At 53.8% G+C, this 57,671-nt stretch carries 51 protein-coding genes (2 of these 51 only partly in view); 40 read left to right on the top strand and 11 right to left on the bottom strand.

What is annotated here, in order from left to right; translation table 11 throughout:
• The 5 genes from PGY33_RS01235 to PGY33_RS01215 all read left to right on the top strand — a co-directional run.
• Window positions 1-479, top strand: partial view of an HAD family hydrolase gene (locus tag PGY33_RS01235; protein ID WP_158574634.1) — the 3' portion only. It extends 292 nt beyond the left edge of the window; only the last 479 of its 771 coding nucleotides appear in the window; its start codon lies beyond the left edge, outside the window; it ends in the stop codon at window positions 477-479.
• A 98-nt stretch (window positions 480-577) separates the two neighbouring features.
• Window positions 578-1,279 (top strand): MgtC/SapB family protein, encoded by a 702-nt coding sequence (locus PGY33_RS01230; RefSeq protein ID WP_118479050.1) that lies wholly within the window; start codon window positions 578-580, stop codon window positions 1,277-1,279.
• A 390-nt stretch (window positions 1,280-1,669) separates the two neighbouring features.
• The gene (locus PGY33_RS01225) at window positions 1,670-3,319 is read left to right on the top strand and encodes a putative manganese-dependent inorganic diphosphatase (RefSeq protein WP_118479052.1); all 1,650 of its coding nucleotides are present in this window, start codon (window positions 1,670-1,672) and stop codon (window positions 3,317-3,319) included.
• Between the two features lie 388 nt (window positions 3,320-3,707).
• The gene (locus PGY33_RS01220) at window positions 3,708-4,433 is read left to right on the top strand and encodes an MgtC/SapB family protein (RefSeq protein ID WP_117554962.1); all 726 of its coding nucleotides are present in this window, start codon (window positions 3,708-3,710) and stop codon (window positions 4,431-4,433) included.
• Between the two features lie 15 nt (window positions 4,434-4,448).
• Window positions 4,449-5,141 (top strand): MgtC/SapB family protein, encoded by a 693-nt coding sequence (locus tag PGY33_RS01215; RefSeq protein ID WP_117489569.1) that lies wholly within the window; start codon window positions 4,449-4,451, stop codon window positions 5,139-5,141.
• Between the two features lie 351 nt (window positions 5,142-5,492).
• Here the strand turns inward: PGY33_RS01215 and PGY33_RS01210 are convergent, their stop codons facing one another.
• Window positions 5,493-6,395, bottom strand: a complete 903-nt coding sequence (locus PGY33_RS01210) for an AraC family transcriptional regulator (protein WP_270476983.1) — start codon at window positions 6,393-6,395, stop codon at window positions 5,493-5,495.
• Window positions 6,396-6,688: 293 nt separating this feature from the next.
• Here PGY33_RS01210 and PGY33_RS01205 point away from each other — a divergent pair, with 293 nt between their 5' ends.
• The 4 genes from PGY33_RS01205 (at window position 6,689) to PGY33_RS01190 (ending at window position 11,988) form a co-directional block, all read left to right on the top strand.
• Entirely contained in the window at window positions 6,689-7,867 is a 1,179-nt protein-coding gene (locus PGY33_RS01205; RefSeq protein WP_117751205.1) for a Gfo/Idh/MocA family protein, read from the top strand.
• Window positions 7,868-8,066: 199 nt separating this feature from the next.
• Entirely contained in the window at window positions 8,067-9,005 is a 939-nt protein-coding gene (locus PGY33_RS01200; protein ID WP_118479056.1) for a sugar phosphate isomerase/epimerase family protein, read from the top strand.
• A gap of 185 nt (window positions 9,006-9,190) precedes the next feature.
• A complete protein-coding gene (locus PGY33_RS01195; protein ID WP_270476981.1) occupies window positions 9,191-10,180 on the top strand; it encodes a sugar ABC transporter substrate-binding protein in 990 nt (329 codons plus the stop codon).
• 155 nt (window positions 10,181-10,335) lie between these two features.
• Window positions 10,336-11,988 (top strand): solute:sodium symporter family transporter, encoded by a 1,653-nt coding sequence (locus PGY33_RS01190; protein WP_270476980.1) that lies wholly within the window; start codon window positions 10,336-10,338, stop codon window positions 11,986-11,988.
• Window positions 11,989-12,137: 149 nt separating this feature from the next.
• On the opposite strand, the gene PGY33_RS01185 is transcribed toward PGY33_RS01190, so the two are convergent.
• From PGY33_RS01185 to PGY33_RS01170, 4 genes are all read right to left on the bottom strand, one after another.
• Window positions 12,138-12,287: a hypothetical protein gene (locus PGY33_RS01185; protein ID WP_181967616.1), complete on the bottom strand. Its 150-nt coding sequence runs from the start codon at window positions 12,285-12,287 to the stop codon at window positions 12,138-12,140.
• A 176-nt stretch (window positions 12,288-12,463) separates the two neighbouring features.
• Window positions 12,464-13,822: an ECF transporter S component gene (locus tag PGY33_RS01180; RefSeq protein ID WP_270476978.1), complete on the bottom strand. Its 1,359-nt coding sequence runs from the start codon at window positions 13,820-13,822 to the stop codon at window positions 12,464-12,466.
• 241 nt (window positions 13,823-14,063) lie between these two features.
• Entirely contained in the window at window positions 14,064-15,656 is a 1,593-nt protein-coding gene (locus tag PGY33_RS01175; protein WP_270476977.1) for a response regulator, read from the bottom strand.
• Entirely contained in the window at window positions 15,650-17,350 is a 1,701-nt protein-coding gene (locus PGY33_RS01170; RefSeq protein WP_158579351.1) for a sensor histidine kinase, read from the bottom strand. The genes PGY33_RS01175 and PGY33_RS01170 overlap by 7 nt, the downstream gene beginning before the upstream one ends.
• 339 nt (window positions 17,351-17,689) lie before the next feature.
• Here PGY33_RS01170 and PGY33_RS01165 point away from each other — a divergent pair, with 339 nt between their 5' ends.
• The 21 genes from PGY33_RS01165 to PGY33_RS01065 all read left to right on the top strand — a co-directional run bounded on the left by PGY33_RS01165 (window position 17,690) and on the right by PGY33_RS01065 (window position 42,032).
• Entirely contained in the window at window positions 17,690-19,009 is a 1,320-nt protein-coding gene (locus PGY33_RS01165; RefSeq protein ID WP_270476975.1) for an ABC transporter substrate-binding protein, read from the top strand.
• 71 nt (window positions 19,010-19,080) lie between these two features.
• Entirely contained in the window at window positions 19,081-19,953 is an 873-nt protein-coding gene (locus PGY33_RS01160) for a carbohydrate ABC transporter permease (RefSeq protein WP_118479070.1), read from the top strand.
• Between the two features lie 15 nt (window positions 19,954-19,968).
• The gene (locus PGY33_RS01155) at window positions 19,969-20,820 is read left to right on the top strand and encodes a carbohydrate ABC transporter permease (protein WP_117751200.1); all 852 of its coding nucleotides are present in this window, start codon (window positions 19,969-19,971) and stop codon (window positions 20,818-20,820) included.
• Between the two features lie 15 nt (window positions 20,821-20,835).
• A complete protein-coding gene (locus PGY33_RS01150) occupies window positions 20,836-21,936 on the top strand; it encodes an ABC transporter ATP-binding protein (RefSeq protein ID WP_117751199.1) in 1,101 nt (366 codons plus the stop codon).
• 14 nt (window positions 21,937-21,950) lie between these two features.
• Window positions 21,951-22,595 carry a DUF624 domain-containing protein gene (locus tag PGY33_RS01145; protein ID WP_270476974.1) on the top strand — a complete coding sequence of 215 codons (645 nt, stop codon included), beginning with the start codon at window positions 21,951-21,953 and terminating at the stop codon, window positions 22,593-22,595.
• 16 nt (window positions 22,596-22,611) lie between these two features.
• Window positions 22,612-23,979 carry a family 4 glycosyl hydrolase gene (locus tag PGY33_RS01140; RefSeq protein WP_118761374.1) on the top strand — a complete coding sequence of 456 codons (1,368 nt, stop codon included), beginning with the start codon at window positions 22,612-22,614 and terminating at the stop codon, window positions 23,977-23,979.
• A 3-nt stretch (window positions 23,980-23,982) separates the two neighbouring features.
• Window positions 23,983-24,894: a carbohydrate kinase family protein gene (locus PGY33_RS01135; RefSeq protein ID WP_118479078.1), complete on the top strand. Its 912-nt coding sequence runs from the start codon at window positions 23,983-23,985 to the stop codon at window positions 24,892-24,894.
• Window positions 24,895-24,914: 20 nt separating this feature from the next.
• Entirely contained in the window at window positions 24,915-25,652 is a 738-nt protein-coding gene (nagB, locus tag PGY33_RS01130; RefSeq protein WP_118284876.1) for a glucosamine-6-phosphate deaminase, read from the top strand.
• Between the two features lie 151 nt (window positions 25,653-25,803).
• Window positions 25,804-27,156 (top strand): MATE family efflux transporter, encoded by a 1,353-nt coding sequence (locus tag PGY33_RS01125; protein ID WP_158575084.1) that lies wholly within the window; start codon window positions 25,804-25,806, stop codon window positions 27,154-27,156.
• A 443-nt stretch (window positions 27,157-27,599) separates the two neighbouring features.
• Window positions 27,600-29,066: a sulfatase gene (locus tag PGY33_RS01120; protein WP_118479082.1), complete on the top strand. Its 1,467-nt coding sequence runs from the start codon at window positions 27,600-27,602 to the stop codon at window positions 29,064-29,066.
• Window positions 29,067-29,086: 20 nt separating this feature from the next.
• Window positions 29,087-30,619 (top strand): sulfatase, encoded by a 1,533-nt coding sequence (locus PGY33_RS01115; RefSeq protein WP_118479084.1) that lies wholly within the window; start codon window positions 29,087-29,089, stop codon window positions 30,617-30,619.
• A 167-nt stretch (window positions 30,620-30,786) separates the two neighbouring features.
• Window positions 30,787-32,574, top strand: a complete 1,788-nt coding sequence (locus PGY33_RS01110) for a sensor histidine kinase (protein ID WP_270476972.1) — start codon at window positions 30,787-30,789, stop codon at window positions 32,572-32,574.
• On the top strand, window positions 32,555-34,009 hold the full coding sequence (locus tag PGY33_RS01105; protein WP_270476970.1) for a response regulator transcription factor: 1,455 nt from the start codon (window positions 32,555-32,557) through the stop codon (window positions 34,007-34,009). Before PGY33_RS01110 ends, PGY33_RS01105 begins: the two co-directional genes overlap by 20 nt.
• Window positions 34,010-34,100: 91 nt before the next feature.
• Window positions 34,101-35,231 carry an ABC transporter substrate-binding protein gene (locus tag PGY33_RS01100; RefSeq protein WP_270476968.1) on the top strand — a complete coding sequence of 377 codons (1,131 nt, stop codon included), beginning with the start codon at window positions 34,101-34,103 and terminating at the stop codon, window positions 35,229-35,231.
• 111 nt (window positions 35,232-35,342) lie between these two features.
• Complete coding sequence (locus PGY33_RS01095; RefSeq protein ID WP_117489590.1) at window positions 35,343-36,137, top strand: ABC transporter permease; 795 nt, start codon at window positions 35,343-35,345, stop codon at window positions 36,135-36,137.
• Window positions 36,134-36,907, top strand: coding sequence for an ABC transporter permease (locus tag PGY33_RS01090; RefSeq protein WP_270476967.1), 774 nt, complete (start codon window positions 36,134-36,136; stop codon window positions 36,905-36,907). The genes PGY33_RS01095 and PGY33_RS01090 overlap by 4 nt, the downstream gene beginning before the upstream one ends.
• Entirely contained in the window at window positions 36,880-37,671 is a 792-nt protein-coding gene (locus PGY33_RS01085; protein WP_382728777.1) for an ABC transporter ATP-binding protein, read from the top strand. The genes PGY33_RS01090 and PGY33_RS01085 overlap by 28 nt, the downstream gene beginning before the upstream one ends.
• Window positions 37,672-37,686: 15 nt before the next feature.
• A complete protein-coding gene (locus PGY33_RS01080; protein WP_118479092.1) occupies window positions 37,687-38,433 on the top strand; it encodes an ABC transporter ATP-binding protein in 747 nt (248 codons plus the stop codon).
• A gap of 109 nt (window positions 38,434-38,542) precedes the next feature.
• Window positions 38,543-40,084, top strand: coding sequence for a sulfatase family protein (locus PGY33_RS01075; RefSeq protein WP_118479094.1), 1,542 nt, complete (start codon window positions 38,543-38,545; stop codon window positions 40,082-40,084).
• Between the two features lie 12 nt (window positions 40,085-40,096).
• A complete protein-coding gene (locus PGY33_RS01070; protein ID WP_270418025.1) occupies window positions 40,097-40,885 on the top strand; it encodes a sulfite exporter TauE/SafE family protein in 789 nt (262 codons plus the stop codon).
• A 19-nt stretch (window positions 40,886-40,904) separates the two neighbouring features.
• Entirely contained in the window at window positions 40,905-42,032 is a 1,128-nt protein-coding gene (locus tag PGY33_RS01065) for an anaerobic sulfatase maturase (protein ID WP_270418024.1), read from the top strand.
• Between the two features lie 56 nt (window positions 42,033-42,088).
• Here PGY33_RS01065 and sigG read toward each other — a convergent pair whose 3' ends face one another.
• The gene (gene sigG, locus PGY33_RS01060; protein ID WP_270418023.1) at window positions 42,089-42,844 is read right to left on the bottom strand and encodes an RNA polymerase sporulation sigma factor SigG; all 756 of its coding nucleotides are present in this window, start codon (window positions 42,842-42,844) and stop codon (window positions 42,089-42,091) included.
• A 271-nt stretch (window positions 42,845-43,115) separates the two neighbouring features.
• On the opposite strand from sigG, the gene pta reads away from it, so the two are divergent.
• The 3 genes from pta (at window position 43,116) to PGY33_RS01045 (ending at window position 45,036) form a co-directional block, all read left to right on the top strand.
• Window positions 43,116-44,126, top strand: coding sequence for a phosphate acetyltransferase (pta, locus tag PGY33_RS01055; RefSeq protein ID WP_110436271.1), 1,011 nt, complete (start codon window positions 43,116-43,118; stop codon window positions 44,124-44,126).
• Window positions 44,127-44,223: 97 nt separating this feature from the next.
• Window positions 44,224-44,622, top strand: coding sequence for a hypothetical protein (locus tag PGY33_RS01050; RefSeq protein ID WP_118753407.1), 399 nt, complete (start codon window positions 44,224-44,226; stop codon window positions 44,620-44,622).
• 15 nt (window positions 44,623-44,637) lie between these two features.
• Entirely contained in the window at window positions 44,638-45,036 is a 399-nt protein-coding gene (locus PGY33_RS01045; RefSeq protein ID WP_270476965.1) for a hypothetical protein, read from the top strand.
• A gap of 167 nt (window positions 45,037-45,203) precedes the next feature.
• On the opposite strand, the gene PGY33_RS01040 is transcribed toward PGY33_RS01045, so the two are convergent.
• Window positions 45,204-45,719 (bottom strand): SLOG family protein, encoded by a 516-nt coding sequence (locus PGY33_RS01040; protein WP_270476964.1) that lies wholly within the window; start codon window positions 45,717-45,719, stop codon window positions 45,204-45,206.
• A 136-nt stretch (window positions 45,720-45,855) separates the two neighbouring features.
• Between PGY33_RS01040 and PGY33_RS01035 the strand changes: the two genes are divergently transcribed.
• The 3 genes from PGY33_RS01035 (at window position 45,856) to PGY33_RS01025 (ending at window position 49,002) form a co-directional block, all read left to right on the top strand.
• A complete protein-coding gene (locus PGY33_RS01035; protein WP_270476963.1) occupies window positions 45,856-46,704 on the top strand; it encodes a YihY/virulence factor BrkB family protein in 849 nt (282 codons plus the stop codon).
• A 66-nt stretch (window positions 46,705-46,770) separates the two neighbouring features.
• On the top strand, window positions 46,771-47,397 hold the full coding sequence (locus PGY33_RS01030; RefSeq protein ID WP_270476962.1) for a flavodoxin family protein: 627 nt from the start codon (window positions 46,771-46,773) through the stop codon (window positions 47,395-47,397).
• A gap of 237 nt (window positions 47,398-47,634) precedes the next feature.
• Window positions 47,635-49,002 (top strand): citrate/2-methylcitrate synthase, encoded by a 1,368-nt coding sequence (locus PGY33_RS01025; protein ID WP_270476961.1) that lies wholly within the window; start codon window positions 47,635-47,637, stop codon window positions 49,000-49,002.
• Window positions 49,003-49,072: 70 nt separating this feature from the next.
• Here the strand turns inward: PGY33_RS01025 and PGY33_RS01020 are convergent, their stop codons facing one another.
• Complete coding sequence (locus tag PGY33_RS01020) at window positions 49,073-50,002, bottom strand: sugar phosphate isomerase/epimerase family protein (RefSeq protein WP_118761383.1); 930 nt, start codon at window positions 50,000-50,002, stop codon at window positions 49,073-49,075.
• A gap of 416 nt (window positions 50,003-50,418) precedes the next feature.
• Here PGY33_RS01020 and PGY33_RS01015 point away from each other — a divergent pair, with 416 nt between their 5' ends.
• From PGY33_RS01015 to PGY33_RS01005, 3 genes are all read left to right on the top strand, one after another.
• Window positions 50,419-51,432, top strand: a complete 1,014-nt coding sequence (locus PGY33_RS01015) for a sugar ABC transporter substrate-binding protein (RefSeq protein WP_270476960.1) — start codon at window positions 50,419-50,421, stop codon at window positions 51,430-51,432.
• A 229-nt stretch (window positions 51,433-51,661) separates the two neighbouring features.
• Entirely contained in the window at window positions 51,662-53,167 is a 1,506-nt protein-coding gene (locus tag PGY33_RS01010) for a sugar ABC transporter ATP-binding protein (RefSeq protein WP_118753404.1), read from the top strand.
• Entirely contained in the window at window positions 53,160-54,143 is a 984-nt protein-coding gene (locus tag PGY33_RS01005; RefSeq protein WP_118753403.1) for an ABC transporter permease, read from the top strand. Before PGY33_RS01010 ends, PGY33_RS01005 begins: the two co-directional genes overlap by 8 nt.
• Window positions 54,144-54,429: 286 nt before the next feature.
• Here the strand turns inward: PGY33_RS01005 and PGY33_RS01000 are convergent, their stop codons facing one another.
• The gene (locus PGY33_RS01000; RefSeq protein WP_118479116.1) at window positions 54,430-55,446 is read right to left on the bottom strand and encodes a LacI family DNA-binding transcriptional regulator; all 1,017 of its coding nucleotides are present in this window, start codon (window positions 55,444-55,446) and stop codon (window positions 54,430-54,432) included.
• A gap of 299 nt (window positions 55,447-55,745) precedes the next feature.
• Between PGY33_RS01000 and PGY33_RS00995 the strand changes: the two genes are divergently transcribed.
• Entirely contained in the window at window positions 55,746-56,753 is a 1,008-nt protein-coding gene (locus PGY33_RS00995) for a Gfo/Idh/MocA family protein (RefSeq protein WP_118479118.1), read from the top strand.
• 96 nt (window positions 56,754-56,849) lie between these two features.
• Here the strand turns inward: PGY33_RS00995 and PGY33_RS00990 are convergent, their stop codons facing one another.
• Window positions 56,850-57,452, bottom strand: a complete 603-nt coding sequence (locus PGY33_RS00990; RefSeq protein ID WP_117750901.1) for a hypothetical protein — start codon at window positions 57,450-57,452, stop codon at window positions 56,850-56,852.
• Between the two features lie 98 nt (window positions 57,453-57,550).
• Window positions 57,551-57,671, bottom strand: the final stretch of a protein-coding gene (locus PGY33_RS00985) for a Gfo/Idh/MocA family protein (RefSeq protein WP_117750902.1). It continues 899 nt past the right edge of the window; only the last 121 of its 1,020 coding nucleotides appear in the window; its start codon lies off the right edge, out of view; the stop codon is at window positions 57,551-57,553.

Here is a 57,671-nt window from a genome sequence, read left to right as displayed (position 1 = left end):
TGGCCGGCATGTGGGAAGTGACCTATTATCACCGCGAGCTTCGTCCGAAGGTCAAGGAGACTCTGGAGGAACTGAAAAAACGCGGGTATCATCTGGGCGTCATCTCCAACACGGCATCGCTTTATTCGGTGTTCGATGTGCTGGAGCAGTACGGAATCCGCGATTATTTTGAAGATGTTACCCTGTCCAGCGTGACCGGATACCGGAAACCGCATCCGTCTATTTTCCAGATCTCGCTGCGCCAGATGCAGGCGAAGCCGGAGGAATGTGCCTATGTGGGCGATACGATCTCGCGTGATATCATCGGTGCAAAGCGAATGCATTTTGGTGCCGCGATCCAGATCCAGTCGTTCCTGTCGGCGCAGAAGGATGCCGGTGTAGATGCTGCTTACCAGCCGGATCATATCATTCGGGAATTGCCGGAGCTGGTGGATTATCTGGAGGAGCGAAATCGAGCAGAGCGCTTGACGATGCAATAAGAAAAAGAACGTAACCGTAACAATCTCTCTCTCTTTTTCTGACCGTACCCTGCCATTGCAGGGTGCGGTCAAATATTTTAGACAGGAGGGAAACGAAAATGGGGAAAATTACAGTGGTGGATATCGTGCTGCGTCTGCTGGGTGCAGTGATCGTCGGGTTTGCCGTCGGCGCGCAGCGCGCACGGACCTCGCATCCGGCGGGAATCCGTACACATATTCTGGTAGCACTCGGCTCGTGTGTGGTCATGGTGACAAGCTGCATCCTGTATGAGCAGACGATCGCAGTATTTGGGACAACGCCCTCTGACCCGGCGCGACTGGGTGCACAGGTCATCAACGGCATCGGTTTTCTGGGTGCTGGTGCGATCCTGCGTGAGGGATTTACCGTTCGCGGACTGACAACGGCGGCCAGTGTCTGGGTCGTTGCCTGTCTCGGTCTATCGGTCGGCATGGGATACTATGTACTCACGGCGGTCGGTACGGTGATTGCCTTTGTAACACTGGTGGCGTTTGACGGGATTCAGGAAAAAATCCGCGCCAGAAGCCGCTCGGAACTGGATCTGCAGATCGAATGTGACCATATGGGCGACATCATGGTGGAACTGTCGCATCTGGCAGAACGGCATTTCGCGAAGCTGCTTGATCTGTCCTTCAGCAGAACTCCGCATAACACCTATATCATCAGCTTCCGTGCAAGCTTTCCACCGAACGGATATGAGTCCGCGCAGAATGCATTCCGTCAGGAGCTGGCAGGTGTTTCCGGCATGATCCGCATGGAAAATCATAATGACCATATCTAAGGCAACACCGCATAATTAAAGCAGCGGCTTCTTGTGCAGGCTCCGGTCGCGCTGCCGCGGCTTCTTGCGCAGGCTCCGGTCGCGCTGCCGCGGTTTCTTGCGCAGGCTCCGGTCGCGCTGCCGCGGCGCTTGGCGGAAATTTTATGCCCTGACCTTGCTGTGCTTTTATGTTAATACATCAGGTATTGTTGTAAGATCACGCCTCGTCCGTGCAGAAAAATTTGCTTGCAGTATTATGCGGTATTGTCCTATTTCTTCCCGAGGGGAACAGCAGCACCCGAATCAGTGGCATGGTCGGTGCTGCTGTTTCCTTTTACCCGCAATCATACACCGTTGGGAAAACCACAGCAGTTCCCGCGGTCATTTCTCAGACAAAGGAGTCGGTACAGTATGAACCCGGTTTTTGTTATCGGACATCGTAATCCGGATACAGATTCGATCTGCTCTGCGATCTGTTATGCAGAGCTTAAGCACAGGCTGACCGGAGAATCATATATCCCCTGCCGGGCAGGCCATGTCAATACAGAGACCAAATTTGTCCTTGAGCGCTTCGGCGTAAAAGCGCCGCGTTATATCAAGTCGTTTGAGCCGTGTCTGAGCGATGTGCAGTATCGCAGGATTCCCGGTATTGATGAGGAGATGTCGCTGCACCGCGCATGGAATTACATGAACGAAAATGATATTCAGACGCTGGCCGTTGTCGATGAGGATCGTCATCTTAAAGGACTGCTGACGCTGAGTGATATCGCGCGCTTCTATATGGAGGATAAGGACGCGAACGCACTGGCGGAGGCCGGCACAAGCTATCGCAATCTGGTGGATGTACTGGATGGTACGCTGATTGTCGGTGATAGCGAAAAGCGGTTCGAGCAGGGCAGCGTGGTGGTTGCGGCAGCCAATCCGGATGTTCTGGAGGATTATATCGGGCCGCGTGACATGGTCATTCTCGGCAATCGCTATGAGAGTCAGCTCTGCGCCATTGAGATGAATGCGGGCTGCATTATTATTGGGCTCGGCGCGAAAGTCTCGCGTACCATCCGCAAGCTGGCAAGTGAAAATCAGGTATCCATCATCGCAACGCCGCTGACGACATACAGCTGCGCCAAGGTGGTCAGCCAGGCTGTGCCGGTGCGCCATGTCATGCGCCGCAGGGGACTGATCACCTTTGAACCCGATGACGTGGTAGAGGATGTAAAGCGCGCAGTATCCAAAAAGCGTATGCGCTACTATCCGCTGCTGGATGAGCAGGGACGGTATATCGGAATGTTTTCTCAGCGCAATCTGCTGGATCTGGAGCGTCCGTCGGTCATTTTGGTCGATCACAACGAGCGGGATCAGGCGGCAGATGGTATTCGTTCGACCAATATCATTGAGATCATCGATCATCACCGCATTGATTCGGTTGAAACGAGCGGGCCGATCTATTTCCGCAATCAGCCGCTTGGTTGTACCGCGACCATTATCACAGGAATGTATCATGAGCATAATGTGCCGATCGAGCCGAAAATCGCGGGTCTGCTGTGCTCTGCGATTCTGTCGGATACACTGATGTTCCGTTCTCCGACCTGTACACCGCTCGACCGCGCCGCTGCAGAGGAGCTGGCGCAGATCGCAGGTCTGGACATCAAAGAGTACGCAACGGAGATGTTTCGCTCCAGCTCGCGCCTGCGCGACCGTTCAATGGATGAACTGTTCCACATGGATTTCAAGTACTTTCAGGTACAGAATAAAAAAATCGCCATTTCGCAGATCACGAGTGTCAGCGAGAATGAGCTGAACGGCATCCGGGATAAAATGCTGGGCTATATGGAGGACTATCTCAAGACGAGCGGACTGTCCATGCAGTTTGTCATGCTGACCAATATCATCGAGGAAAAGACCGAACTGCTTTATGTCGGCCGGGGTGCAAAGAATCTGGTGCATGCCGCGTTCCGCAAGGAATGTGGGGAGCATTCGGTCGTGCTGCCGGGTGTAGTCAGCCGCAAAAAGCAGATGGTAACGCCGCTGCTCAGTGCAATGGAGGAGGAAGGGACCATGTAAGGCGGAAGTGCCTTGTGCTGCGTGCAGGCGCAGTTCGTGCGATACGGAACGAATACCCCCGTTCTGCACAATCTGTGCAGAATGGGGGTATTTACGCTCTGCGGAAGGGAAAAAACAGTTCGGAGAGGGTGCATCGAAATAAAAATTTTCACAAATGCGGATATTTAGAACTTAATATATAATAATATTGTGATAATTAAATACACAAACGTTTGCGAATGTACAAATTACACAAAAATAAACAAAATACTTCTTACAATGTGAGGGATGAAACTTTGCCTGATTCAGTGTTATACTGTATATATACCAAGGAGCGCAGGGTGTAAAACGACCATCAGCGCAAACGTGTGCGTAAACGGTTTCCGCAGGAAATGAGGAGGAGCAGAACATGACAGAAACGATTGCATATCTTCGCGAATTTCACTTTGCATCGGTCGTGCTGCGGCTCGCTCTGGCTATGCTGCTCGGCGGCTGCATCGGTCTGGAGCGGGAACGAAAACGCCGTCCGGCGGGCTTCCGTACATATATGCTGGTGTGTCTGGGTGCAACGCTGACCGTGCTGCTCAGCCTGTACGAATTTACCATGGTGACAGGGCCGTGGTCGGATATTTGCGCAGAGATCGGCATAAAAACCGACGTTTCCCGTTTCGGCGCACAGGTCATCAACGGCATCGGCTTTCTCGGCGCAGGCACGATTCTGGTCACCGGCCGTCAGCAGGTCAAGGGACTGACTACCGCCGCCGGCTTGTGGGCTTCGGCGTGTACCGGCCTTGCGGTCGGCGCGGGATTTTACGAATGCGTACTGATCGCGTTTGCTATGATCTTTCTGAGCATCCGCCTGTTCCCGATCGTGGATGCATACATTCAGGAAAACGCACGCGATATCAATCTGTATCTGGAGTTTAACTCAATGGACGATGTCAGCACGATCATCAATCAGCTGAAGGCACAGAATGTGCAGATCTACGACATTGACATCGAGCGCAACCGGAGCGGTGAGCAGCTGCATCCAAGCTCGATCTTTTCGATTCGTCTGAATGAAAAAATACCGCATACGCAGCTGCTGTCCGAACTGGCCGGTCTGGATTGTCTGTGTGTGATCGAAGAACTGTAACAGGAGGGAAGCAATATGTTATCTGTTTTTGACGGTCTGCGCAGCGTTACCACGCTCTCCGTATTTGTGCGTCTCGCCTGTGCATTTATCTGCGGCGGCATCATCGGCATCGAGCGCTCGTACAAGCGTCGTCCGGCAGGCTTCCGCACCCATATCCTCATCTGCATCGGTGCAGCGATCACCACGCTGACCAGTCAGTATCTGTATCTGAATATGCATTATTTCACTGATATGGCGCGTCTGGGCGCGCAGGTTGTTGCCGGAATCGGCTTCATCGGTGCCGGTACGATCATCGTCACCAAGCGGCAGAATGTGAAGGGATTGACAACGGCGGCCGGACTGTGGACCTCGGCCATCATCGGTCTGGCGTTCGGCGGCGGCTTTTATGAGGGCGGCATTCTGGCCACCGGCTTTATCATGCTGGCAGAGCAGGTGTTCTCGCGGCTGGAGTACCGTGTGCTGGAGCACGTTCCCGAGATCAATGTGTATATGGAATACGAGGATAAAACGTGTCTGGACGATGTGCTGCAGCTGTACCGCAGATGTGATGTCAAGGTGCTGAATATCCAGATCACCCGTGCGGCGGAAAACGGTGAGCACAATGCCTGTGCCATCTTCACGCTGCGCCTGCCGCGCAGCTGCACGGTAAACCGTCTGATGACACTGGTCGGCGAGCGTAAAGGCATCGTGTCGGTCGAGGAACTGTAAAACAGAACAAATCTATTGCATTTCATCCTTTCAGGCAACACCGCATAATGAGACAAAAGGCGACTTGCGAGCAGGTTTTGCGTGCTGACGAGGCTTGGTTCTGTGGTAATACTTGAGGTATTACCATGAAAGCGCAGCAAAGTCAGGGTGCAGAATTTCAGCAAAGCGTCGCAGCAGCGCGACCGGAGTCTGCGCAAGAAGCTGTGGTTCTCATTATGCGGTGTTGTCTTAACAGACCGTAAACCTTTTAACGCGCACTGGCGCGCGAATTGTATAAATTGCAGGAATATGACATTTTGACAGACTGAGACGCACATCTTGCGATGTGCGTCTTTTTGCATATTTGCACGGTTACAGCTCCGGTACATCTGTATCTATGAACGGCACATCGGTTTTGCATACCGCATCAATCGCTTTGGACATATGCCGGATACGGTACTGCCGCGGTGACGTACCGACCTTCTTAACAAACAGGTTGATCAGGCTGCCGCTGGTCGAGTAGCCAACCTCCTCGGCGATTTCCGCAATCGGCTTCTGCGTGCGCACAAGCAGGACTTTTGCACGCTCAATACGCGAGTTGATTACATAATCGGCAGGGGAGAAGCCGGTGCGGCGCTTGAACATATGCGCGAAATAGGACGCGCTCAGGCACACGGTAGACGCTAGCTCCTCCACGGAAATCGGCTGACCGATATGCGAGCGAATGTACTGGATGGCCTGCTCGACCGGCGTATCCGCTGACTGCTCGGCAGCACTCGGCGAGAGCAGCAGGTCAAACATGCGGTAGATGCGTGCCGAGCGCTGCATGTCGGTTTCTACACCGTTTTCATCGTAAAAGCGCACCATGTCGTACAGCAGATTGCCGATCAGCGTGTTGTTATCGCGGCGGATGAGCCAGCCGTGCCGGTCGGTGATGCGGCGGCACAGCTCACGCGCGTTCGAGCCTTCAAAGTGCATGTACACGAACTCCAGTCCGTCCTCGGCGTGGTAGTAGTGCGGCTCGATGCAGTCGAGCAGCAGCACGTCACCGGCTTCGGCGACATGGAATTCACCGCGGTACTCCACGCGGAAGCGTCCCTTGCGGATGTAGGCGATGAGCAGCGGCGGATAACTGTCGCGCTTCATAAAATAGTTGGCGGTGCAGTAGTAGTGACCGCACCATGTCGGGTAAAACAGCAGCTCTCTCGCGGTCTGCGACGGCGTAAACGGAAAACAAACCGACTCACTTTGGATGCCGGGATCAACACTTTGCATATACTCTTCTCCTTCCTTATTTTGCCCTCATAGAATCTGTGAACGAAATAGCAGGATTGATGAATTGGTTTTCTGTGTTTTCTCACAGAAAGCAGGATCGATGAACTTTACGGCAGAAACGCTTATTGAATATATCCATAAAACATTTTATACTTAGGTCAGAAGTTAGGAAATGGATACAATAAACAAAGATAAGTCGAATTTGTTGTATGCATTTCACAAAACATCAAAATTAGCAGTACAAAAACAGAATCAAACACTTTTCTGCAAATCAAAGAAAGAAGGAAAACATTATGTTTATCGGTGAAAAGAAAATTGCTCGTCCGTTCCGTTGGGGTATCGTAGGCGGCGGCCGCACTTCCGGCGTTGGCTACAAGCATCGTCTGGGTGCTATGCGAGACAACACCTCGTTCGTACTCAAGGCTGCAGCGTTCGACCTGGACTTCGCCCGCTGCGTAGACTTCGGCAAGAACCTGAACATGGATGAGGAACGCCTCTATCCGGATTACAAGACCATGTTCGCTGAGGAAGCAAAGCGCGAGGACGGCATCGAGGCTGTTGACATCGCAACCCCGAACTTCCAGCACTTTGAGGTCTGCAAGGCAGCTCTGGAAGCCGGCCTGCATGTAATCTGTGAGAAGCCGCTGTTCTTCAAGGTTGAGGAAGGCGAGGAGATCAAGAAGCTGGCTGAGGAAAAGGGCAAGATCGTTTGCGTAACCTACGGCTTCTCCGGTTTCGACCTGCTGAGCCAGATGCGCTCCATGGTCCTGAACGGTGACATCGGTGAGGTTACTATGGTAGATCTCCGCTACGCACACGGCTTCGCTTGCGACCCGACCGGCGATAAGCAGGCTGAGGGTCAGAAGTGGCGTGTTGATCCGGCAAAGTCCGGCCCGTCTTTCGTACTTGGCGACCTGTCCACCCACACCTTCTACATGTCCGAGCTGATCTGCCCGCAGCTGAAGCTGAAGCAGCTGCTGTGCGACCGCCAGAGCTTCATCAAGTCCCGCGCACCGCTGGAGGACAATGCTTACGTCCTGATGCGTTACGAGAACGGCGCAGTTGGCCGTATGTGGGCATCTGCAGTTAACGCAGGTGACATGAGCAGCCAGCACATCCGCATTGTTGGCACCAAGGCTTCCCTCGAGTGGAACGATATGCATCCGGATGAGCTGTACTACGAAGTACAGGGTCAGCCGCGTCAGACTCTGGTTCGTGCAATGGATTACCTGAATCCGGAAGCTCTCGAGTACGAGCGCCTGGGTGCTCTGCACTACACCGGCCTGATCGAGTCCTGGAGCAACCTGTATACCCGTTTCGCTATCGCAATGGATGCAAAGAACCGCGGCGACGAGGAGACCCTCAAGAATCTGGTTTACCCGGATCTGGAGCACGGCATCGACGGCATCCGCTGGGTAACCAAGTGCGTAGAGTCCGCTGACAAGGGCGGCGTATGGGTAGATTTCAAGTAATTCTCCCGATTTCCATCTAAACTAAGACACTCTCTCATTTCTTTTCTCTGTACCGCTGCCTTCCGTAAGGCGGGCAGCGGCAACCTTTTAAGGTGCTTAAAAATTCCCTCCTATATAACATACTCTTGAAATTCTCTCTCTAAAAATCGCTCCAACGATTTCTACTACAACAAAAAAGAAGAAAAGTGAGGTTTTTTATATGAAACTCGCAATTTGCACTGACGTATTCGCTGATCTGTCCTACACGGACATGCTTGACAAGGTAAAGTCCCTCGGTATCGACGCGGTCGAGATGACCGCAGGCGGCTGGGGTGCCCGCAAGCACTGCAACACCGCGGAGCTGCTCGCGGACGAAGGCAAGCGCAAGGAATTCATGGGCGAACTTGAGAAGCGCGGCATGCGCATCTCCGCTTTGAACACGTCCTGCAACCCGCTTTGGCCGAGCAAGACCGGCGAGGAATACAAGAAGTCCATGTACGACTGCGCTACTCTGGCAGGTCTGCTGGGCGTTAAGAAGATCGTTGCGATGGCTGGCCTGCCGGCAGGCAGCGAAACCGACACCACCCCGAACTGGATCACCTCTACCGTTTCGTGGCCGGATTTCATGGCTCCGGCGTATGAGTACCAGTGGAAGGTAACGATCGAGTTCTGGAACGAATTCATCGCACACTGCAAGAAGTGCGGCATTGAGCACATCGCTATCGAGGAATTCCCGGGCACCATGGTTTGGTCTGCTTCGACTCTGCTCAAGCTGCGTGAGGCTACCGACCCGATGCTCGGCATCAACCTCGATCCGTCCCACATGATGGTTCTCGGCGCTGATCCGATTGCGGCTGCTCGTGCTCTCAAGGGCTGCATTTTCCACGTTCACGGCAAGGATGCCCGCATCGAGCGCGGTCTGGCAGACACCGACGGTCTGCTCGAGCCTCGCCCAGTTACCGAGTCCGCTGACCGTGTATGGAACTACGTTGCAGTCGGCTGCGGCAAGGACCTCCAGTGGTGGAAGGAATTCTTCTCCGTTTGCCACATGATGGGCTACGACGGAGACGTTTCCCTCGAGATGGAGGACCTCACCATGACGGTTGACGCAGGTGTTCATACCTCGATTGACGCACTGCGCCAGACCATCAGCCAGTAATTGGTGCGGCATCACCGAACAATTGCTCTTGCCGAATTGTCCGGTGATACCGTAAAAGAAAAAGATTTTTCATTAAGTCCACAGCATTTTCGCAATTCCAGCACCACCCCATAGAGAAGAAAGAAAATCAATATGAGAAGAAGAGAAAGGGCAGTGTTTGAACCATGAAAAAGAAGCTTTTAGCAATGACGTTAGTGAGTGCTCTGTGTGCCGGCATGCTGGCAGGCTGCGGTTCGTCCGCATCGACTGGCAGCACGGGTGACAGCGGCTCCACCGCTTCCGGTGATGCCTACAACGTAACCGTTATCGTAAAGCATACGGACGGTCACTTTAACAAGGTTATTGCCGGTGCGCGCGCTTACGGCAGCGAGCACGACAATGTAAACGTCGAAATCCAGTCTCCGACCTCGGCTACCTCGTATGATGAGCAGGTCAACATGATCGAGACCGCACTCGGCAACCCGGGCATCGATGCCGTTGTTATCGCTCCGCAGCAGTCTACTTCTACCGCAACGCTGGTAGATACCGCGACCAAGCCGGTCGTAGCACTCGATACCGACTTTACCTCGGACAAGAAGGCTTGCTTCGTTGGCACCGGCAACGAGGACGCAGCGCTGAACGGCGGCAAGGCGGTTGCTGAGGCCTGCAAGGCACTCGGCAAGGACAAGCCGACGGCGGTTATCATTGCAGGCGTACAGGGCGACGAGACCCATGAAGCACGTCTGCGCGGCTACCGCGATGCGATCGAAGCCGCAGGCGGTCAGGTGCTCGAAGTGCAGTACACCGATACCATGCCGGACAAGGCAGCAGCCGCTATGGAGGCGGTTATCCAGAAGTATCCGGACGGCGTAGACGCAGTTCTGTCCATCGCGGATGACATGGCGCTTGCAGCTGCAAAGGTTATCAAGGATTCCGGCAACACCAATTACGCAGATACCGTTCTGTGCGGTTTTGACGGCAACCAGTCTGCCATCGAGGCTGTTATGGACGGCTCTCTGACCATCGACATCGCTCAGATGGGCTACGACATGGGTTACAAGGCTGTTGAAGCAGCAGTTACCGTACTTGAGGGCGGCTCGGTTGAATCCTTCATCGACTCCGGCTCCAAGGTTATCGACTCCTCCAATATCGACGAGTACGTCTCCGACATGAAGTCCAAGGGCCTGTGGGAGTAATTCAAACACACATTTGACAGCATAAACAGTTTATAGACAGGGCGGACGCAGAGTTCGACACATGCGTCCGCCCTAACTATACGCATTTTTGAGAATTAAATTACAAATATGGGAAATTGAAGCGGTTGAGGGACCGCGTGAAAGAGGGGATTCCAATGGTTTGGACTATGGCGACGTTTATCGGTTTCACGATACTTGTTGCAGTTATTTCGTATGTAAAAACAAAGGGCGATGACCAGAGCACCGCAGACGGCTATTTTCTGGCCGGACGCGGACTGCCGGGCTTTGTTATCGCAGGTTCGCTGCTGCTGACCAACCTGTCGGCAGAGCAGCTGGTCGGCACAAACGGCCAGACTTGGAGCGTGGGCATGAGCCCGATGGCGTTCGAGATCGTAGCGGCTCCGTGCTGTATCGTGCTGGCGCTGTTTGCGGCGCCGCGTTATCTGAAAAGCGGCATTACCACCATTCCGGAGCTGATCGGTCTGCGCTATGACCGCAGCACGAAGCTGTGGTTCTCCATCGCGTACATCCTGCTGTACATTGTCGTACAGATTCCGGTTATCCTGTACTCCGGTTCGCTGGTATTTGAAAATATCTTCAACGTATCCGGCATTCTTGGCGTAACCAAGTTCCAGGCCGTTATCATTCTGTGTATCATCATCAGTGTCATCGGCTCGATTTACGCCATCTTCGGCGGACTGAAAGCTGTTGCCGTATCGGATACCGTAAACGGCATCGGCCTGCTGATCGGCGGCTTCATGATCCCGTTCTTCGCGCTGAGCGTGCTCGGCAAAACGGCGGGCGGTGATGGTCTGTCGGTTATCGATGGTATGCGTTTCCTGATCGAAAACCATTCGGATATGCTCAACTCTATCGCTCCGGCGGATTCTCTGCCGCCTGCGGTTCCGTGGCCGACCGTATTTACCGGTCTGTTCTTCCTCGGTCTGCAGTCCTGGTGTACGCACCAGTCGTTTATTCAGCGTGTACTTGCTGCAAAGAACCTCAAGGAAGCACAGAAGGGCGCACTCTACTGCGCGTTTCTGAAAATTATTGGTTTTATGTACCTTGCGCTGCCGGGCGTTATCGCGTATGCACTGTTTGAGCTGCAGGGCGATCAGGTATCCATGATGGATGAAGCGTACCCGCAGCTGGTTTCGCAGGTTGTTCCGGCTCCGCTGATGGGCTTCTTCGCAGCCGTAATGCTCGGTGCGATCCTGTCCTCGTTCAACTCGGTGCTGAACTCGGTAGATACCATGTTTACCATGGATATCTACAAGGAATTCATCGACAAGGACGCTTCTGAGGAAAAACTGGTTAAGATCGGCAAGAATGTCGGCATCATCTTCGCGGTATTGACCACCATCGTTGGTCCGCTGATCTACTTCTTCCCGGCAGGTCTCAAGACCTTCCTGGATTCCCTCGTAATGCTGATTGCACTGCCGGTGCTGACGGCCGTATTCGGCGGCTTCTTCTTCAAGCACCTGCCGAAATACAGCGCAAAGGTCATTCTGGTGCTGCATGTGGTCTGCTACGGCTCGTTCCTGCTGTTCCTCAACAGCAAGCTCCATTATCTGTACGCTGTCTTTGTTCTGCTGCCGGTTGAGCTGCTGGTCATGTTCATTTTCAATCAGCGAAACAAGGCAAAGCATCCGGAGGCATGGGTACAGAAGGACATCGGCGCTGTCGATCTTACTCCGTGGAAATATCGATGGGTTGCTACCGCACTGATTCTCATTTGTGTTGCAGCGGTTTACCTTGCGTTCTCTCCGCTCGGCATCGGTACCTGGAGTTATACACAGCCTTTCTAAAATCGAAAGTAAAACGGAGTGCGTTTGCACTCCGTTTCAGCTTGTCGAGAAAGTCCGTTTTCACGATGCTGACGCTGCCGCGCGGCAGCGCGCATGAAATAGCATGTACGGCACAAATGCATGAAAACCGAGGGCATGTACCTCGGTTTTCATACTTTGTTTTTCGATTCTGCAAGCGGGATAAAGGTTTGTACGCAGGTCTGTATGATTTCATTCAGCGGCACCTCGGTCACGGCAGACACGGGCAGATCTTCCTCACTGCGTGCCGGCTCGATCAGTTTTTTGATCAGACCGTCCATGCGGACAATCTGCTCGTGCGAAGCATCCCACAACGACAAATGCTGTCGTTTTCATTTGACCCATTGCAGCACATTTTTGACAGAACGGAGTGCAGTTGCATGAATTTACATGTATTTTTCATCGAACAGACACAAAAGCCCGCACAGCTGCTTTACGCTGTGCGGGCTTTTGTAATTTACTTTTCAGTCGAATCCTCTATCACGAAGCACGCTCGGCCGTTCTCCTTGGCCTGATAGAGCACGCGGTCGGTTTCGGTGAGCAGGTGCTTGATCTCCTGCGGGAAAACAAAGCGGTACGCGCCGATGCTGCAGCTGACCGTGACCTGCTCGAGAATACCGGAAATATCGCGCAGGAACTGCGTCAGCAGATGCTCCAGTTGGTCCTGCGACAGATCTATATCGAGCATTACGGCAAACTCGTCACCGCCGATACGGCCGACAGAGCCGCAGAAACGAAAGGTGTTCTGTAAATGCTCGGCAAACTGCTTGAGGACCTCATCACCGACAGAATGGCCGTATTTATCGTTGATGTGCTTGAAATAATCCAGATCGCAGACCAGAAACCAGCCGGCTGCTCCGGCGTGGGACTTCTGGCTGCGGAGACAGGTGTGCAGGAACAGCTTGCGGCCCATAATGCCGGTCAGAAAGTCCAGCTCGCCGGTGTACTCACGAAATTTCATGTAGCGGTAGACCATCAGGATGAGGATGAGCAGAATGAAGTTGAGCGCCAGCATGGCAGTCAAAAACTGCACCTGCAGGTGGAGAATATCCCGATGAATGTGCTGTGTGACATCTATGCCGTGCTGCCCGAGCATGTAGTACATACGGCTGGAGAAGTAGACGGTCGAGAGGACCGCCATACAGAAGATAAACGTACTTACGGCCCCCAGCACGAAACCAATCTTCGGAGACCAGTATGGGGTGTTTTCGTATTCATTGACCGCGTTTTTATAGGTCTGGATAAAGGAACTGTGATACAGCTTGTCAATCGCCAGAACGACCGCAGCACAGAGCGGCAGGATGATGAGGTCGCTTTTTTCAAGTATAAATGTTGATAAAATATTAAAACCGAGAGAGGGAAAGAGCAGACCCATCGCAGTATAGACAAAAAGCGCGTGCAGCTTAGGTGCCGCGATTGTGATGAGCAGCTTGCACAGATTCTTTCGTTTGCTTTTGCGTGCCAGCTGAAACAGACAGCCGAGCAGAAAACCGAACAGCACGCGTGTGCCGACACTCAGCAGTATGCTTCCAATGGGAAAATCACTCCGAAACGGAGAAAAGACCGCATCTGCAGGCATGACATAGGTCGCGGAAGCCTTATACAGACTGCCAAGACCGAACAGCAGTCCCGCGAGGGAAGATTCGGCCGGGCCAAACAAGCAGGCGATAATGACGATAGGGATATACGCTGTGGTAATAGAAATCGGCGGAATGTGCATATATCCTAAAAATGTAAAGGACATAATGACTTCCACCGCCAGCAAAAGGCTGAATATGTAGTGCTCAAATTTGTGTGTTTCCCAAGTTGTAGTCATTTTCCTGATTACCTTTATATAGGGCAGTACCGCGACGGATACGGATGCAGAATTTGCTCGCAGACCGCTCTTGTTCGATCATGCGGTATTGCCATGAATTTTGCTGATAATTAAAAATATTTAACTATATTATATAGTAAAGGTGCGGAAAATGCAACCGATTTGCTTGCGCAGACAATTTTGAGAATTGCGGAAAGGTTCCGATGGGATGCGTGCCGGAGCTTTTTTCGCTTCTTTTCGTTTATACAGATGATTCGTTCTGCACGCTGTGACGGTAATCCTTCGGTTTGAGACCGGTGATCTTCTTAAATATGCGTGAGAAATACACAGGATCGTTAATGCCGACCCGCTCGGCAACTTCATAGCTTTTGAGTGCCGTAGTGCGCAGCAGATTTTTTGCGGCTTCGATGCGCACGTTCTGCAGATAAGTCGTCAGCGTTGTGCCGGTCTCGCGCTTAAACAGGCGCGAGAGATAGCTTGAGCTGAGATAGAACTGCTGGGCGAGCTGGTCGAGCGAAAGCTGCTCGCCATAGTGTGCGCTGATGTAGGTCTGTACCGAGGAAACGATATGATCTGCGCTGGCGGCGCTGCTCTGCGCCATGTCCTGCGTTTGCTGCACGAGTGCGCGGGTGCAGGATTCCATCTCAGCGATGGAGTTGGTCTCCATAATGCGCTTGAGCGAGGAAATGCTGCCGCCCTCGAGCGAATGTCCGGCCATTCCGGGAAACTGCAGCTCCATGCCGAACTGGTGAATATATACGCAGATATTGCGCACGGTATCCGGCGGCAGCTTGCTGCTGTCCGCATAGGCGAAAATGCAGTCGAGCAGCTGCTCTGTGTCGGCGGGATTACGCAGCTCCATCGCAGATTTAAGGGCAGAGAGCATTTCAAAGATTTCGTCAGTCAGCTGCTGCGGGAACGAGCTGAGCTCAGCGAAGTGCGTCACCGGATGGTCGGGCGTGAAGACGGTGAAGCGCACCGCCTGCGCGGCTTCATCGGCGGCATCGGCAAGATTGATGGGATTGTCATTGCAGTTGGAAATGCCAATGAACAGCAGAAAATGAGCCAGACTTCCGACAATATTGACTGCTTCCTTGCACAGTGCGGTGATGGGTGCTTCACCGGCGGCACAGATGACCACAAAGCAGTCCTGCGTGCCGCGGGCAATGTAGTAATGCTGGTAGGAGGATAGACAGTCGGACAGAATCTCCTGCGACTGATTGAGATACTCGTTGTATTCTTCCTCGGTCAGCGCTTCCTCGGACAGCGAGGTAATATGCAGCTTGAGTACAAAATAGCTGTGCAGGTCCATTTTCAGCTGAGCCAGGCGGTTGAGCACATACAGCTGCGAGCATGCAACACGGTGGATGAGGTCATGCAGCAGCATGCTCTGCTGCAGCTCCATGTTGCGCGCCGAGGTCGTGGAGAGCTTCTCCTGCAGGTCCTGACTGCTGCGGTCTTCCGCTATGGCGGCCTTGGCCTTTTCGATGGCATTGGTCAGGTTTTCTACCGTCATCGGCTTGAGTACAAAATCAACCACATGATACTGGATGGCACGCTGCGCGTAGGCAAAATCCGGATAGCCGGTCAAGATGATTACTTTGATGCCGGGATAGTCACGGGCGATGATCTCGGCAAGCTCAAGACCGTCCATACCGGGCATGCGGATATCGCTGATAACGATATTCGGCTGAATGACCGGAATCTGCTCGAGCGCCATCATGCCGTCGTCTGCCTGTGCGGCAATCTCACAGCCGAGGTCGCCCCAGTGGATGCAGTGTACCAGACCCTTGCGGATGGCGGATTCATTGTCAACGATCATAACTTTCAGCATAGGTCTTTCTCCTTTTCGGGCGGTGCAGTGATGATGGGGAGCGTCAGCACGATGCTCGTGCCGTGTCCGGGTTCGGATTTGATCGACATGCCGTAGGGCTCGCCGTACAGCAGCTGAAAACGGCGCTCGATGTTGTGCAGTGCAACATGTGTGTGGTGCTTGTCATCGCTGCCGGGCTGGGGGATGGCGGACGGGTCAAAGCCTACGCCGTCATCGTGCACGCGGATGTACACGGCGTCCTCCTCCTCCCAGATGCTGACGCGCACCCAGCCGCCGTGACGCTTAGGCTCGAGTCCGTGTACGATACTGTTTTCTACCAGAGGCTGAATGGTCAGCTTAGGCAGGTAGCAGCCGAGCAGCTTGTCGTCCTCCACATCGACGGTGTACTGCAGCTTTTCCTCAAAGCGTTCCTTTTGCAGGGCGAGATAGTATTTTACAGAATCCAGTTCCTCCTGCAGGGTGATAATCTGCTTGCCGTGGTTAACAACGCTTGCCCGCAGCAGCTGTGCCAGATTCTGCACCGTGGTGCAGATGGCGGGCTGACCGGCTACCATGCAGCGGACATTGATCAGTTCAAGAATATTAAAGATGAAGTGCGGCTGAATCTGGCTCTCCAGCTGATGAATCTCTGCGTCACGCAGCAGCAGACCGCGCTGATAGACCTCCTGAAACAGGGTGTCCAGCCGGTCGGCCATGTCGTTGAAGGCATGTGAGATAGCGGTCGTTTCGGTGTAGGGCGTTTCATCCATGCGCACGGAAAAATCACCGCTGCCGATACTGCCGATGGTGTGCAGCATCTGTCGCAGAGGACGCAGCAGCAGGATGAGACAGGTGGCAGCCAGCAGCAGAGCCAGGATCAGGATGGCAGCACAGACGAGAAAATACACACGCGTACTCTGGCGCACACCGGCGAGGATTTCGGCGTTTGGAATATAGATGTCCACGCGCTCACGGCTTTTGCGGAGTGAGCTGGACGCATGATACCACTTATTCATATCCTCGTTCTCGCGGAACAGGTCGGTCTGCAGAGAGCCGATGCGTTTGCCCTGATCACCGCTGAAAATGACGACAGTGGAAGGGTAAAGCTGGTTCAGCGACAGAGTGGAGAGCAGCTTGTTGATGTTCAGTTCGACAATGATTTTGCCAAGCGGCTGCATGGTGTTGAGGTCAACAAAATCGACGATCATATATGCGTATCCAACGATGGTATAGTGCGTGTACAGCGTGCGTGCGGAGTTGCAGTCCTCGTGCGTCTGGTACATCTGCCGGACGCGCCACGAGGTATTCAAATAGTAGTTGCCGCCGTAGACCGGCACATATTGGTCGTTTTTGATCAGGTAGATGGCGCTGACCACATCGGGGTTGAGCGAATCGCCGAGCGAGAATGCGCGGCTGAAATTCTGCTCCAGTCGGAGAATCTGGATCTGGGTGAGCGGCTCGCTGCTGCTCATCATCTGCTGGGCGGCGCTGTCCGAGGTCAGGTAGTACACACCATCCCGCAGGGTCTCCATCATGCGGTCGGTGCGGTCGGTGAATTCGTTCAGATACATGGAAACCGTCTCACTGGCGGTATGCTGCAGCTGACCGGATACGGTATGGATAAAATAGATGCCGGCGGTGACAACAGGTGCGAATACCAGAACACATATCATCACAACGACCAGCCCGATAAGAGAGATCTTGCGTTTTGCCATACAATACACCTCACGAGAGATTCTGCGAACCATACAAGGGCAGCACCATACAATGGAGCTGCGGAGTTACCCTAAATATACCACAATTCGACCGCTTTGTGTACCATCCGGAGGGGGAGAAGCGACATTAGAAAAAAATATCCTGTTTTGGCGCAAAATAATCCTATGTTTTCAAAGAGGAGTGCAGAGCGTGTGAACGAAAAGCAAAATCGTCATATGTTTTGACCGGTTTACTGCATTGAGGGCAGACTGTTCCTCGGGTATAATAAATACAACAAAACACAGAGCGGTATTTGAATGAGACAAATGCCGTAAGGAGAGAAAGAGGAGGAACCCCACATGAAAACAAAGCGTATCCTCTCCCTGCTGATGGCAGGTGCGCTGCTGACCGGTGCACTGACCGGCTGCGGCGGCAAGAAGGATGATTCTGCACAGAGCGGTGACAGCTCCGGTGTGATCACCATCAACTATCCGACGTTCCAGTGCGGCACGAATACGTCCGCTCCGGTATGCGATGAACTGATTAAGGAATTCAATGAGAAGTACGCAGGCAAGTACGAGATCAAGAAGGAAGACGTTCCGGGCGACCAGAACTACATCGACAAGATCAAGGTACAGCTTGGCACGGGCGATCTCCCGCCGGTTATTTACGGCGGCGGCTACAATCTGCTTGATATGGTCGTTGCCAAGGATCTGGCAGTTGATCTGACCGATGCGGTAAATTCTGATGCAGACTGGAAGGCACTGTATTCGGATACCGCGCTGGCTACCAACAGCCGCGACGGCAAGATTTACGCTTCCTCGATGGAAGGTCAGGTTATCGGTTACTTCTACAACAAGGACCTGTTTAAGCAGGCAGGTATCACCGAGCCGGCTAAGACCTGGGACGAGTTCTTCCAGCAGTGCGACAAGCTGAAGGCAGCCGGCGTCACCCCGCTGTCCATGGATACCGCAGATTCTGCGTGGGTAACCCAGCTGTGGATGGGCGCTATGGTAGGCACCGAGTCGGACGCAGGCCTGGAGTTCATGAATACCATGAACCCGACCGACTACAACACGCCGGAAATGATCGCAGCAGCCGAGAAGATCCAGAAGATGTACCAGAACTACACCACGCAGGATGCAATCGGCGGCAAGTATGAGAATGCTGCAAACAACTTCCTGTCCGGCCAGACCGCAATGCTGGCAAACGGCCCGTGGATGATCGGTGATTTCTCTGATACCTCCATGACAGAGGAAGGCTTCGCTGATAAGGTCGGCGTAGCGCTGTTCCCGGGCAACTTCGTATACGATGCACCGATTCAGGGCTACATCGTTACCAAGCAGGACGACCCAAAGGTAGAAGAGGCTGCCATTGAGATGGTCAAGTTCTTTACCTCGGCTGAGGCACAGCAGACCGCAATGGAGATGCAGGGCATGGTTCCGGCCTCCAACACGGTAGAGCTGACCGACACCGCAAAGGACAAGTATCCGCTGCTTGCTGAGTTCCTTGACCTTGCAACCACTGAGGGTGAAAAGCGCTCGGATACTCTGCAGGCTACGATGTACGCCAACCTGCTCGACGTTATGAGCCAGCAGCTCCCGCTGCTCGCTTCGGGTGAGCTGGACGCAAAGGGCTTCTGCCAGACGCTGACGGACGCTGCAGCGAAGAACCAGTAAACTGTTTACCGCAGGGACCCGTCAAAAAACGGGTCCCTGTTTTTCTCCTCAACAAGAAAGGAAACCGCTTTATGAAACGTAAAAAGGGCTGGCTGCCGGTGTTCCTGCTCCCGGCTGTCGCATTGTTCCTGCTGATCTATGCTGTTCCGTTGGTGATCGTGTTTGTTTCCTCGCTGTTTGATTACCGGCTGACGGGCGACTCGATGACATTCATCGGTCTGCAGAACTATACACAGCTGTTCAGCGATGCGACCTTCCGGCAGGCGTGCGGACACACGGTCGTCTGGATTCTGATCCACTGTATTATTCATGTCTCCATCGGCGTTATCCTGGCGCTCGTGCTGTACAAAAAGCCGCGCGGCTGGAAATTTGTCCGTACGGCATATATGATCCCGAATATCATCTCCAACGCCGCAATGGGCATGATCTTTCTCAATATTTTCAACCCGCAGTACGGCGTGGTCAATTCCATCCTCAAGGCTGTTGGTCTGGAAAACCTGACGAATAACTGGCTGATGAATACCACAACGGCGTTCCCGTCCGTCACCATGACGTGGCTGCTGTTTGCGGGCTACACCACGACGCTCGTGCTCGCTGAGGCGCTGACCATTGACGATTCGGTGCTCGAAGCGGCCCGTGTGGACGGTGCGACCTCGTTCCAGACCGATATGTTCGTTGTGCTGCCGCTGCTGCGCAAGATCATCGGCACGACCATGGTCATGGCGGCAACCTATATGCTGCAGATGTTCGACCTGATCTACATCACCACCAAGGGCGGCCCCGGCTCGGCTACCATGAACCTGCCGCTCATGCTGTACAGCGTGTACAAGAACGAAAACAACTACGGCTACTCGAATGCAATCGGCGTTTGCATCGTCATCGCGGGTGTCGTTTGCATGACGCTCATCAACAAAGCGATGCGCGTCAACGAAGAAGACTACTAAGGAGGCGTTCGACAAATGAAAACCAGCTTCGGTGCAATGACCGGCAGAGAACGCCTGTGCTTTGTGCTCAAATATCTGTTTATGGCGCTGTGTGTGGTTGTTGCGCTGTTCCCGATCATCTGGGTCATCCTGTCCTCGTTCAAGACGAATGCGGAGATCCTGTCGAACGGCATTTCGCTGCCGACGCACTTCGGGTTTGACGGCTATCAGTCCGCACTGGATATGGCGCCGATCTTCAAGTTCTTCGGCAACAGCGTGATCGTCACCTGCTGTGCGACTGTACTCAATGTGCTCGTCTTCGCTATGGCAGGCTACGCGTTTGCGCGCTTCCGCTTTCCGTGCGATAAGCTGCTGTACATGCTGCTCAGCCTGTCGCTCGTCATCCCGATGACGGCACTGCTGCAGCCGGTGTACAGCGTGGTCAACAATCTGGGCCTGTACGATACCAAGGCGGGTCTGATTCTGGTCAACACCGCACTGAATATGCCGATGAGCCTGCTCATCCTGCGCGGCGCATTCCAGTCCATTCCCAAGGCGATCGAAGAGGCCGCCTACATTGACGGTGCGGGCTTCCTGCGCACGTTCTTCCAGATCATGATGCCGTGCGCCAAGGGCGGTCTTACGAGCGCAGCTGTGCTGTGCTTCCTCAATACATGGAACGAATTTACGTTCTCCCTGATTCTGACCAGCAGCGAGAGTGCTCGCACGCTGCCGCTGTCGCTCAGCTACTTTACCAGCCAGTTCAGCTTTAACTACACGGCGCTGTTTGCCGCAGTTACCATTGCGGTCATTCCTTCGATCATCGTATTTGCGATCTTCCAGGAGCAGGTCGTTTCCAGCCTGACCGCGGGTTCGGTCAAAGAATAAACGAGGTGAAATTACATGGCAAGCATTAGTTTGAATCACATCAAGAAGGTGTACCCCGGTGATATCGAGGTTATCTCCGACCTGAACCTGCAGATCAAGGATAAGGAGTTCGTCGTACTGGTCGGACCGTCCGGCTGCGGCAAATCCACTACACTGCGCATGATCGCGGGTCTGGAGGAGATTTCGGACGGCGAAATGTACATCGGCGACCGCAAGGTGAACGATGTAGCGCCGAAGGACCGCGATATCGCGATGGTTTTCCAGAACTACGCGCTCTATCCGCATATGACGGTTTACAAGAACATGGCGTTCGCACTCAAGCTGCGCAAAACGCCCAAGGACGAGATCGACCGCAAGGTGCACGAGGCGGCTAAGGTGCTGGACATCGAGCATCTGCTCAACCGCAAGCCCAAGCAGCTTTCCGGCGGCCAGCGGCAGCGTGTCGCGCTCGGACGTGCGATGGTGCGCGACCCGGCGGTATTCCTGCTCGATGAGCCGCTGTCCAATCTGGATGCCAAGCTGCGCACCCAGATGCGCACCGAGATCATCAAGCTGCATCAGAAGCTGGATACGACCTTTGTTTACGTCACGCATGACCAGACCGAGGCCATGACCATGGGCGACCGTATTGTTGTTATGAAGGGCGGCGAGATTCAGCAGGCGGACACACCGCAGACGCTGTATGACCATCCGTGCAATCTGTTCGTTGCGGGCTTCATTGGTTCGCCGCAGATGAACTTCATGGACGCCGAACTGGGACGCGATGCGGACGGCTACAAGCTGACCTTCGCGGACCAGAGCCTGCACTTTGCGGGCAGCGATGCGCTGAGTGAGTACGTCGGAAAGACGGTCGTGTTCGGCATCCGTCCGGAGAATCTGCACACCTCGGGTGAAAAGTTCACCGCGAACAAGGACTATACCCTCACCATGCATGTGGACATCGCTGAGCTGATGGGCGCGGAGATTTACGCGCACTGCACCTGTGACGGTACGTCCGTGACCGTGCGTACGCCGTCCGGTGAGCCGATTCATGCGGGCGACACCATCACCGCGGCTGTGGATATGAGCCGCATCCATTTGTTCGATAAGCAGACCGAACGCGCGATCGCGTTCTGACAGGAGGAAAATCTGTGTTTCGTCCATCCTATTTGAAGGAAGGTCCGGGCATTGCCAAGGATGCACCGGAAAAGACCGGCGCTGCATGGGTCGGAGAGACCCTTGCGCGGGAGTTCTGGCAGATCGTCAAGCTGAATGTATTGTTTCTGCTGTGCTGTCTGCCGGTCGTGACCTTCGGTGCGGCTCGAGCCGCCATGGCGCGCTGCACGGTCAATATGGCGCGTGATGTGCCCAATGATGTGTGGACCGACTTTCTTGCGGCACTGCGGCAGGATACGGTGCGTAATCTTCTGTGCGGACTGGTCGAGCTTGCGCTGCTGTGGATGGGCGTGATGCTGGTAACGGCGGACGGATTTTTCCCGGCCTTGATAGGTATGCTGCTGCTCTGCGTCACAGCTGCGTTTTTTCAGAATTTCTGGGCGGTGCAGGCAGCGGTGGACATCTCGTTTGCAGCGGCGGCGAAAAATGCGTGGTTGCTGTGTCTGCTCCGTCCCGGCATGACTGTGCTGGGGTTGGGCGTAAATGCGCTGCTGCTGATTCCGGCAGTGCTGTTTTTCCCGCTTTCTCTGCCGTATGTGCTGCTGTTCCCGTGCGGTTTGTCCGGATTTGCCTCGGGCATGATCGGCTGGTCCAGCTGCAAACGGTATCTGATTCGATAACAGGAGGTATCTTTTTATGAAATTAACGGTAATCGGCGGCGGCGGTGTACGCTCCATGTTCCTCGCAAAGAGCATTGCGCAGCGTGCGGAGGAGCTGCACATCGACGAGCTGGTATTTATGGATAACGATCCGGAAAAGCTCCGCATCTACGGCGGTCTGGCGGCGCACGTTGCGCGCATGCTGTGCCCGACCATGAAGTTCACGCTGACCTCCAGTGCGGAGGAGGCGGTAACCGATGCGGATTACGTCATCACGACCATCCGTGTCGGCGGCGACGCGACCCGCGTGCGCGATGAACGGCTGGCGCTGGATCTGGGTATTCTCGGTCAGGAGACCACAGGTGCGGCCGGCGTTTCGTTCGCCATGCGCTCGATTCCGGCGCTGGCTGAGTACTGCGAGCTGATCAAAAAGCTGGCAAAGCCGGGCGTCAAGGTGTTCAACTTTACCAATCCGGCGGGCGTGGTTTCACAGGCGCTGCGCGATATGGGCTACGACTTCACCTACGGTATCTGCGACGCACCGAGCGGCATGCTGCACCAGTTTGCCGACCTGTACGGCGTGGATGCGTCCCGCATTTACGGCGAGTGCTACGGTTTGAATCATCTGTCCTACTTCCAGAGCATCAAGGTGGACGGAAAGGAGATTATGCCCGAGCTGATCGCCAATGACGAGGCTTACGCCAAGACCGATATGCGCTTTTTCGAGAAGCGTTTGCTCGAGGACCGCGGCTGTGTGCTGAATGAATATCTGTACTACTTCTACTACCGTGAAAAGGCGGTTGCCAACATTCTGAACGCCAAGCAGACGCGCGGCGAGATGATCTGCGACATCAACCGCCACATGACCGAGGAGCTGTCCAAGATCGACATCGAGAACGACTTTGAGGCAGGTCTCAAGTGCTTTGAAAAGTGGTACGGCATCCGAGAGAACAACTATATGGCAAATGAGACCGGTGTTCACCGCGACAAGCCGTGGACGTTTGATGTGTATTCCAAGGACGCGGGCGGCTACGCAGGCGTTGCGCTCAAGTTCATCGAGATTGCAGCCTCCGGCGGCATGGGCACGATGATCCTGTGCGCGCCGAACGGCAATGCCATCGAGGGCCTCGAGCCGACCGATATTATTGAGGTCACCTGCGATATCTCCCGTGAGGGCTGCAAGCCGCACCATATCACCAATATTCCGGAGAGCAATCTGGAAATGATCCGCCGCGTAAAATATTACGAGCGTCTGGCGGCACGCGGTATCGTCAACCGCTCCAGGAAGGATATCACCGAGTGTCTGACCATGCACCCGCTGGTCGGCTCGTACTCGCTGGCAAGCAAGCTGACCGACGAGTATATCAAGCTCAACGCGCCGTATATCGGGGACTGGAGGGACTGACGCATGTCGTTTCTCGCTTCGGTCGGTGTGACCAATGTGGATTTGATGTATGTCGGCATGCCGCGCGTGCCGCAGGAGGGCGAGGAGATCTTTTCGCAGGATTTCCGCGTGCTGCTCGGCGGCGGTGCACCGGGTACGGCAGTAAACGCCGCCCGGCTGGGCATTCCGACCCGTCTGGCGACCTATCTCGGCAGCGATCTGTTTTCCGGCTTTGCCCGCGCGCAGTTTGAGCAGAACGGCGTTTCTCCGTACAATCTGGCGGCGGAGGGCGAGACCGGTATTCCGGTGAATGTCACCAGTGCCATGCTCACGCCCGGCGACCGTACGTTTGCGACCTACTGCAAGCCGACCGCCATCACGGACGAGCTGCTCGAGCGGGTATATACCATGTCTAAGGGTGCTAAGCTGGTGCAGATGCAGGAGGGCTTTTTGCCGGTATATCGCAAGCTGCATGAGGAAGGAGCCATTCTGATTTTCGACATGGGCTGGGATGATGAGCTGAGCTTTGAGAAGTACGGTGATTATCTGCGTCTGGCGGATTACTACACGCCGAATACCAAGGAAGCACTCAAGATCACCGGCAGGGACACGCCGGAGGAGGCGCTCCGCGTACTGGCTGAGTATTTTGAGCACCCGCTGGTCAAGCTGGATAAGGACGGCTGTCTCATTCTCAAGGACGGCAGGCCGCGTCTGCTGCGCAATATTCCGGAATTCACCTGTAAGGATTCCACCGGTGCAGGCGATGCGTTCCTTGCGGGACTGATGTACGGTCTGTACCACGGCTATCCGTTTGCGGATTGTGTGCGGTTCGGCAACATCACAGGCGGCAAGAGTGTTACCGGCGTAGGCTGCCTGACCGAGTATGTGCAGGAGAGCGAGCTGCTCGCGCTGCGTGAAAAGTATAAGGATTTATAAGCGTTTGGAGGCTTTTTGTTATGAGAATCATTCGTGCAAAGGATTACAAGGATATGAGCCGCAAGGCGGCAAATATCATTTCTGCGCAGGTCATCCTCAAGCCGGATTCCGTGCTCGGCCTTGCCACCGGCTCGTCGCCGATCGGCACATATGAGCAGCTGGTCAAGTGGTACGAAAAGGGCGATCTGGATTTTGCGGATGTGACTACGGTCAATCTGGATGAATACTACGGCATGAAGCCGGAAAACGACCAGAGCTATCATTATTTCATGCACGACCACTTTTTTGACCATGTGAACATCGACCCATCGCGTATCAATCTGCCGAACGGCATGGAGCCGGACGAGAAAAAGGAGTGCGCCCGCTATGACGCGGTGCTCCGCAGTGTGGGCGATGTGGATATCCAGCTGCTCGGCATCGGCCGCAATGGCCATATCGGATTCAACGAGCCGGACGACTGCTTTGCCAAGGGCACACACTGCGTGGAGCTGACCGAGTCCACCATCGAGGCAAACAAGCGCTTTTTCGCCAGCGAGGACGAGGTGCCGCGCCGTGCCTACTCGATGGGCATTCACACCATCATGACCGCAAAAAAGGTGCTGGTCGTTGCCAGCGGCGAGGACAAGGCGTGGGCTATCCGTGAATCCTGTTTCGGTCCGGTGACGCCCAAAGTGCCCGGATCGATTCTGCAGCTGCACAACGACGCGATCGTTATCGCGGATGAGGCGGCCCTCAGCCTGTGCGGCGATTTCCTCTGATTGATGACCATAGCAGCGGCGGTACTGCGTTTTATCTCACCGTGCGGTAAATCAACAGCATTCTGCGGTACCGTCGTTTTGAAACCCAAAGTGCAGTTCTGTCTCCTTCTGCGCTTTGGGTTTTATGATTTTTTCGCAAGGGAGGTGTGATATGGTGCGCGTTACCGATATGACACACGGCCGTCCGATACGGCTGATTCTGCTGTTTTCGCTGCCGCTGATGCTGGGCAGCGTGTTTCAGCAGCTGTATACCATCGTGGATACGATCATCATCGGACGCGGTGTCGGCATGCAGGCGCTGGCGTCCATCGGTGCGGCGGATTGGATCAACTGGCTGGTTTTATGGGGACTGCAGGGCTTTACGCAGGGCTTTGCGATTCTCGCGGCACAGGAGTTCGGTGCGGGCGCATACGACCGGCTGCGTCGTGTACTGGCTATGATCGTTAAGCTGTCGTGCTGGTTCGGCATTGCGGTGACGATCATCAGCCTGTTGCTGGTAAGGCCGCTGCTTACGTTGCTGCACACCGATCCTGCGGTGTTCGGTGGAGCGCAGACGTACTTATATGTGCAGTTCGGCGGCTCGCTCATCATCATTGCGTACAATATGGCGGCGGCCGTGCTGCGCTGTCTGGGTGACAGTAAAACGCCGCTGCTCGCGATTCTCGCGGCGAGCTTTGCTAATATTGCGCTCGACCTGCTGTTCGTGATGGGCTTTGGCTGGGGCATTTTCGGAGCTTCGTTCGCAACCGTACTGGCACAGCTGATTGCGTTTCTGCTGTGTCTGCGGTCATTGCGGCGGCTGCCGTTCGTGCAGCTGACAAAGGCTGACTGGAAAACCGACCCTGCCATTCTGCTGCACCTGTGCCGCCTTGGCATTCCGACCGGCCTGCAGATGAGCATGATCACACTGGGCGGCATGGTGCTGCAGTCCGTGCTGAACGGCTTCGGCGTGGTGTTTGTGGCGGGCTACACGGCGGCAAACAAGCTGTACGGCATACTCGAAAGTGCATCGGTGGCGTTTGGCTATGCCATGACAGCCTACATGGGGCAGAACCGCGGTGCACGAAACGCGGCACGCATTGATGCAGGCATTCGGGCGGTGCTGGCCCTATCCGCCGGATTTACAGCCGCCATCGTGACGGCTATGCTTCTTGCGGGCAAACCGCTGCTGGGACTGTTCCTTTCGACCGAGGAGGCGGGCGCGGCAGATGCGCTGGCGGTGGCCTATCAGTATCTCATGGCACTGATGGCATTTTTGTTTGCACTGTTCGTGCTGCAGGCATACCGCTCCTCACTGCAGGGGTTGGGCGAGATGACTGTGCCGACACTCTCCGGCTTTGCGGAAATGCTCATGCGCATGGGGGCGGCGCTCGTGCTGCCGACCTTCATCGGGCAGAGCGGCGTATTTTTTGCGGAAGGCGCAGCATGGGTGTGCGCGGCGGCGCTCAATCTGGTATGGTATTATATGCGGATTGGGAAAATCAAGCGGGATATGCTGAAATAACAAAAAGACAGCGAAAGCTGTCTTTTTGTTGAGGCTGCTCGAAAAACTCCGTTTTTCGAGCAGCCTCTCGATTGAAACCACGCTTTCAATCGAATCTTGATGAAAAGCCGCGCCCTATGGGCACAATTTTTCGTCCCTTGTATAATTCCCGAGGTACACGCCCCCGGGAATTATGAATTTGCTGTGCAAATTCTATTTTATGCGTGCTGCCGCACGAAAAGTAAAAACGATAGATTGACTTTATCGACAGACTGCACAAAAAGACAGCGAAAGCTGTCTTTTTGTGTTTACAGAGTCGTTTATCTGTTTACTCATCGAAACACAAAAAAGTGAAAAAATCCCTCAAATAATCAAAAGACGGATTTTGTCTCCAGACGCTATAATCAAGTCGTACAGAACAATACACTGGGAAAATCGTATTCGGACGAAAGGAGAGTGCATCGGTGAGAGCAATTTTACTGCTTTTTGATTCACTGAACCGGCACTGTCTGGAGCCGTATGGCTGCGGCTGGACGCAAACGCCGAATTTCAGCCGTCTGGCAAAGCATTCGGTCATGTTTGACCGCTGTTATGCCGGCTCACTGCCGTGCATGCCTGCTCGGCGGGAACTGCACACCGGACGGTATAATTTTCTGCACCGAAGCTGGGGACCAATCGAGCCGTTTGATGACTCAATGCCGGAGCTGCTCAAGAAAAGCGGCGTATACACGCATCTGATCTCGGATCATCAGCACTACTGGGAGGATGGCGGTGCTACCTATCACACGCGCTACAACTCATGGGAGTGCGTGCGAGGACAGGAAGGTGATCCGTGGAAGGCTCATGTCGGTGCAGTGGAACTGCCGCCGCATTTGGGGCAGGCAAATAAACAGGATGAAGTCAATCGTGCCTATATCCGCGGACTGGGAAAGCAGCCGCTGGAAAAGGTGTTCGGTCTGGCGCATGAATTCCTGAATGAAAACCGTGATGCGGATAACTGGCTGCTGCATATCGAACCCTTTGACCCGCATGAGCCGTTTTTTGTGCCGGAAGAGTATCAGAATCGCTATTCGGATGACTATAATGGGACGCGGTTTGATTGGCCGCCTTATGACCATATGACGGAACCTCTGGCTGCACAGGTGCACTGCCGCAGTCAGTACGGTGCACTGCTGACGATGTGTGATGCATATTTGGGCAAACTGCTCGATTACATGGATGTACATCAGATGTGGCAGGACACCATGCTCATCGTAGCGACCGACCACGGCTTTTTGCTGGGAGAGCATGGATGGTGGGCGAAAAATCGTCCGTTGTTTTACGAGGAGCTGTCGCACACACCGCTGTTCATTTGGGATCCGCGAACCGGAGCAGCAGGAGAACGCCGGAAAGCTCTGGTGCAGACTATCGACCTTGCGCCAACGCTGCTGTCGTACTTTGGCGTACCTATTCCACCGGATATGCAGGGTCACGACCTGCAAACCGTTCTGCAGCAGGATATATCAGTTCGTGATGCTGCGCTGTTTGGCATGTTCGGCGCGCATGTCTGCGTGACAGATGGTCGATGGGTATATATGCGGGCCGATCGACCAGGCACAGCGCTCTATGATTATACGCTGCTGCCGCTGCATCAGCGAGCTATGTATGCACCGGAAGAACTGCAGAAACTAACGCTGCACGAGCCGTTTTCCTTTACCAAAGGGTGCAGAACGCTGAAAATTGCTATGCCAAAGGATTTTTATCCATGCATGTCCACTGCGCCGGAGGAAAACCGAGATGCACTGTTCGATCTGCAGACCGATCCTAAGCAAGAACACCCGATAAAGGATCTGATACAGGAGCAGCACATGATCGATTTAATGCGTCGTTTGATGCAGGAAAACGATGCACCGGCAGAGCAATATGCGAGAATCGGCTTGCAACAGCCGTAAGAATAACAGGGAGGAACAACATGAAAACCATCTTCATTCTGTGCGATACACTCAATCGACGCATGCTGTCCGCGTATGGGGCGGGCAAGGACGCGGCCATCACACCGAATATTGACCGGCTGGCGCGGCGATCTGTCGTGTTTGACAGCCACTGGTGCGGCTCTGCGCCGTGCATGCCCGCACGCCGCGACATCATGACCGGACGGCTGAACTTTCTTGAAAAACCGTGGGGAGCAATGGAGCCGTTTGATCAGAGCCTGCAGAGCATTCTTTCTGATGAAAAGAATGTGCATACGCAGATGTTTGCCGATCATGCGCACTATATCATCTGCGGCGGTGAAAATTATGTCAAGGGGTTTACCGCATGGGAGGTCAACCGAGGTCAGGAATGTGATCCGGTGTGGACGCGTCCGTGTAAGGACGGTATTCGTCCGGATACGCCGCCGAAGTGGTTTAAAGGCTCGTGGACCGAAGCTGAACATGAAAACCGTTCGCACTTTCACACAGAGTATGATTATCCGAGCGTAAAGACCATGTGGCATGCAGCGGAATGGCTGGAGGACAATCATGACGCGGATAACTATTTTCTGTGGGTAGAGGCGTTTGACCCGCATGAGCCGTATGACTGCCCGAAGTATTATCTCGATTTGTACGAGAAGGAAGGCGACTATGACGGACCGGACTTCACGCATCCGTCCTATGCGCCAAACGAGTTTAATGAGGCGGAGACTGAGCATCTGCGTAGGCGCTGCAAGGCTGTGATGACCATGACTGACCGTCACCTCGGTGAAATTCTCGATGTGATGGATAAGTACAATATGTGGGAGGACACTATGCTGGTGTTTACCACGGACCACGGCTATCATCTCGGCGAGCACGGCTACATGGCGAAAAACTATATGGCGCCGTACAACGAGGTTTTCCACATCCCGCTGATGATTTCGGCACCCGGTGTACAGCCGGGACGATGCAGTGCAGTAACGCAGAACATTGATGTTCTGCCGACCGTGATGGAGTATTACGAGATTTCGCAGGAGGTGCTGCAGTATCCAATCCACGGCAAGAGCCTGTTGCCGCTGCTGCGCGGTGAGATCGACAAGGTTCGTGACGGTGCGATCTTCGGCTATTTCGGCAAGCAGATGGCGTGGACGGACGGCAAATACACCTATTTCCGTGCCGCAAAGGACGAGAAAAACCAGCCGCTGTACGTTTACACAGCTATGCCGACCGTTCTGCGTCAGTTCTACGGCGGCAACGACGCTGTAAACACCGAGGATTACAAGCGGATTGAGATGGGTCGCTTCCTGCCTTGGACGGACTATCCGGTATACCGTTTCCCGGCGGATATTATTCACTGGGGCAATGATTCGCAGCAGTTTGTCGGTCGTTCGCCGTATAACGAGGAAACACTGCTGTTCGATATCGAATCGGATTATGCACAGGAGCATCCGCTGCACGATGAAGCACTGGAGCGGCACTGCATCGAGCAGATGAAACGCTGCATGGCGGCACACGACGCACTGCCGGAGCAGTACGAACGTTTGGGTATCTGATAAAACTGGTCGAAATGCACATTCTTGCTGGAAGGATAAGGGTGTGCATTTTTGCCATATTTCCTGTATCATAAAAGAAGCGGTGTAATCGACAGAATTCGACAGCGCAGGAATATGGCAGAGGAGCGAGCACATTGCAGAGAGAAAAGAGAAATGGGGTATGGCGTATGCTGCTTTGCGGAAGCAAACGCCGCAAAATGTCGCAGAGCATGATAGCGACCAGTCTGCTGTGCGTGCTGATTTCGGTAGCGATTGCGGTCTGCGCGATTGGATATTTTACCTTTCAGCTTGTAGTAGGCGAAAAAGGCAAGGCCCGCGTAGATGTACTGCAGCAGATCAGCGACAGCAACTCGGTCAACCGCACCAACATGGTGAAGGCGATGGATGCACTGTATGAGGATTTTTACAATGATCTGACGGCACCGAAAAGTGAAAAGAGCAGCAGTGCCATCCAAATGCTGCTGGAGCAGACCGACCGTCAGTTCAAACGGATCGGCATGGATATGACAATCGATATTCTGATGAACGACCGCCGTATGTTTTCGACTGACCCGGATGAAAACAATCTGAAAAGTTTGAAAAACACCTACTGGTACATCAAGCATTACAGCGGTGAGACCGATACCAGCTGGAATCTGCGCTTCTGGGATGTGGATGATATTTCTACTTATGGTCTGGCGTACGGCAAGACCGTATATGCTCAGGATGGTAAGGTTGTCGGAATGATTGTACTTACCTCGCGGTATGAAGCACTGTTCCGCACATTTCAAAAGCTAGTCAGCGACGGTGTGAAGGTGTACATTCTCGACCGGAACGGCATCATCATTTCACACACCAATCCCAACCGTGTTGGCAACTGGGCATTCGATATGAAGACATTTCAGGAGGAATACGGCAGAAATACCTATAAGATTATCCAGCGCTCCAAACAGAAGATACTGATTGCCAATTACCATGATGCGTCCAGTGGTTGGACGTTTGTCGAAGAACAGAATATGGACGAGCTGCTGAGGGACGGACTGAAAACCGTGCGAAATTGTCTGACGATTGTATTGCTCGGCTGTATTGTTGCAGCAAGCATTGCGTACTGGCGCGGCAGACGCATTACGCAGGTGCTGTCCGACTTTACGGATGAGATCGGAGATATGTCGGTTGAAAAGCTGAGTGAACTGCCGGTCAAGGACGAATACGAAGAAACCTATGTGCTCAGTACCACCTTCAACGGCATGATACATCGAATTGAAGAATTGATTGATGATATCCGTATCCGAGAGCAGGAAAAACAGCGCACGGAGTACGATTTTCTACAGGCGCAGATCAATCCGCATTTCCTTAACAACACGCTGCTGTCGGTCAAGAGCCTGATCGCCATGCACCAGCCGGAACGCGCCTACCGAATGATGAATGAACTGGTCGAGCTGCTGCATATTCCGGCAACGCCGGAGATACAGTTCGTGCCGCTGGAGGAGGAGCTGCATTTGATGCGCAATTATATGTCCATCATGAACTGCCGCACGGAAAAGGACACGGTTCTCATCTGCGAGGTGCCGGAGAAGATGTACGGCATTTATGTGCCGCGCATGATCGTGCAGCCGATCATCGGTAATGCCTTTTTTCACGGCTTTGCTGAGATGGAGGAAGGTTGTGAAATTCGCTTGAGGGCAGGTCTGCGCGGTAATGCACTGTATATTGAGGTAACGGACAACGGTGAAGGTATTGCTCCGAAGCGGTTAGAACAGGTACAGTCAGGAAATTACCGCTCTGGGCGGTTACATCATGGCATCGGTCTGCGCAATGTGCGCAAGCGTCTGCAGATTATCTACGGCGGTCGGTCGGATGTGACGGTTCGCAGTGAGTTGGGCAAATACACCACAGTAACGATTACGATGGATCACTACCGTTCTATCCCGAAGCGGGAACAGGGAGGCGAGATAAATGAAGATCATAGTAGTTGACGACGAACCGCTGGTCAAGCAGTATATCGTGCAGTGTGTGCGCGGTGCAGGCGTCGAAAATGAAATCATCGCAGCGGTGACTTCAGGTGCAAAGGTGCTGCAGGAGATGAAGGCAAACCCTGCCGATGTGGTATTTGCAGATATCACCATGCCCAAAATGGACGGTATTGAACTGCTGCAGGAGCTTCGGCGGCAGTATCCGAGCACGGCGGTCATTATGCTGACCTGCCACGATGATTTTGAATATGCTCGTGCGGCTATGCAGAACGGTGCTAAGGATTATATTCTAAAAACTGAGGTCAGTGCGGATAAGATTCGTGCGGTTCTGGATAAGCTGCAGAGCAGCCGGCAGCAGCATATCTCTGAGAGTGCGGTACAGCAGATCGGGCGCAGCCGCTTTCTGCGCAGTATGGTGGAGCAGAGCGAGGACATGACGCCGGTCAGTGCCGTTGATCTGCAGGAAAACAGCATTTATTTGAACGAGCGCGCATTTCTGACGGTGTTTTTTCTCAATCAAGGTCAAAATGCGGAGATTATGCAGAAAAACATGCAGGAGCATTTTGAAAATCCGCTGTTTTATGCGTACAGTGAGCAGGAGGTGTACCTGCTTGTCAACATTAGGCGGAATGCCTTTGCGGAGGAGCAGGATGCGGCGGCATATTTCTATCAATGTGCAGAGAGGCTGAACGGCGGAATCGGATGCAGCGGCGTACATCATCATTTTACTAATCTGCCAAAGTCATTTGCAGAGGCCGTGCGGGACTTTGATTCACGGTTTTATCAGGTGTCAGCACAGAAATTGCCGCATGAGATTCATGTCAGTGAAGTGGAAACCTGTATCATGCGTGCAACGATTAAGCTGACCGATGGAGATATTCAGGGCGGCTGTGCCGATTTGGAGCGTCTGCTGCAGTGCGCAGAGAAATATAAAGTACGCAGCAGCTTTTTACGCGAAACCGTGCAGCAGCTGTTTTCCGGTCTGGCTGTCAAGCTAGAGCCGGAGCTGCAGCATACAGCGGATGCAGTTGCCTCCTTCTGCACATTTGCGGCGTTGTGTGAAGCAGTTCGCGAAGGCATTGCCGTACTGCAGCGCAAGCACGGCGTAGGATATTCTGCTGCAATACGAAAAGCACTCGATCACATCAATGTGCATTATGCGGAGGATCTTTCACTTAATACGGTTGCGGATGTGGTATTTCTCAACCGCGATTACCTGTCTCGGCAGTTCAAGAAGGAGGTCGGCGTTAACTTTTCGGAGTATTTGATGAGCGTGCGCATGAAGCAGGCGCGCTGCTTGCTGGAAAACAGCAGTCTGCGCATTTCAGAGGTGGCTCTTCGTGTCGGTATCACGAACATGAGCTACTTCTCGACGGTTTTCCACAAGGTGTTCGGCTGCAAGCCGAATGATGTGCGCAAGAACAAGCAGAGCGGATAATGTCATAAATGTGAAAAACCGAGTCAAATATTAAAAAGACTTTGTGCAGGGTTTACGGTAAACTATACTCAAATCAAGGGAGGTTGAAAAAATGAAACACGGATACAAAAGAGCGATCGCAATGCTTCTGGCAGCAACTGTAATGACCGGTCTGACCGCGTGCGGCGGCGGTTCCTCCTCCGGCGGCGGCTCGGGTTCCGCTCCCGGCGGCTCGGGTGACGGCACGTTTACCGCTTCCGGCAAAACCCTGAATGTTGGTGTTCAGTCCAACATCATTTCTATTCCCACAGTTTATGCAGAGGAGAAGGGTTATTTCGATGATCTGGGTTTGGATGTTAACCTGATTATGTTCCCGAACGGCTCTCCGGAGAATGAGGGCCTGGCAGCAGAACAGCTTGATGTGGCTTCCAATGGTCTGGCATCGGTTTACTCGACGGCTTCCGGCCTGTGCGACTGGATCGCAGAGTCGGACAGCGGCTCGATCACCGCAAAGGTTTATGTCCGCAAGGACAGTCCGGTGCTCGATCACAAGGGCGAGATTTCCGGCAAGCCGGATATGTACGGCAGCGCAGATACCCTGAAGGGCCTGACCGTTCTCGGTCCTACCTCCACGATGGAGCAGTGGATTGCAAACTCGTACTTTGCACAGTTTGGCCTGACTGCAGGTGCGGATTACGAATATCTGAACATGGATCGCGCAGCAGCCGCACAGGCGATTCTGACCGGTGAAGGCGACGTATTTGTTGCCACCGACGTTGACTACTGCAACATGATGGAATCGAACAACATGGTAGAGGTTGCAGACTGCATGGAAGCAACGGACACCGAGTTCAAGAACGGTTTCCTGGCCCGCAAGGACATTTTGGCAGACCGTTACGATGATGTGGTGCTGTTCATGCAGGGCATGTGCAAGGCAGCTGAAGAACTGCAGGCTGATCCGGATCTGCGCAACGAGTTTGCACTCAAGTTCTATTCGGAGAACGGCAAGCCGGCTGACGAAAACGACGTTAAGACCGAGACCGAAATTCGTCCGTTCGTTGTTCCGTCCGATTATGAGGCTTCGGATTATTATCTCGGTTCCGGTCTGCTGCAGGTAGGCAATTTCTTCTCCTCCATCGGCACGATTGAGGAGGATCAGGTTGCCAATATTGAGGAAGCAATCAATGTCAATCCGCTGCAGGATGCACTCGGCATCACCGTAAAGGCAGCAACCCTGAAATAACATACTGGCAGATAAGGGAGCCCATGCTCCATGGGCTTCCTTTTCTGTACCCTGAAATGGGCGAAAATTACAGAATAAGGTAAAAATAAGGCGGTTAAAGGAGAGGAGCATATGCAAGAAAAGAAAAAACTGCAGATCAATAAGTACCTGTTCATCAGTATTGCGTCGATCTGCGCAGGCATTTTTGTATGGTGGCTGGTAACGGACGGACTGGGTATTTTCCGATCGAATGCACTGCCTTCTCCGGTAAAGGTTGCCTCTACGTTTGTGAAAAAATGGTTTGAGACCAAGCCGGACGGCGCAACGCTGCTGCAGCATCTTGGTGCCAGCCTTCAGGTTGCACTCGGCGGCTATTTAATTGGTGCGATCATCGGTATCCCGCTCGGTATCTTCATGGCGTGGAACGACAAGGTGGATATGCTGGTTCGTCCGGTATTCGATCTGGTTCGTACCATTCCCGGCATTGCATGGACTTCGGTTATGGTAACGCTGGTCGGCATCGGTTTTCTGTCCAAAGCGCTGGTTATCTTTATTTCCGCGATGGTCGCTATGGTTATCAACAGTTATTCCGGTATTAAGCAGACAAAAACCGTGCACCTGTGGGTCGGTCAGACCTTCGGTGCAAGCAACTGGGAGCTGCTGACCAAAGTAGCGATTCCGTCTGCACTGCCGATGATCTTCACCGGTCTGGACGTTGCTCTCGGCTCCGCATGGACCACGCTGGTTGCAGCAGAGCTGCTGGCTTCCACTAAGGGTCTCGGCTTTATGATTCAGCAGGCACGCGGTATTTTTCGCTTGGATATCATCATCGTCGGTATGATCGTCATTGCGATTACCGGTGCGGTGCTGTCCTCGATTATTCAGTTTATCGGCAGAAAACTCATCAAGGGAGGTAGACGTGGATGAAAGAACGCAACAAGCGTATCGCCTATGGCGTGCTCGGTATTTTCATTTTTCTGTGTATCTGGTACGCAGCGACTAAGTTTACCTCACTCGGCAAGGTTATGCCCGATCCGGTGACGGTTATTGCAGGCTTTTGCAAGGCATTTGTTGTACCGATCGGTACGCATCCTATGATTATGCACATCCTCATTAGTCTGCGCCGCATGCTGATTCCGTATGCGTTCGGCGGCGTGCTCGGTGTGCTGGTCGGTGTCGTGATGGGTTGGTACAAGATTGCTGATTCTATTCTGATGCCGTACATTCAGATGTTCCGCCCGATTCCGCCGATTGCATGGATTCCGCTTTCCATCGTATGGTTCGGCTTCGGTGAAGGTTCCAAGTATTTCTTAATTTTTCTGGCATGCTTCTTTACCATTGCACTGACTACCTACAACGGCGTGCATTCGGTCGATGAAACACTGGTTCGTGCAGCGCGTATGCTGGGTGCGAAAGATAACCAGCTGTTCACTTCTATTGTACTGCCAACGACGGTTCCGTACATTTTCTCCGGTCTGCAGGTAGCACTCGGCTCTGCATGGGCCACCATTGTAGCGGCAGAGATGATTCGCTCGTCCGAAGGCGTCGGCTGGCTGATCGTAAGCGGTCAGGACGTAGGCAATATGACGCAGATCATGGTAGGCATTCTGGCGATTGCCCTGACCGGTCTGCTCATCACTACCATCATGAGAGGAGTTGAATCCAAGCTATGCGCATGGACAGTGAGAGGAAAGTAACGGCTGCTGGCGAGCCGTTGATCGAGTTCCGTGGTGTGGATAAGTTTTTCGACAAACCGGAGGAAGGCCGCTATCAGGTCGTTGGAGATTTGAATATTAAGGTGCGCGAAAATGAGTTCCTTGTGCTGTTCGGCCCCGGACAGTGCGGTAAGAGTACCATCCTGAACCTGATTGCAGGCTTTGAGATGCCCTCGTCGGGGCACGTTCTCTGCATGGGCAAGGATATCACCGGGCCCGGTCCGGATCGCGGCATGGTCTTTCAGAATACGGCATTGTTTCCGTGGCTTACCGTTATGGGAAACGTGGAATACGGTCCTAAGGTACGCGGTATCAAGAAGGAAGAACGCCGCCAGAGGGCACAGCATTACATTGATCTGGTCGGCCTGCAGGGATTTGAAAATTCGTTCCCGGTCAAGCTGTCAGGCGGCATGCAGCAGCGTGTCGGCATTGCCCGTGCGTACTGCAATGAGCCGCTCGTGATGCTGCTCGATGAGCCGTTCGGACATCTGGATGCACAGACACGCTATCTGATGCAGGATGAGCTGACCCGCATCTGGCAGGCGGAAAAGCGCACCGTTATTTTTGTAACCAACAACATCGAGGAGGCAGTGTACCTCGCAGACCGCATTCTGGTGCTGCGCAACTGCCCAACCGGTGTTAAGGCAGAGTATGAGATCAATCTGCCGCGTCCCCGTAATTACACCGATCCGGAATTTCTGCGGCTGCGCCGCGAGATCGATTCGGTAGTAGATCATACGCTGTAAAGGAGGTGCCGGACAATGGCAAACAAAGAGCCTAAGGTAAAAGTGCAGAACCTGACCAAAAGGTTCGGTGACCTTCTGGTGCTGGATAATTTGAACTTTGAAGTAGAGGAAGGCGAGTTCCTGTGCATCGTTGGTCCGACCGGCTGCGGCAAAACTACTTTTCTGAATAGTCTGACCCGCCTGTATGAGCCGACGGCAGGCGACATTCTGGTAAACGGCATTCCGGTCAATCCGAAAAAGCAGAATATATCCTATATTTTTCAGGAGTATTCCTCCTTCCCGTGGCTGACTGTGGAGCAGAATATCCGCTTCGGTCTGGAAATCAAGAAAACGCCCAAGGCGGAGGCGGATGCCAATGTAGAGGAAATGCTGGATATTGTCGGTTTGACCAAATTCCGAAATTACTATCCCAGTCAGCTTTCCATCAGTATGCTGCAGCGCGTTGCTATCGCGCGTGCATTTGCAACCAAACCGGAGCTGCTTCTGATGGATGAGCCGTATGGTCAGTTGGATATAGACCTGCGCTTCAAGCTGGAGGACGAGCTAATCAAGCTGTGGAAAAAGACGGGTACGACCGTACTGTTTATCACTCACAACATTGAGGAAGCCGTATACCTCAGCCAGAAGATTATGGTGCTGACCAACAAGCCAACCTCGGTGAAAACCGTGCTGGACAATCCGCTGCCGCTTCCGCGTGACGTCGTTTCTCCGGAATTTGTCGAGCTTCGCAACAAGGTCACCGACTTGATCAAATGGTGGTAATGTCATAATAAAAACCGATTCACTCAATCTCTCTTCTTTCCCCTTGATATCGTTTTGGTATCAAGGGGAAAACAGTATGAGGGGATATTTCTGAAAAGGAGTGTAAAATATGCCGCGTAATATTCTGTTGTTTATGACTGATCAGCAGCGCACAGATTATGTGGGCTATGCCGCGGACAGCTGCGTTTCCACGCCGAATATCGACTGGATTGCACAGCATGCCCATTTTACTTGCTGCAATACAACCAATCCTATCTGTTCTCCGGCGCGTACCTCGCTTATCACGGGACGATATCCGCGCCAGATTGGCACGCTGACCATGGCAGGTGATCTGTTCCCGCAGATACCGACATTTATGCAGGCCCTGCAGTATGCAGGCTACAAGACCTACGGCATCGGCAAGTTCCATTATAATCAGACCTATCCGTGGTCTACGCCGAGAGGCTGCGGCATGGATCCGGTGGCAGGAGAACCGGACGAGAAGTCTTACGGTTATGATTTCATCTGGGAGACCGCAGGCAAGCAGCAGGTGGTTTCCAACTACTGCTTCTACGGTGATTATCTGGCGAAGAAGGGCATGCTCGAGCAGGTACGAGACTTTTTCTCGCAGAGCGGCGGCAAAAACGGCGATGTAGCGAACCACAACTATGATAAGGCGCTGCCGTGGCCGTTCGATGAGGAGGATTATATTGACGTGGTTACCGGCCGTGTGGCACGCGAGCAGCTTCGCGCGCATCCAGCGGAGCTGCCGTTCTACATGATGGTGTCCTTCTGCGGACCGCACAAGCCGTATGACGCACCGCAGCGGTATCTGGATATGTTTCCGCTTGAGCGGGAGGACGATTTTATCCTGCCGGAAGGACAGATTATTTCGGATGAGGACAAGGAGAGTCTGTATCGTCAGCGCCGTTCTGCAAAGGCGATGATTCGGTTGATCGACGATCAGATAGGTGAAACACTGGATGTGCTGCGAGAGCGAGGCATGCTGGACGATACGCTGATCGTATTTACCTCGGATCATGGTGATATGCTGGGCGATCACTTCATGATTCAGAAAGGTGTGCCGTGGAAGCAGTCGGTTGGTATTCCGCTGGCGGTGCGTCTGCCGGGTGCAGCGCCTGTTGGTGAAAACACCGCACCGGTTGAAATTTCCGACATTGCAGCAACTGCACTCGATTATGCAGGATTGGATACACAGCGGGTGCTCAGCAGAAGCTGGCCGGCGTATAACGATATTATTCCGAGCCGTTCACTGCTGCCGGTGCTGCGTGGGGAACAAGAGCGCGTCCGTGATTTTTGCTTTAGCGAAAGCGACTTTACCGAGGAGCGTATCGACGGCGTTTCCATCACTTCAACACCATATTGGCGCGGTGCAGACGGCTGTCGAAGCAATGCGTGGCAGACCATCATCACCGAGAACAGCAAGTACATCAAATATCTCGGCTATAAGCTGGATGAGATGCCGTACGAGGAATTCTACGACCTGAAACGCGATCCGCAGGAGCGTGAAAACCGCATTGCAGATGAAACTTATCGAGAGCAGATCGAACAGGCGCGCCGTAGGCTGTCGTACATGGTGGATCATTATCCGCCGGCGCAGAAAACGTGGACAACTGCCTGTGCGGCAAATCGTCAGACCGCGAAGTACTAAGGGTGTGATCAGGTGCAGAGTATTTGTTTTCTGGTAGCGTTCGGCGCTTGTATCATCGGTAAAATATGCGGTATGGGCGGAGGCGTGATCATCAAGCCTGCACTGGATGCGCTCGGTATTATGCAGGTGACAGAAATCAATTTTCTGTCTGGGTGTACGGTTCTTGGCATGACGTGCTGGTCGGTTGGTAAATCGATGGTGCAGCACGAGTCGCAGATTGATCTGTCGATTTCAACACCGTTGGCAATCGGTGCGGCTGTTGGCGGTATGGCAGGGAAACAGCTGTTTTCTGCTGTGGCCGGTCTGTTTGCAAATGCGGATACCGCAGGCGGTATACAGGCGGCGCTGCTGTGTACCGCGACGTTTGCCACGCTGCTCTATACCATCCGCAAGGACCGATTAACCATGCTTCAAGTGCGTAATCCGGCGGTCTGCGTGTTGATTGGACTGGGATTGGGCATGCTGGGCACCTTTCTCGGTATTGGCGGCGGACCGTTTAATATGGCGGTGTTGTTCTTCTTTTTCTCTATGCCGACCAAGGTGGCGGCACAGAACAGCCTGTACATCATTCTGATCAGCCAGAGCGTTGGCATCATTACCACGGCGGTGACAGGCAGTATACCGACATTATCTATTATTCTGCTGTGCGGTATGGTGCTGTGCGGCGTACTGGGCAGTGAAGCCGGAGGACGCATCAACAAACGTCTGAGCGACCGGCAGGCAACCCTGCTGTTTGAAGGCTCCATGCTGCTGGTGATGGTGCTCAGCGTGTGCAATATTTATCGTTTTCTGTTAAAATAAAAGCTGAGGAGGGGTGATTATGCCGCCGATCAATATTCTGATCAAGCCTGCATCGTCTGCATGCAACATGGCGTGCCAGTATTGCTTTTACAAGGACGTTGCGGCACACCGGGAGCAGGAGTTCGAGGGAATGCTTTCAATCGAATCAATCGAAAAGGTGATACAGGCGGGCATGGAATATGCCGAGCATATCTGCTCCTTTGCATTCCAAGGCGGTGAGCCAACGCTTGCAGGCCTGGACTTTTACCGTCAGGTGGTGGTACTGCAAAAGCAGTATGCCAAACCGGGTGTGGAAATTCGTAATGCCATACAGACCAACGGATACACGATTGATGAGGAATGGGCCGCGTTTTTTGCGGAAAATCATTTTCTGGTGGGGGTGTCGTTGGACGGACCGCCAGAGCTGCATAACCGCAACCGAACAGATGTGCAGGGGAAGGATACGTTCAATCGAGTTATGAAATCCGTGCGGCTGCTGGAAAAACACAATGTTGCGTTTAATATTCTATGTGTCGTAACCGGACAGAATGCACGTTCGGTCGAAAAGTTATATCGATTTTACCGTAAACAGAATTTCAGATGGCTGCAGTTTATTCCGTGCATCGATCCGTTTGATCGGGCAGATGGTGAGCCATGCTATACGCTGACCGCAGACGGTTACGGTGATTTCCTTGTGCGGCTGTTCGACCTGTGGTTCGACGATCTTCGGCACGGCGAGTACATCAGCATCCGCCATCTGGACAACTGGCTGTCCATCCTTCTGGGGGAGCGGCCGGAAGCCTGTAATATGGCAGGCTGCTGCTCGGTGCAGTTCGTTGTGGAGGGCGACGGCGGTGTGTATCCTTGTGATTTTTATGTGTTGGATGAATGGCGGCTGGGAAACATCAGAGAAACTGGTCTGGTTGATATGCAGAACAGCGAGACTGCAAAAAGATTCGTTCGGCAGTCGCTTGCCGTACCGGAGGAGTGCAAGACCTGTCAGTGGTTCGGCTTGTGCCGCAACGGCTGCCGCCGCGACCGAGATATCCTGCCGAACGGCGTAATCGGGCAGAATATTTACTGTATGGCATACAAAAAATTCTTCTCAGAGCGATTCCGTCAGCTGACACAATCGATTGAGTGCATTCAGCGTATGCAGTATAGGTAAAAGGAAAATCCTCATACCATTTTGATATGCTATCCTCGCGTTTTCTGCCGCTCTTATTATATAGTAAGAAAAGGACCGGAATCTTCCTTCCTTTTGTTTGGCGAAAGGTGTATTTCGCGTGCCACCTCCATCTGGGTGCGTCCCTCGAAGAAGCGAAGCCGGATGATACGGCGCTCGCGGTCGTTCAGGCTGCGCATAGCGTCCCGCAGAGCAATACCGGCAAGCCAGTTGTCGTCCGTGTTTTTGGTGTCACCGACCTGATCCATCACGCAGACCGTGTCCGTGCCGTCGTGGAACACCGGTTCGAACAGCGACACCGGGTCGAGTATCGCGTCGAGCGCGAACACGACCTCCTCTTTCGGCACGTCCATCAGCTTGGCCAGTTCCACGATGTCCGGCTCGCGCTGGTGCTCGCGGATGAACGCCTCCTTGGCCTGCAGAGCGCGGTACGCTGTGTCGCGCAGGCTGCGCGAGACCCGCAGGGCACTGTTGTCGCGCAGGTAGCGGCGGATTTCGCCGATGATCATCGGTACGGCGTAGGTGGAGAAGCGCACGCCGAGTTCGGTATTAAAATTGTCGATGGCTTTCATCAGGCCGATGCATCCGACCTGAAACAGGTCGTCCGGCGATTCGCCGCGGCCCTGAAACCGCTGAACAACGCTGAGCACCAGCCGCAGATTGCCGCGGATCAGCTCATCGCGTGCCTGCTTGTCTCCGGCAGCGGATTTTTTCAAAAGCTCGTCCGTCTTTTTTGCGGAGAGCACCGGCAGTCCCGATGTATTCACACCGCAGATCTCAACTTTTGTCTGCATAAAATTCCCTCCTGTTGGTCGTCACTATGAGGATACTATCTGGATTTTCCCCGCGGTCCCGTTCAAATATACCGACGAAATATTTTGCATGGGCCGGAGATTCGACAAATTTCACGTTCGCCTTGTGATATGGAACCGAGAAAGCGTTTTGCGTCCATCAGAAATTCCCTCTTGTGGGAATAGGGGGAAAGGGTGTATAATAAATTCAAGAGAATGCCTGTTTGCAGCGTCACACTGCACACAGACGATTGAAAACGAAGGAGAATGCAATATGTTTGAAAATCTGATTGCAGCACTCAAGGCTGACAAGCGCAAGATCGTATTCACCGAAGGCCCGGATGCTCGTATCCTCGAAGCGGCTGCACGCCTGAAGAAGGACGGCCTGATGGATTCCATCCTGGTCGGCAATGTTGACGAGGTAAAGGCTGCTGCTGCAAAGGGCGGCTTCGATATCGAGGGCATGGAGATCATCGACCCGGCTACCTACCCGGAGATGGACGCTATGGTAGCTAAGATGGTAGAGCTCCGCAAGGGCAAGATGAGCGAGGAAGACTGCCGCGCTGCACTGTCCAAGGGCAACTACTTCGGCACCATGCTCGTTAAGATGGGCAAGGCTGACGCTCTGCTCGGCGGCGCTACCTACTCCACCGCTGACACCGTTCGTCCGGCTCTGCAGCTGATCAAGACCAAGCCGGGCGCACACCTCGTAAGCTCCTGCTTTATTCTGGTCCGTGAGAAGGACGGCGTAGAAGAGAAGCTGGCTATGGGCGACTGCGCGATCAACATCGACTATCCGGATTCTGTTGATAAGGAAGGCAACGTAACCCTGAAGGGCAGTCAGAAGCTGGCTGAGGTTGCTATCGAAACCGCAAACACCGCAAAGGCTTTCGGCATCGACCCGAAGGTTGCTGTTCTGTCCTTCTCCACCAAGGGCTCCGGCAAGGGCGGTACGGTTGCGCTGTCCCGCGAGGCTACCGAGTACGCTAAGGAGATGAACCCGGAGCTGGCGATCGACGGCGAGCTGCAGTTTGATGCTGCTGTATCTCCGGTCGTTGCTGCTACCAAGTGCAAGGGCTCTCCGGTTGCTGGTCAGGCCAACACCTTTATCTTCCCGTCCATCGAGGCCGGCAACATCGGCTACAAGATCGCTCAGCGTCTGGGCGGCTACGCTGCTTACGGCCCGATCCTGCAGGGTCTGAATGCGCCGATCAACGATCTGTCCCGCGGCTGCAACGCTGACGAGGTTTACCAGATGGCGATCATCACCGCTGGCCTGAAGTAATTTCAGCACACACATAATTGCATAAGTAAGGAATCCGCCGACGTGAAAAGTGAATCGCGTCGGCGGGTTTTGTTTTTTCGGTGGGGAGGGAAAACGAGTGAAACGACGAATCCTGTTTGTTCTGATAGCCGTTGTGGTTTGCGTTGGAGCGGCCATGTGCTTTACATCATATGTGCCGGTGACGGATACAGCAGGAATTGCAGACGTGCTGGTACTCCGTGTTCATGCGGGAGATACGTCTGAGGACATCACAGAACAGGCTGATACGGACGCAATACGCGAACTGTTGCCGCAAATCAGAGCACGCCGCCTGCCGAGTTATCATCGCGCCATCAGCGCAGACTGTTATCAGATTCAGGTGGTATACGGCGGTAAAACAGTATGTTTTAGCCTCGGTGAACCGAGCTATGCGTATGAGGTCACAGAAAGTATGTCACCGTGGGTACATAAGCTGTCCGGCGGCGAGAAACTCCTCGCGCTGCTTGATGAACAATAAAAGGGAGGGGTCGGCATGAAAAAACGAATCGCATTTGTATTGGTAGGCGTGCTGATTTGCGTCGGAGCGGTGATTTGGCTTATTCCGTATGCACCTATGCCGGACATGAACGGCTTCTGGAACGTGCGTATCTGGCGCGTCAATGGCGCGGATATGACCGAACTGACCGAGCAGGTCGATCAGACAGCTCTGCGCGAAGCGCTGACACAGGTGCAGGCCAAACGTGTGCCGCGTTCGCAGAGTAGCTTTTCGATGGATAAGGTCAGCTACGAAATCATCGCGGTGTATAATGATACGCCGACCTTCCTCGATATCGGTGAACTCAGTTTTGTGTACAACGGCAACGGCTGGGTGCATGATTTGAAAAACGGCAGTGAGATTCTCACTCAGCTGGATGAAATCTGCAATAATTGAGAATTGAGAATTAACGTAACGGTATAACGTTTTGCGTGTCTGCAAATGGTTTAACGTGCATGGCATTACGGCATACCGTCACGCTAATTTTCCGTCCTCAATTCGCTATTTTAATTATGCAATCGCTGACAGAAAACAAAAAGGACTGACCCACCGGTCAGTCCTTTTCACAGCAGCGATATCTGTCCATCCGCGAGATTTACAATTTTCAGTCCGCTCTGCTCAGCCATATGCACGGTCTGTGCCGTACCGCCCGACCGTCCATCATAGTAACAGATGAGCCTTGACGACGCATCCACCATAAACCGGTTGCGCGCGGCAAAGCACCCGGCGTGATAACTCCGCGAGAGCGCGTACACCTTATCTGCGGTGAGCAGGCAGCGGTTGAACCGGCGTTTCCACTCGAGCGGAAACCGATCAGCCTGTCCGTCGAACGGTACGGCGCACAGCAGCTGCACCGGGAGCGCGGCGCGCGCACGCAGAACAGCTTCGGCGGCCCACAGATCAAAGCCGGTGGACATACCGGAGAGAAAACGCGTACAGCCGTCAGCGGCGGCCTCCGCGACCGCAGCATCGAGTGCGGTAAACAGCTCGAGCGCAGCGGGACAGTCCTCGTTCCGAAACGGCATTTTTTCAATTCGGTAGCCGGAAAAACAGCAGGTCACCGGACGCAGATCCGCCATGACACACCCTCCAATCAGAACAAATGTTCTATTTTTATCAGTATACAATAGATGAAGCCAAAACGCAAGTTGTAAATTGGATAAAAAGCTGATATGATAAATACAGCAAAATCTACCGACACAGGGGAGGGACGCAATGAACGGTCAAAACCGATGGCTATATCTGATCAAGCGCATGGTTTACCGCTTTTTTGATGACGGCATTCCGCAGTCTGCGGCAGAGCTTTCGTATTTTCTGCTGTTTTCCATGTTCCCGCTGCTGATGTTCGTCAACTCCATGCTCGCACAGCTTGACCTGTCAATCGAGGGGATGCAGCCGGTGTTGGAAATGCTGCCGAAAAGTCTGCAGCAGCTCATAGGCGGCTATATTCAGCAGCTGACCAGCACGCCGTCGTTCAGCCCGATGATCGTCGGTCTGGGTCTGACGCTGTATTTCCTGTCCCGTGCGGTGCGCTCAATGATGCGCACGGTCAACGATATTTACCACGTTGAAATCTCGCGCGGCATGGTCAAGGACGTGCTCATTTCGTTCGGTATTACGGCGGGCTTTCTTGTTTCGGTTGTGTGCAGCTTTGTGCTTGTCGTCGCCGGACGAACCATCATCCGCGTTGTACCGAAATATCTGTCGGTGCCGCCGGCTGTGATGGACGGACTGCACGATGCCAGCTTCTGGGTGATGATCGCGTTTATTTTCGTGTTCCTCATGCTGTTCAACAAGGTCGTGCCCAATCTGCACCTTAGGTTCCGCGAGGTGTGGCCGGGGGCGCTGTTCTCGCTGGTAGCGTGGATTCTGGTCTCGCTTGGATTTTCGTTTTATGTGGACAATATGGCGCGGTATTCCGTGCTGTACGGCTCTCTGGCGGCGATTATCGTACTGATGCTGTGGCTGTATATCGTCAGCATGATCCTGCTGATGGGTCCGCAGCTGAATCATACGCTGGTCGTGATGCGGCTGTACCGGCTGGAAAACGAAAAGCATTTATAAGTCCAATATTCGTCAAAAACAGTGCGGACGCGCACTGAAAATAGAGAAAACACGGAGGAAAAGGATATGAAAGTTGTAGCAATCAACGGCTCGCCGCGCAAGGGCGGCAACTGTACGCAGATGCTCGAGGTGCTCGGCAAGGTGCTCGAGCAGGAAGGCATCGAGTTTGAGGTATGTCAGCCGGGTGCGAAGGTGCATCCATGTATGGCGTGCTATCACTGCCTGGACAACGGCACGCTGCGTTGCGTGCAGGACGACGACGGTGTAAATGAAATCATCGCCAAGTGCATTGAGGCGGACGGCATCGTGCTCGCGTCTCCGGTGTACCACGGCGGCATTGCGGGCGGCATGAAGTGTGTGCTCGACCGTCTGATTCTGGCGGCAGGCTGCGGCGATAATCAGCTGAAGCACAAGGTCGGTGCGGCACTGTGTACGCTGCGCCGTTCGGGTGGCATGGAGACCTACCAGCAGCTACTCGGTACGATTAACACCATGGAAATGGTTCTCGTCACCTCGGACTACTGGAACGCCGTACACGGCGCAGACAAAGGCGAGGCGATGCAGGATATCGAGGGCGTTGAAGTCATCGAGAAGCTGGGCCGCAATATCGCATGGATGCTCAAGGTGATCGACAAGGCCGGAATCGAGCCGCCGGAAAGCCGTCCGCGCACGATGATGAACTTTATCCGCTGATCCGTATGGTTATCCGCTAAACAAAAATTGCAGAGTCCGAAAAGGCACAATGAGAAACTCATTGTGCCTTTTTATGCATAAATTTATCAAATTTGTGGGCATATCCGGTGTAACTGCTGAGATATGCGAAAAAATTTACGAATTATTAACGGAACTGTGCAAAAAATGTCATGTAAACGCGAGTGGATTATGATACAATAAATATATCACACAATGCAGTAAAAGGGAGGAATCATCATGACACCGGAACACGATATTTTACAGGTCACGCCGCGCGTGGAAGCGCTGGCGGCGCTCTGCCGCTCAAACAGCCGCATTGATCCGGCGCTGTACCGCAAGTACGATGTCAAGCGCGGTCTGCGCGACATCAATGGACAGGGCGTACTGGCCGGTCTGACCAACATTTCGGACATTATCTCCCGCAAGGAGACAGGCGGTGAAATCGTGCCCTGTGAGGGTGAGCTGTACTACCGCGGCATTCGCATTCAGGATCTGGTGCAGGGCTTTATCCGCGACGGCCGCAAGGGGTATGAGGAGGTTGCCTATCTGCTGCTGTTCGGTGAGCTGCCGGATGCCAAGAGTCTGGGCGATTTCAAGGCTCTGCTGGCACAGGGACGCACGCTGCCGACCAATTTCACGCGCGATGTTATCATGAAGGCGCCGACGCATGATATGATGAACAGCCTGTCGCGCAGTGTGCTCACGCTGGCATCCTACGACAGCAACGCGGATGATATCAGCCTGCCGAACGTGCTGCGGCAGTGCCTGATGCTGATTTCGGTCTTTCCGATGCTGGCTGTGTATTCCTATCACGCATACAATCACTACGAGTGCGGCGGCAGCATGTACATTCACTACCCGTCGGACAGTCTGTCTACTGCGTCCAACTTCCTGCGCATGCTGCGCCCGGATATGCAGTACACGCCGCTCGAGGCCAGCGTGCTCGATCTGGCGCTTGTGCTGCACATGGAGCACGGCGGCGGCAACAACTCGTCGTTCACAACACACGTTGTCACGTCCTCCGGCACGGATACCTATTCGGCTATTTCTGCGGCGCTCGGTTCACTGAAAGGCCCGAAGCACGGCGGAGCGAACTACAAGGTCGTGCAGATGTTCGAGGATATGAAGAAAAATGTGTCGGACACCACGGATGAGCAGGCAGTCGCGGACTATCTTGTCAAGCTGCTGCGCCGTGAGGCATTTGACCAGAAGGGACTCATCTACGGCATGGGCCACGCTGTGTACTCGATCTCGGACCCGCGTGCGCAGGTATTCCAATCCTTCGTCGGTCAGCTGGCGCACGAGAAGGGCAGAGATGCGGATTTCGCGCTGTACACCATGGTCGAGGAGGTGGCGCCTCGGGTTATCGCGCAGGAACGCCACATCTATAAGGGTGTGTCCGCAAATGTTGATTTTTACTCAGGTTTTGTGTATTCCATGCTGGGTTTGCCGCCGGAATTGTACACGCCGGTGTTCGCGATGGCGCGTATCGTCGGCTGGAGCGCCCACCGCTTGGAAGAGCTGATCAACACGGATAAGATCATCCGTCCGGCGTACCGCTGCGTGCAGCCTGCGGAGCCTTATATTTCTCTTAAGGAACGCTAAGACTTAATATAATAAAGAAAGCAGGTGCTGTAAGCGTAAATTACAGCACCTGTTATTATAGATATAAGATTTAATAAATATTGAGTGCTTCGCGCAGCACCTGCAGACTGGCGAGATGGCCGTCGAGCATGGAGAGTGTCAAATCTTCCATTTCAAGGGAAATCTCCTCGTCGTAGCCCGACATGCGGACAACCGAGAAAAACTCCTTCCACCACTTGGCATCGTGTCCCGCGCCGACGGCAACATAGTTCCACGAGCGGCGGGCAAATGCGTCGATCGGCTTGGTATCCAGCATGCCGTTCGGCTGCCAGTAGCGGCGCTCCGGCCGCGAATCCTTGCCGTGAATATGGTAAATCGCGCCGTGCTCACCGAGCACGCGGGCCGCTTCGATCGGATCGCCGCCCATCCAGAACAGGTGGGACGGATCGAGGTTCATGCCGATCATCGGGCCGACGGCCTCACGCAGACGGAGCAGCGTTTCCGGGTTGTAAACCAGCTGCATACCGTGGTTTTCGAGCGCAATTCGCTCGATTCCGCAATCCTCCGCCAGCTTAACAAGGTTTTTCCATGCGGGAATCGCAACCTGATTCCACTGGTAATCCAGAATGTCCTGCGTCTCTGGCGGCCACGAGGTCGTGATCCACACCGGCGTTTTATCACCCTCGCAGCCGACCGGCAGACCGCTCATCATAACGATCTTCTTTACTCCGAGCTGATGCGCCAGCTCGAAGGTTTTCTTGGTTACATCCATGTCCTTTTCATACGCGAGCGGGTTGCCCGAGCAGTTGAGCGCGCACAGCTCCAGCCCCTTTTTACGCATGGCGTCATACCATTTTTCACGGGCGGTCTTGTCGCTTACCAGAAGGTCGAGGTCACAGTGCGGCGCGCCTGACCAGTTGCCTGTGCCGATCTCGATGGCTGCGATTTTCTGCTCTACGCAGAAATCGAGCATCTGCTCATAGGGCATATCCAGCGTGCAGGTTTTGATAGCAAGCTTCATTTTCACATTCCTTCTCTCTTGTATGGTGCGGTGACTTTTTATTCGGTGTACTGTAATTTTACCACATTGTAACCTTTTCGTGCAAGACATCTATCCAAAATATGCCCAAATCCGCCTGCATTTTACCGTGAATTTATGGGAAAATTGCCGTAAAAACTGCAAAAATGCACAATGCACATAACGGGTTTTTCGAACGGCAAAGCGGAAAGCTGTCAATCTGCACAAGGAAGATGGTGTCGAACTAACCACTTCCAACAAAAATGACAAGAAAGGCTTGTCAAACCAGTAAGATTGCATTAAAATATTACCAGAACGTTGGAGCGTTCCTAAGTCCCGCACAAGGCGGGGACCGACAGGCGGAACGGCAGGGCAGAGAGACCCGCCCGCTCCGCACGAAAAAGGAGAGAGGTTTTATCATGAAGAAGAGATTACTTGCTATGCTGATGACCGGCGCTATGGTTGCAAGCCTTGCAGCTTGCGGCGGCGGTTCTTCCACCCCGTCTACGGACGACAAGACCGGCGGCGATAAGGCTGGCACCACTTCCGGCTGCTCTGTTGACGTTATCCTGAAGACGACTGCTTCCGAGTACTGGAGCTACGTTAAGGCTGGCGCTGAGGCTTACTCCAAGGACAACCCGGACGTAAAGGTTGAGGTTAAGGGCGCTACCTCCGAGACCGCTTACGACGAGCAGCAGAATATGATCGAGACCGACCTGAACTCCGGTGCATACGATGCATTCGTTATCGCTCCGCTGCAGGCTGACCTCGTTAAGACCCTGATCGCTGGCCAGACCGCACCGATCGTTGCTGTTGATACCAACATCGACGCACCTGAGGTTCTGTCCTTCGTAGGCACCGGCAACGAGGATGCTGCTGCAATGGGCGGCAAGGCTGCTGTTGAGGCTGCTAAGGCTGCTGGCTGGGATAAGGTTCAGGCAATCGCAATTTCCGGCGTACAGGGCGACGGCACTGCTACCGCACGTCTGACCGGTTATGAGAAGGGCGTTACCGAGGCTGGCGGCGAGTTCCTGAAGGACGAGATCCAGTACGCTGACGCTGTTGCTGATAAGGCTGCTACCTCGATGGAAGCAATCATGCAGAACCATCCGGAAGGCGTCGCTATCATCGTCTGCAACAACGACGATATGGCTATGGCTGCTGCTCGTGCTGCAAAGGGCAACGCTGCTTACGAGAAGACCATCTTCGTTGGCTTCGACGGCATCCAGTCCGCTTGCAACGCTATCCTGTCTGGCGAGGAGACCATGTCCGTTGCTCAGGAAGCATACGACATGGGCTACAAGGCAGTTGAGGCTGCTGTAAAGGCTGTTAACGGTGAGAAGCTGGAGAAGTTCATCGACTCCGGTTGCTCCGTTGTCAACAAGGATAACGCTCAGGAGCGTCTGGATACCCTGAAGGGCTACATCGGCTAAGCAATCCATCCCACACGCTTGTGGTTTTCCATTAGTTCCAGCATTTAAGTGAACGAGAAGAAACCCCTGCTCGATTTTAATCTCTGCAGGGGTTCTCTTTTCAAACATGCTCCCGCGGACAAGAAATGGTAAAGAGCTTGCACTAGGCAGGCTTTTCCTTAGGGAACTGAACCGAGAACAGTTTACCTTGTCCCGCACTTCATCTCGGAGAAGAAAAGGTGATATGCAAATGAGTGAATACGTAGTAGAACTGAAAAACGCGACCAAGCGTTTTCCGGGCGTAGTGGCTCTGAAAAACATGCAGCTTTCCGTCAAGCCGGGCGAGATCCTCGGCCTGATCGGTGAGAACGGCGCAGGCAAATCTACGCTGATCAAGGTGCTGACTGGTGTACATCAGGCAGACGAGGGTCAGATTTATGTAGACGGCGTCGAGCAGCATTTCAAGGACCCGAACGATTCGGCAGCGGCTGGCATCGCGTGCGTATATCAGGAGCTTAACATTGAGAAGCTGCTGAGCATTACTGACAACATTTTCATCAACAAGTGGATCAAAAAGGGTACTCTGCTGGATTACCCGACCATGCATAAAAAGGCAAAGGAAGTTATGGCTTCGCTCGGTCAGGACGTAGACCCGACCAAGCCGGCAGGTAACTTTGGTATGGGCGTACAGCAGATGATTGAGATCGCGAAGGCGGTTCTGATCAACGCAAAAATGATTATTATGGACGAGCCGACCTCCTCTCTGGGCGAGAAAGAGGTTGAGCAGCTGATGAAGACGTGCCGTGAACTGAAGGCACGCGGCATCGGCATCGTCTTTGTATCCCATAAGCTGGAGGAGCTGTTCGAGCTGTGCGACCGCGTTGAGGTTATCCGTGACGGTGAGTTCATCGCAACCAAGCCGATCGATCAGTGGGATAATGACTCCCTGATCACCGCAATGGTAGGTCGTTCGCTAGATAACCAGTTCCCGAAGGAATTCGGCACCAAGTCCAAGGAGCCGATGCTCGAGGTTGACAGCGTTGTTGAGGCAGGCGTCCTGAACAATGTATCCTTCAAGGCATACGGCGGACAGATTCTGGGCTTTGCAGGTCTGGTCGGCGCTGGCCGTACCGAGATCATGCGCGCGATTTTCGGCGCAGATCCGATCGACAGCGGCAAGATCAAGATCAAGGGCAAGGAAGTATCGATTAAGTCTCCGCGTCAGGCTATCAAGCATGGCATCGCGTTCCTCACCGAGGACCGTAAGGGACAGGGTCTGGTACTGGCTCAGACCATTCGCACCAACCTGATTCTTGCTAACATGAAGGGCTTCTCTTCGGGCTTGTTCCTGAACGAAAAGAAGATTCTCGAGGCAGGCGAGCAGAACATTGCGTCGCTGCGCATCAAGACCCCGTCGATCGACGAGATCGTAGGCCAGCTGTCCGGTGGTAACCAGCAGAAGGTCGTAATCGGCAAGTGGGTCAACACGGATGCAGAGATCTTTATCTTTGACGAACCGACCCGTGGTATCGACGTCGGCGCAAAGGTCGAGGTGTACAATGTAATGAACAGCCTTGTCAAGCAGGGCAAGTGCGTTATCATGGTATCTTCGGAAATGCCTGAGATCCTCGGCATGTCCGACCGCGTAATCGTAATGCGCGGCGGCGAAGTAATGGCCGAAGTAGACCGTGACAGCGAACATTTCAATCAGGAAGACCTTATGAAGGCAGCTTGGGGAGGTAAATTAGATGACTAAATCGAAGAAATCCAGCAGTTTGATGTCTTATGCTGGTACTTTTGGCGCACTGGTAATCCTTTGTGTAGTTCTGGCGATCGCTTCGCCGAACTTCTTTAAGTATTCCAACATGATGTCTGTTCTCAAGCAGACCTCGTTCAATGCACTGGTATCCACCGGTATGCTGCTCTGCCTGATCACCGCCGGCATCGACCTGTCTGTAGGTGCGAACGCAACGTTCGCTGCCTGCCTTGCTGGTATGCTGGTTAACAAGGGCATGACCAATCCGGTCGTTCTTCTGCTCGTCGCAATCGTCGGCGGCACCCTGATCGGCTGGATCAACGGTATGCTTCTTACCCGTCTGCACCTGCCGCATCCGTTCGTATCTACCCTCGGTATGAAGAACGTACTGTGGGGCGGTGCGCTGATCATCACCAACTCTCAGATGGTATCCTTCTCCGGTAACGATGCAGTTATGTGGCTGGGCTCCAAGACCCTTGGCGGCTTCCCGGTATCCTTCATCGTAGTAATCGTTATCTACATCATCATGCACATCCTGCTCACCAAGACCGCTCTGGGCCGTTCCATCTACTGTGTAGGCGGCAACCCGGAAGCAGCTCGTCTGTCCGGTATCAACTCCGCTAACGTGCTGACCTTCTGCTACACCCTGTCCGGTTTCATGGCAGCTCTGGCTGGTATCGTTTCCATCGGTCGTTCCGGTATCTGCAACGGCGTTAACGCAATCCAGCCGTACGATACCGACGCAATCGCGGCCTGCATCATCGGCGGCGCATCCTTCATGGGCGGCAAGGGCACCATGGTTGGTACCATGCTCGGCGCGCTGATCATCGCTGTTCTGCGTAACGGCTTCTCCCTGCTGTCCGTTTCTTCGGCAGTACAGAACCTCGTACTCGGCCTGGTTATCATCGGCGCCGTACTGCTCGACGTTACCCGTGAGCGCATGGCTGCTAAGGCTCGCCGTCTGGCTGCTAAGTAATCAGTCCACGCATATCAAACAAAAAAAGAGTCGCTGTAAAGCGGCTCTTTTTTGTTGTGGAAAACCCTTTTTCGATTTGCGGAACGGCGGAGTTGCCGTCTGCGGACGGCGGGAACGTGCCGCACGCGCGGCAGGCTCGGCGGCCTGGAGGTCTATCGGGTGAAAGTGCGGCGTGTCAGCGCCGCACAATTTGTTCGGTCAGATGGTAGGATTTTCTATCAATAGATGCAAATGGACGAAAATCGTTACAAATTCTCCGCTCTCAACTCCCCACTCTGAACGCAGTTTACAGCATTTCCTGCGTGATCAACCGCAGATCGGTATAATACAGCTCCCGTTTGGGCTGCACGCCGCGCAGCAGCATTTGATACATCGCCAACACGGCGTGGAACGATTCCTGCGAGAATGACTGACCGATCACGAAATCCACCGTTCCCTCGCGCAGATACCGCTTCGCGGTTGGCGTGAGGTCGTTGCAGACGATATGCGGACGGGTGGTGCGCCGCGCTTTTCGGATGCCCGCGATGCAGCTGGAGAGCGGCTGGCAGGCCATATAGACGGCGTGCAGGCGACTGTCGGCCTGAAGCGCCTGCGCGACGAGTTCACCGGTGAGTTCAGGCATTTCGTTGGTTTCGATCACGCGGTAGGCATCTTCGGAGAAGCCCAGCTCGAGCAGACGGCGGCAAAAGCCGTCCACGCGGCCTTTGTGGGCCTCCATACGCAGATTTCCGGTGACAATGAGAACGTGCTCGGGCGGGCGGATGAGCCGCGCCATGACACCGGCGGCGATAGCGCCTGCGCGGACAAGATCCTGTCCGGCGTGGCACAGACGGCCGCTGTGCGGCACATCGGCATCATAGGTGATGACTGTCACGCCTTGCTGCACTGCCTGCTCGATGGCGGCGCGGACCTCCGGCGTATTTTCGGCACGGATGATGAGTCCGTCCACGCCGGAACGAATTTGTTCGTCCATCGCGCGGAGCAGCTCCTGCATGGTCATGGTGCGCAGCGGCTGCTCGGTCAGTATAAACGCCGGATCGGCGATATAGCGCAGCGCCTTGCGAATGCCGCTGACGATCTGTCGATTGAAGTGGCCGTCCGTCCATTGCGGAATGAGAATAGCCGCTTGCCTGCAATCTGCCGATTTCGGCGGCACTGGAGGCTGATAGCCGAGTTTTTCTGCGGCACGGACAACTTTTTCGCGTATCATCGGATTGACGTTGGGGCGTCCGTGCAGCACACGGTCCACCGTGCCGCGCGACACACCGGACAGCTCTGCGATTTTTTGTATGGTAACTGCCATTGACACATTCTCCTTTTCTACTTCAAAGTATAGGGGAGAGCAGCGCTGACGTCAAGTATAACTACGCACAGTGCACAATCAAAAATGCACTGTCATCTGCTTTTGAGACTTCATTTTGCCATAAATTTGCGGTGCTTTTTTAGGCAGGCTACCAATGTTTTGGTGGGACGGTTGACCGTGACGGCGGGATTGCGGTACAATGTATGCAATGAAGAAAAAAGTGTGAAAAAACGTGGGAATCCGCGAATATTAACGAGATTTTAAGTGATTATTCTTGCTGTTAAAAGGAGAGGATCAGCATGCTGAATATTGGTGTTATCGGCTGCGGCGCAATCGGCCGCGATCACATTCGACGCTTGACGGACCTTGTTCCGGGCTGTCAGGTTGTTGCCTGTGCAGACTATTTTGAAGAAGCTGCGATTAAGGTTGCGGCGCAGTATGAAGGCATGAAGGCATACAAGACCGGCGAGGAGCTGATCGCAGCACCGGAGGTGCAGGCGGTCGTTATCACCTCGTCCGACCCGAGCCACGCAGGCTATGTGCTCGAGGCTCTCAAAGCGGGCAAGCAGGTGTTCTGCGAGAAGCCGCTGGCACAGAGTGCCGCCGACTGCGAGAAAATCATCGCGGCCGAGACTGCACACGGCAAGCGTCTGGTACAGGTCGGCTTTATGCGCCACTATGACCGCGGCTATGCCGAGATGAAGCGCATCATCGACTCCGGCGAGCTGGGTGCACCGCTGATGATTCACGCGTGTCACCGCAACGTGTCTCAGCCGGACGGCTTCCAGACCGAGATGGGCGTTTCCAACGTTGCAATCCATGAGCTGGATATCTGTCGTTGGCTGCTCGGTGACGAGTATAAGAACGGTCAGGTGCTCAAGGTGCGCCAGTCCGCGTGCTCTACCAAGGGTTATGACAACCCGCAGATCGTGCTGCTGGAAACCCAGTCCGGTGCGCGTATTGACGTAGAGGTTCAGGTTGCGGACGCTTACGGTTACGACATCCAGTGTCAGGTCGTCTGCGAGAAGGGCACAGTCAACCTGCCTGATCCGTATGCGGTTGTCAAGCGCTCGAACGCAACCCGTTCGTTCCCGATCCTGACCGACTGGAAGGACCGTTTTATTGAAGCCTATGACATTGAGCTGACCCATTGGGTCAAGACCCTCGAGGAGAAGGGTGAGCCGGATGGTCCGTCCGCATGGGACGGCTACGCTGCCTGCGTTGCAGCAGACACGCTCAACCGTTCCCGCGGCACGAATCAGTTCCTGCCGATCGAGATGATGGATAAACCTGCTCTCTACAAATAATCTCTCATATAAAAGAAAAAGGACCGCTTAAGCGGTCTTTTTTCGCGTTTGCAGAAGTATTTGATATCTTATGGGCGACATAATCTCGTGCCGCAGTTATGCAATCTCGCTCTTGCGAGCGGCGCGGACGAACAGTCCGAGCACGATCAGGCAGAAACACTTAGAAAAGAGCGAAATCGAGGTTTTGAGCGCGCTGTCCAGCAGGACGGCGGCAATATCGCAGATCAGCGGCACGAAAAAGCACAGTCGGATCAGGCGGGACGGATAATCATAGCCGCGTTCCGCGCGAAGCGCCTCCAATCCGGTATACAGAAAGAACTGGGAAACGTACAGGCAAATCACGCCCGCCATGACTACCAGACTCATCACCGTGATGACCGCGGCAGAGTTATAGGGCGGTCGGTCGGTCAGCGCTATCAGAAGCGAGATCAGTCCGACAACGGCTGCGCAGACGCTGATAATGTTGACAGTGAAGGCGCGGTGCAGACGGTCGGACAGCTTGCCGAGCTGATAGAACGGATAAAACTGTGCGACTGCGGCAGCGAGTGCGAGAATATTAGATAACGTGATTTGACCGGCTTCACCGCTGAACAATACGACCGGCAGGTCGATCACGCTGAACAGCACATTCAGAGCATTGAACAGCCAGAACAGCAGCAGCCAGCGGTACGCGGGAGCATTAGGGTTAGCATTCGTCATAGACTCTACCTCCTTTCCATTATCATAGCAGAGAAGATGGAAATGTGCAAGAAAAAGCAGAGCCTTTCGGCTCTGCTTTTGTGCGATTTTACAATATATTAATACTGTACCTGAACCGGCTTGCCGGAGTGGAACGAATCCGTAATCGCGTAGGTAACGAGGGTAGCCTTGGTGCCGTCGTAAACGGTCAGTTCGGGCTTGCGGTCCTTCTGGATGCAG

The organism is Butyricicoccus sp. AF18-9LB (assembly GCF_027684505.1).
GTDB classification, from domain to species: Bacteria; Bacillota; Clostridia; order Oscillospirales; family Butyricicoccaceae; genus Agathobaculum; species Agathobaculum butyriciproducens.
This window is presented reverse-complemented; position numbering and strand designations above follow the sequence as displayed.

Bases quoted from the DNA above. Each gene is read 5' to 3' on its own strand.
- PGY33_RS01230 (WP_118479050.1), top strand. From the start codon at position 578: ATGGGGAAAATTACAGTGGTGGATATCGTGCTGCGTCTGCTGGGTGCA.
- PGY33_RS01225 (WP_118479052.1), top strand. From the start codon at position 1,670: ATGAACCCGGTTTTTGTTATCGGACATCGTAATCCGGATACAGATTCG.
- PGY33_RS01220 (WP_117554962.1), top strand. From the start codon at position 3,708: ATGACAGAAACGATTGCATATCTTCGCGAATTTCACTTTGCATCGGTC.
- PGY33_RS01215 (WP_117489569.1), top strand. From the start codon at position 4,449: ATGTTATCTGTTTTTGACGGTCTGCGCAGCGTTACCACGCTCTCCGTA.
- PGY33_RS01210 (WP_270476983.1), bottom strand. From the start codon at position 6,395: ATGCAAAGTGTTGATCCCGGCATCCAAAGTGAGTCGGTTTGTTTTCCG.
- PGY33_RS01205 (WP_117751205.1), top strand. From the start codon at position 6,689: ATGTTTATCGGTGAAAAGAAAATTGCTCGTCCGTTCCGTTGGGGTATC.
- PGY33_RS01200 (WP_118479056.1), top strand. From the start codon at position 8,067: ATGAAACTCGCAATTTGCACTGACGTATTCGCTGATCTGTCCTACACG.
- PGY33_RS01195 (WP_270476981.1), top strand. From the start codon at position 9,191: ATGACGTTAGTGAGTGCTCTGTGTGCCGGCATGCTGGCAGGCTGCGGT.
- PGY33_RS01190 (WP_270476980.1), top strand. From the start codon at position 10,336: ATGGTTTGGACTATGGCGACGTTTATCGGTTTCACGATACTTGTTGCA.
- PGY33_RS01185 (WP_181967616.1), bottom strand. From the start codon at position 12,287: ATGGACGGTCTGATCAAAAAACTGATCGAGCCGGCACGCAGTGAGGAA.
- PGY33_RS01180 (WP_270476978.1), bottom strand. From the start codon at position 13,822: ATGACTACAACTTGGGAAACACACAAATTTGAGCACTACATATTCAGC.
- PGY33_RS01175 (WP_270476977.1), bottom strand. From the start codon at position 15,656: ATGCTGAAAGTTATGATCGTTGACAATGAATCCGCCATCCGCAAGGGT.
- PGY33_RS01170 (WP_158579351.1), bottom strand. From the start codon at position 17,350: ATGGCAAAACGCAAGATCTCTCTTATCGGGCTGGTCGTTGTGATGATA.
- PGY33_RS01165 (WP_270476975.1), top strand. From the start codon at position 17,690: ATGAAAACAAAGCGTATCCTCTCCCTGCTGATGGCAGGTGCGCTGCTG.
- PGY33_RS01160 (WP_118479070.1), top strand. From the start codon at position 19,081: ATGAAACGTAAAAAGGGCTGGCTGCCGGTGTTCCTGCTCCCGGCTGTC.
- PGY33_RS01155 (WP_117751200.1), top strand. From the start codon at position 19,969: ATGAAAACCAGCTTCGGTGCAATGACCGGCAGAGAACGCCTGTGCTTT.
- PGY33_RS01150 (WP_117751199.1), top strand. From the start codon at position 20,836: ATGGCAAGCATTAGTTTGAATCACATCAAGAAGGTGTACCCCGGTGAT.
- PGY33_RS01140 (WP_118761374.1), top strand. From the start codon at position 22,612: ATGAAATTAACGGTAATCGGCGGCGGCGGTGTACGCTCCATGTTCCTC.
- PGY33_RS01135 (WP_118479078.1), top strand. From the start codon at position 23,983: ATGTCGTTTCTCGCTTCGGTCGGTGTGACCAATGTGGATTTGATGTAT.
- nagB (WP_118284876.1), top strand. From the start codon at position 24,915: ATGAGAATCATTCGTGCAAAGGATTACAAGGATATGAGCCGCAAGGCG.
- PGY33_RS01125 (WP_158575084.1), top strand. From the start codon at position 25,804: ATGGTGCGCGTTACCGATATGACACACGGCCGTCCGATACGGCTGATT.
- PGY33_RS01115 (WP_118479084.1), top strand. From the start codon at position 29,087: ATGAAAACCATCTTCATTCTGTGCGATACACTCAATCGACGCATGCTG.
- PGY33_RS01110 (WP_270476972.1), top strand. From the start codon at position 30,787: ATGCTGCTTTGCGGAAGCAAACGCCGCAAAATGTCGCAGAGCATGATA.
- PGY33_RS01105 (WP_270476970.1), top strand. From the start codon at position 32,555: ATGAAGATCATAGTAGTTGACGACGAACCGCTGGTCAAGCAGTATATC.
- PGY33_RS01100 (WP_270476968.1), top strand. From the start codon at position 34,101: ATGAAACACGGATACAAAAGAGCGATCGCAATGCTTCTGGCAGCAACT.
- PGY33_RS01095 (WP_117489590.1), top strand. From the start codon at position 35,343: ATGCAAGAAAAGAAAAAACTGCAGATCAATAAGTACCTGTTCATCAGT.
- PGY33_RS01090 (WP_270476967.1), top strand. From the start codon at position 36,134: ATGAAAGAACGCAACAAGCGTATCGCCTATGGCGTGCTCGGTATTTTC.
- PGY33_RS01085 (WP_382728777.1), top strand. From the start codon at position 36,880: ATGCGCATGGACAGTGAGAGGAAAGTAACGGCTGCTGGCGAGCCGTTG.
- PGY33_RS01080 (WP_118479092.1), top strand. From the start codon at position 37,687: ATGGCAAACAAAGAGCCTAAGGTAAAAGTGCAGAACCTGACCAAAAGG.
- PGY33_RS01075 (WP_118479094.1), top strand. From the start codon at position 38,543: ATGCCGCGTAATATTCTGTTGTTTATGACTGATCAGCAGCGCACAGAT.
- PGY33_RS01065 (WP_270418024.1), top strand. From the start codon at position 40,905: ATGCCGCCGATCAATATTCTGATCAAGCCTGCATCGTCTGCATGCAAC.
- sigG (WP_270418023.1), bottom strand. From the start codon at position 42,844: ATGCAGACAAAAGTTGAGATCTGCGGTGTGAATACATCGGGACTGCCG.
- pta (WP_110436271.1), top strand. From the start codon at position 43,116: ATGTTTGAAAATCTGATTGCAGCACTCAAGGCTGACAAGCGCAAGATC.
- PGY33_RS01045 (WP_270476965.1), top strand. From the start codon at position 44,638: ATGAAAAAACGAATCGCATTTGTATTGGTAGGCGTGCTGATTTGCGTC.
- PGY33_RS01040 (WP_270476964.1), bottom strand. From the start codon at position 45,719: ATGGCGGATCTGCGTCCGGTGACCTGCTGTTTTTCCGGCTACCGAATT.
- PGY33_RS01035 (WP_270476963.1), top strand. From the start codon at position 45,856: ATGAACGGTCAAAACCGATGGCTATATCTGATCAAGCGCATGGTTTAC.
- PGY33_RS01030 (WP_270476962.1), top strand. From the start codon at position 46,771: ATGAAAGTTGTAGCAATCAACGGCTCGCCGCGCAAGGGCGGCAACTGT.
- PGY33_RS01025 (WP_270476961.1), top strand. From the start codon at position 47,635: ATGACACCGGAACACGATATTTTACAGGTCACGCCGCGCGTGGAAGCG.
- PGY33_RS01020 (WP_118761383.1), bottom strand. From the start codon at position 50,002: ATGAAGCTTGCTATCAAAACCTGCACGCTGGATATGCCCTATGAGCAG.
- PGY33_RS01015 (WP_270476960.1), top strand. From the start codon at position 50,419: ATGAAGAAGAGATTACTTGCTATGCTGATGACCGGCGCTATGGTTGCA.
- PGY33_RS01010 (WP_118753404.1), top strand. From the start codon at position 51,662: ATGAGTGAATACGTAGTAGAACTGAAAAACGCGACCAAGCGTTTTCCG.
- PGY33_RS01005 (WP_118753403.1), top strand. From the start codon at position 53,160: ATGACTAAATCGAAGAAATCCAGCAGTTTGATGTCTTATGCTGGTACT.
- PGY33_RS01000 (WP_118479116.1), bottom strand. From the start codon at position 55,446: ATGGCAGTTACCATACAAAAAATCGCAGAGCTGTCCGGTGTGTCGCGC.
- PGY33_RS00995 (WP_118479118.1), top strand. From the start codon at position 55,746: ATGCTGAATATTGGTGTTATCGGCTGCGGCGCAATCGGCCGCGATCAC.
- PGY33_RS00990 (WP_117750901.1), bottom strand. From the start codon at position 57,452: ATGACGAATGCTAACCCTAATGCTCCCGCGTACCGCTGGCTGCTGCTG.